Raw genomic sequence first — 57671 nt, 5'->3', positions numbered from 1 at the left:
TTCGCCGACGCTTGGGCTTCGTCTCTTCGACTGCCATGCCCTCTTGAGTTCCTTCACCAACCATGAATCACTGTATCCTCCCTGCCATCTCTTTTGGCTTACGATTTCTCGGCAATGCGATGAACGGCCGTAATATAGCGAATAGTTCCAGAGCGTGAGCGCATCACCACCGAATGGGTAGTGCAAATGCCTGGTGCATACGTCACCCCTTTAAGCAAATCCCCCGTGGTAATACCTGTGGCCACGTAGATGGCATCATCCCCTTTGACGAGATCATCCACAGTTAAGATGTGATGTGCATCGCGCACGCCCATACTGTGCAACCTGTCCAACTGGGTGTCATCTTCGGGAATCAGCCGCGCTTCCATGACACCCCCTAAAGACTTGACCGCGGCGGCCGCAATGACACCCTCAGGGGCTCCACCACTTCCCACCAGCATATCGACGCCCGAACCAGGTAAGCACGCGGCAACGGCCGGAGACACATCTCCATCCGTAATAAGCTTGACCCGCGCTCCCGCAGCACGAATCCGCCGGATCGTTTCTTCATGCCGCTCCCGGTCCAACAAGACAACGGTTAAATCGCTGACGTCGCGATGGGTTTTAGCCGCCAAAGCTTTTAAGTTGTCTTCAATAGGGGCATCGAGATGGATGACCCCCACCCCTGCGGCGCCTGCCACAATTTTTTCCATATACATGTCGGGTGCATGCAAAAGGTGGCCTTCCGGGGCGACTGCCATGACTGCTATGGCTCCTGCCGTTCCTTTGGCCACCAAATTTGTTCCTTCTAGCGGATCCACCTAGAAATTAGCCATAAAAATTTTAAGATGCGGCTGTATGCTATCACAAACGAGGGGAATTTAGCAAGAACCAAGTTAATCGCTGGGGAACGCTTCAGTCACCGCGGCGGCAATTTCCATCACGATCTCCCGAAATGTTGCTAATCGAAACGGCTTTGCTAAAAACCGGGCTCCATAGGGCAACCGCGATTCAATACTAAAGTCTCCTGACATCACGACAAGACGAGCGGTGGGATACATCCGCACCAGATAGTCTAGCAAATGAGTGGCAGGTAAATCGGGCAAGGTCCAATCCATTACAATGATATCCGGGGCCATAGCCAAATTTTCTGACAAGTATATCACATCTTGAGCTGTCGCGAAGGCGCGAGGACAGACATTCACCTCATCAAGGCACGAAACAAGCAAATCCAGCAATGCCTGATTATCATCAATGAGCCAAATATGCATTAGTAAACCCATCCCTTAGGTTCCTAGTTAATTACAACTATATTCCAAATGATTCGGTTTTCACAGTAATATTCCTATTTATTCCAAATAAAATCGGCGGTTGACTGATGCCGTTATTCCCACCACAAAACGTCGTAGGGTTACGCAATTTTGGTAACGGTTTTGTAACAAGTCCCGGGTACACTACTTTCAAACAAAGCCCGAAGAAAATCGTGTCTTGGGTCTTGATTACATACAAAAGGAGATGATTCCTGTGCGTCCTATTACGCGGACCGTTACCGCAGCCGTAGTCGGCTTCGCCGTCGGCGCAGGCGCTGTAAGCGGAGGCCTTTTTGCCTATAACCAACTCAACCCATCGCACCCGCTAGCCAAAGCGGCGAATCAGCCCCCATTTGCTACCGTGGCATCTTACACACCCCCGACATTGCCGCTCGGCCCTGACACCATATCCAATGTGGTGAAACGGGATGGAGATGCGGTCGTCAAAATCGTGGCCACAGTGCCTGAGTCGACGTCTATTTCGTCTTCACCCTATTTTAACCCATTTTTTGGATCTTTGTTTGGCAATAGTTTGCCATCCACAACTCAAGTGCAAACGGACATTGGATCCGGCTTTTTCATCAACAGTCAAGGCGATTTGGTTACGAATGATCATGTCATTCACAACGCCAACAAAATACAAGTGTACGTGCCAGGGTATACAAAACCCTTTACCGCAACACGCGTCGGCACCGACTATCAAGCGGACTTGGCGGTGTTGAAAATCTCGGCGCCTAAGCCTTTGCCATACTTAGTCCTTGGCAATTCGAACAAAACCCCGGTCGGAGCCTGGGCCATTGCCATCGGCAATCCCTATGATTTAAGCCATACGGTGACGGTAGGCGTCATCAGTGCCAAGGGCCGTCCGTTGACGATCGGCAATCGCAACTACCGTAATTTGTTGCAAACATCAGCCGCGATTAACCCGGGCAACAGCGGCGGGCCTTTATTAAACCTAGCAGGGCAAGTCGTGGGCATCAATACCGCGGTCTCCACGCAAGGTCAAGGCATTGGCTTTGCTATCCCCACCTCGACCGTAGAGCAGGTATTGCCCCAGTTGATGAAATATGGCCATGTGAGCCAACCATGGGTAGGCGTGTTTATTGCGACCGACTCTTCAGCCATGGCTAAACAATACAGCTTACCAACCAGCAAAGGGGTTGTCATTGCCTACGTAGAACCCGGCTCTCCCGCCGCGTCGGCCGGCCTCTCAGCAGGAGAAGTCATTACGCAGTTCAACGGGCAAACCGTGACGACCGCCACGCAGCTAAAGAACTTGGTAAGTAAAACCAAAGTGGGACAAAACGTCGCGATCACGGTCAATGACCAAGGAAAGACCATCACCAAAACCGTTACCATCGGCCAAGAACCCAATCGCGCGATCACCCCACCTTCTACGGGATTTAATTTTTAAGGACATCGCCCTTGGTCTTATTCGGCCAAGGGCTTCTCCATTTCTAAACGCGTTACCGTATATCCTTCTCGTTCATAAAGCTTGACCGCATCGTGGTTTTCCGCAGTAACATATAAACGCGCCACCTTAATGCCTTGTTTTAAGACAAACGCCTGGGCAGTATCCATCAACAGCTTGCCCAAGCCGCGGCGCCGGTACGCCTCTTGGAGGTAGACTTGATCCACCGAACCATATGTGCCTTGTAAATCCATACGTATGGCCACCCAAACAAATCCTGCAAAATCCAACCCATCTTCAAGCACAAAAATCCCATTTTCAAAGGGACGTTTAGCAGCCGCCCGCAACCTTTGCGCCTGTTCTGCTAAAAAAGCCGGGGTACAGACAAATCGGGGAAAATTGATTTTATATAAGTCACACTGTGCGTTTAAAACAGCCCGGTAGTCCTGCTGGGGACGGTAGGGACGAATCTGCAATGCCCTCGCCTCGCTTCGTTTTCGCCTTCATTTTATGAAATATTTCGCGCTCGGTGCACAAAATTCCTTCTCATAACAAAAGCCAGCTCCATTTTCTTTGGAGCTGGCCATGGTTCGAATTTAGTAGATGTTAATCCCGTGCGGTCCGTGTGCCAATAATCCAGTACAACACACCCGCCACGATGAAGCTGACGTAATAGGAGATATCGCCTAAATGGGGATAGCGGTTGGCAAAGGCCCCAACATACAACGCCTGATTGAAAAAGGGAATGGAAACCACGATAGCGATAAGCCATGCCCAAAATCCGGGGCGAATGACACGCCTGGGATCATAAAACATATCGGTGTGATAACGTCCGCGCCGCACCACAAAGAAATCCACAAGGACCACCGCTGTCCATGGCGCCAACCAATACGCCAAAAGAAATAAGAAGTTTTCAAAGTCCAAGTAGTAGGAATTACGCGCAATCCACGCCAAAATTCCACCCAGCAACCCCACGAGAATAGCCGCTACCCAACGTTTGAGTGGGATGTTAATCACCAAAGCCGATAAGGAACCTGAATAGATGTTGAGCACATCCGCGGTCACCGTTCCGATAATGACCGCAAACAATGCGACCGGTACCATCCAATGCGGTTGAATACCTGATAAGAGCGAAATTGGATCAGCGCCTGCCGCCGCTTTGGGGAAAATCGTCGCCAAAGCCACGCCAACCAATTCTAACCATACGCCGGCGATAAAGTTTGCCGAAGCCGCGTTAAAAAACACATGGGAAGGGGGAGTCGTTGATGGTAAATAGCGCGTATAGTCGGAGCCAAATACCGTCCACCCTAGCAAATACGACAACGCTAATCCGACGGCTTCGATAATCCCACCGCCGAGTCCGGTGTATTGCCCTAAAACTGACTTGGCATTAAACGGCAATGCATAGTTCGCATGGGCAAAAGCAAAAATCGAAACCCCTACGAAGACAAGGGTCAGCAGTATCGCCATAAACCGTTCTACGGCGTGAATCATGTTGTGACCGTAGACGGCAACAATGACCTGAATTAAGACCATCACCAACAAGGCGACAAAAAAATCCGTATGAAACAGCGCTTCAAAGGCAAAAGCACCAAGAACCGTATTGACGGCAAACCACATTACTCCCGCAATGGCGTTCAAAGCCCCCGGCAAAAAATTGCCAAAAAACCCAAATGGCGCCCGGGAATGAACCATTTGAGGCACGCCCAACCGCGGTCCAAAGGTGGACACTAATCCTAACAAGGTCACGCCCAAAATATTGCCAATAATAAGTCCCAACGCAGCTTGACCAAAACTAAGTCCAAATAGGCTCACCGCAGCCGTTCCCGTAGTCAATGTCGCCAGCTCGACATTGGCACCAAACCACAGCGTAAACACCGAAGACACATGCCCGTGCCGCTCGGTCTCCTCAACATGTTCAATCCCTTTCGGTTCAATCCGAACCACTTCTGTCCCGTACTGAGTTCCTTGCGCACTGCGTTCCGCCATTGTCCACCTCCGCCTATATCTTGCGTCATATGATTCCGAACGATAACAGACGAATTTTATATAAACGTTCGGAATAAGTCAATGCATAGCTTTGTGCACAATTCCCATTTCATGAAGCGATTTGTCCCTACGGCTGTTGACGATAGCCCTTGGAATTTGTTCTACTGCAACATGCATTCATCTTTCATGGAACAAAGAGGAGATGTCGTGAAAGCTTATACCCATGTTTTAGGAGGCGTCAGCGCCGCCTTAATTGTCATGCGTCTGCCAGTTCCCCACCCTGTCACGTGGATCTATAACCGAAGGCCTCTTATCCACGGGTGTTGACGTCATCGATATCGGAGAAGTAACCACTCCGATCTTTTATTTTGCCCGCGTCCACTTTAATATTGACGGGGGGGTCATGATTACCGCGTCGCACAACCCCGCCGAATATAATGGTTTTAAATTGGCCCACGGTCCCGCCACCCTCTATGGAGATGAAATACAAGAAGTGCGCCGCATTTTGGAGGCTGGCGACTTCATCCAAGGCACCGGAAAGCGCACAACAGCCAATCCGGTTCCTGCCTATCTATCCATGCTTAAAGAAAAAATCCAATTAGGCCCCAAGCCTTTACGGGTCGTCGTCGACTGCGGAAATGGAACGCCGAGCTTGTTTGCAAAAGATGTAATGCAAGCCTTTGGTGTCAATGCTGAGTGCCTGTATTGCGAAACCGATCCTACGTTCCCGCATCATCATCCGGATCCCGTTGTCGCCAAAAATTTGACGGACTTGATTGCCAAAGTTAAGGAAACCGAAGCCGATTTAGGCGTGGCATTTGATGGCGACGGCGACCGGATAGGCGTGGTGGACAATACGGGACAAATTATTTGGGGCGATCGCCTGATGATCTTGTATTGGCGTGAAATCTTAGCACGCCATCCCCGTGCCCGTGCCATTGTCGAAGTCAAATGTTCGCAGACGTTAGTCGATGAAATTACACGTTTAGGGGGGCAACCGGAATTTTTCAAGACCGGCCACTCCCTCATTAAAGCGCGCATGCGGGAAATCGGTGCTGTCTTTACCGGCGAGATGTCTGGCCATATGTTTTTCGCTGATGAATATTACGGGTTTGACGATGCCTTCTATGCCGCCGGACGCCTGTTCCGCATTTTATCTCACAGTCCCCAGTCGCTATCCGAGCTCTTAGCAGACGTTCCCTTGAAGCCCGCAACCCCAGAAGTGCGGATTGATTGTCCCGATGATAAAAAATCGGAAGTGGTCTCGACACTGCGCGCCCTCTATCAAAACCGAACAGACGTCAGCGTGATTGATATTGATGGATTGCGTGTCAATTTCCCTCATGGTTGGGGTTTAATTCGCGCATCCAATACCCAACCCGCCCTCGTCGCTCGCGCAGAAGCCGATACAGACCAGCATCTGGAAGAAATTACGAAAGACTTAGAATCACAACTTCGCGCTTTCCCGTATCTTCATGAGATTAATTGGGCTGGCGAATAATCCCATCGTCTCTTCCAGTCCGTTCCCTTTGCTCTAAGGGAACGGATTTTTTTGTGCCCTTTTAGAGGATTTCCGCTTCTTATGTCGAATTTTGTCGAATTGAAAAGGGGGATGACGATGCGTCGCTGGATTGCTCCGCTTATTCAGGGAATATTTTGGATCGCTGTGCCATTTTGGACCATTACCGCGTTAGCAGACGGATTAGCTCATAGCCTTTTTCAACAGCCGCGCCTGCTCTCAGGGGGAGATGACCTTGGCCTTTTAGCGTTGGGTTTGGGGTTCGCAAGCTTTTCATTGACTCGGCGCAAGGCTATTGCCTTGCTAGTCTTGTCCGCTTCTCTGGCAATTGACCTGGTCCCGTGGGCCTTCGCCATTCTGATGGTGGTGGCACTCCTCTATGCACGGTATCATCAGCGGCACCCTTCAGGCCCATTGACGACATTAGGGCGCGTCGTCCCCTGGCATGTCCCCATTCAACTTGATCTGTCTGACCGCTACATGCATTTACACGTCATAGGCCCGACGGGCTCCGGTAAGTCTTCAAGCATACTCATGCCCTTGATTGAACAAGATTTGCGCGCCAGACGGGCTATCACCTTAATCGAGCCCAAAGGAGACTTAAGTTACACAGCCTATCAAGCCGCTTTGCGTCATCACGCCACGGTGATTTACTTTGATCCGCATCGTGCCGACTGCGCACATTATAACCCTTTAAGCGGACCCGCCGACGTGGCCGCTGAAGGATTGTCTTGGGCTCTAAATCAGATAACGGAAGCAGGGCATCCTTTTTACGCGGTGACATCCCGGGTGCTTTTGATGTACAGTGTGATGGCAGTTAAAGAGACATTGGGCGAGCAAGCAGACCTCACCCATGTGTTAGACTTCTTGCGTATGGAAGCCTTTCGCGAAGATATCCTAAGGCAATCCCACGACCTGCGTGTCTTAGCGTATTTTCGCGAGCAGTTAAAGCAAATAGGAGCTCGCACGGCCCAAGAACAGCGCCAAGGCCTCTTAAATCGTCTGGAATTGCTGCTAGTCAATCCTGATATCCGCCGCGTCCTCACGGGTTCTGGCCACTTTGATTGGGACACCGTCCTACGTGATGAAATTTCAGTCATTTGCCCCTTGTCTCTGGCACGGCTAGGCGAATCCGCCAAAGTCATCGGGACTTTGCTATGGCATGGTCTTGCTATGGCCACGTACCGCCGTCTCAAAGCGGGAACAGTTCCGCCATATTTTCTGTACCTCGACGAATTTCACCAATATGTCACCCCCGACCTCAGCGACTACTTGGCTTTAGCTCGCGGCTATTCCGTCGGTTTAGTGCTTGCGCACCAAGATATGGGTCAGCTTTCTCCCCCATTACAAGAAGCGTTGTTGGCCAACGCCCGCCAACGTATGGTGTTAGGAGGCATTCACGCCCATGATGCCGCGATATTTTCGCAGTTGGCCGCGCCCTATCCGCTCCCGCCCACTCTGCGGTATTTGCCTAGAGGCCGAGCCTATGCCCAGCTTACAAAGCACGGACGATTAACACGTCCTTTGCTATTGCAATTGCCCCACATCCCTTTGTCGGAAGAGGTCTTGCCGCATGAATAATCCCCTCACATGGCCATTGGTGCTGGAGACTACCGGCTATCTGTCTTCAAACCAAGCACAGCACTATTTTGACCTAGCCCTCGTGGGCAACGACTGGCCTGCCGATTGCATTCTTTGGAACGATGCGCTATGGACGCGTGCACAGTTTCAACGCGGAGCTCACGCGAAGCACCGCGAACTCATTACGGAAAGCTTTATCCGTCTTTATCCGGTTATCACTCATTGGCAAACCGGGGGCACCCCGTTTGGCTTATTCCCTGATGCTATGATTCGCATGTCCCCCGATGACCTCCCGATTTTAATTGAAGTGGACACAGGTAAAGAAACCGCCAAACAATGGCAATCGAAACTCGCCATGTACAGACTTGAAGCTTTTGCCAATCCCCCGTTCGGCTTATGGGTCATTGCCGCGGGAGGACCACGACGCATCAACCATCTCACCACCTGGGTCAATGACGCGAACTTACCCCTCTCATGGCAAGTCAGCCCGGTTCTCCAATTGCCTGAACCCTTCTGCGTACGCGACAAGGCGCCCATTCCTCCGCGTCTTGCCGCATTGAGTGAACACCCTCGCTACCGTATGTGGCCGGAAGGAACAGAGTTGACGGCCCCCCAAGCGCAGATCCTGTTACGTCAAGGCGCTCAAATTCACGCCAAAGAAATCACCGCCTTGGGCCCATTGTATTATCTGACCTTCTTGTAAAGACCTCAGCGTGTCGAAAAATTATCTCCCTTCAGGGGCAGGATTTTGTCAAGCGTTTGGAGAATTTGAAGAAGCATACGCGGCATTTACGCCGCATTGTCCGTTAATGGCAGCAAGGAGGCGTTTTGGGGAATGCAAATCAAAGGAGACCGCCGCGGATTGCGACTTTTAGCGACAGGATTCACCACGGAAGCGGCACTTATCGAGGATTTAGCCCACACACTGGAAACACGCCAGGAATTTCTAGGGACCACGGGAATCTTTTTGGAAGTAGGAGCGATGGATTTAACCCCATCACTGTTTGAGCAAGTCGCCCAAACCTTTGCCCGCTTCCCAGCCCTGACATTAAAAGGCATTCAGCAGTCTGATACCGCCGTCGTGATTTCGCTAGAGGAAAAGAAGCCGGTTCCGGTGCCACGGATTGTGCGCCATACCATCCGCTCGGGACAACAAATCATGCATACAGGAGACGTGATTATCGTAGGCGATGTCAATCCCGGCGCTACCATTATTGCCTCCGGTGATGTGATGGTTTTTGGTTGGCTACGTGGCACTGTCTATGCCGGACAGCCTCAAGACCGCACCGCAGGGATCTTTGCGCTGAGAATGCAGCCAACCCAAATTAAAATTGGTGACATTATGGCCCTAGGCGATGGGCGCGGGGAGGAGCCAGAATTTGCTCATGTTGAAGAAGGCGCCATCGTCGTACAGCATTGGGCGGATGTGAAACTCCCGGACATCGTCACACAAGAACCGCGGACCCGGCGTGGCACTGAAAAAATTTCACGACTCATTAATAGCTAGCATGACGGCAAATCCAATCGTGTAAGGCATCACGCGTGGATAAAAAATAGAGCTCAGACCAAGGAATTTGAGAAATCGCGAACGGACGCACGTTTAAGGACTCCACAAGCACGTGGGGCCTCTCGTCCGTTATAACGCCTTGGTAGACAATGGTTACTGCCCCAGGGGACGCTTCTCGGTATACGCCCGTTAACGACAATTCTTGGGGAGCCGTAATCCCTAGCTCTTCATGAATTTCCCGGCGCACTGCCTGCCTTGGGGTCTCATCCTCTTCGATATATCCACCAGGCATTGTCCAGTGTCCAAAACCGGGCTGGAGTGCTCGCTTCACTAAGACGATATCACCGCTACGCGTACATAACAGAGCCGCAACCCCTAATCTCACCATGCCATAAGCGACCAACCCGCACTGGGGACACACAAAGCGTACATGTCCGGCCAAGGACATCTTGCGCAACCGTCCTTGACAATTGCCACAATACTTGGGCGTCATAGGACTATTTTCTCTTCATTCATTTGGCTTCCCCCTAGCAATTTGGTACGATAGACATATAACGAAGGGCAGGATCCGACACATGGCCAAATACCGACAATCCAAAATCAAAAGGCAACATCATGTTGTCCGCGAATTGGAGCCTGGTTTGCGCTTTTTGTCCTCTCTGCCGTCGGTCGACGGAGTCATTCCCGGAACCATTAGCCCCAAATCGGGTGGACAAATGGGCTACTCTTTTCAGTACTTTACCCCAAGCGGATTGAAACTAATCGGACGCTCAAGCGGCGCCGCGCAAGAAATTTTCGTGATTAGCGCCCGGCCCCACGACGTTTTGCAAGAACTGCAAGACCATGGTTTTTTGCCAAAACCCGGCTAAGATTTGGCGGGCAAGGCTAATGCCTTGCCTTTGTTATTGCGTCTTTGGCATAATATCGGAAAGACGGGAGGCACATGATGGCAGCGCATGAGGAACTTTTACAAACAGCATTACGAGAACGAGGACTGCGCGTCACCCCTGACCGTCTCCATGTTTTCCGCTTGTTGGAAGCCAGTCCTTTACCCCTATCGATTCCGGCGCTGGTGGAAGAAATTCACGACACGGGAATGAATCAAACGACGGTCTACCGTATTTTAGAACTCTTTACGGCGATGGGCGTCGTGCACCCTGTGCTGATTGGCCATGGTTCGGTCGGTTACGAATTAATTCCGCCTTTCCGCCACCACCATCATCACCTCGTATGCATTGGCTGCAACGAGGTCATTGATTTGTATAATTGCCAACTCGAGCATCGTCTCGACGAGATTGTGAAGCCCTATCAATATAAAATCCTCTATCACGATATCGAAATCCACGGCTTATGTCCCAAATGTCAAGCCAAAGAGGCCGAAGACCCGGGGCCTAGCGCACATTGAGAAAATGATGGGGGCGCAGAAGTGGGCGCAACAAGGCAGTTGCTAAGGCTAAGCCGAGTCCTAGCGCTGCGGCCGCAAACACGGCCGTCAATCCAAAATGCAATCCGGCATTGAAGTTGTTTTTGAGAAACGCGACCATACTCTCGTACACTAAATAGCCTGGTACGAAAGAAATAATCGCGGGAACTACAAAGATGGTGACCGGCTTTTTCTTCCATAGGGCGGCCAATTCTGCCAAGCTGCCTACGACAAAGGCCCCGGCAAAGTCACCCAACAACCCCGCTCCGGGCATCAGATGCACGGCCATGGACGCCGCCCACGCGATAGCTCCTATCACACCGGAAATCCACAGCAAAGAGGCGCGGACCTGATAAAGGAACCCAAAGGCGATCGTGGTCAACCCCGCAAATAGCGATTGCGCAATCATGGCCACCGCCCGCCCATATTCAAGTAGATATAAAGCGTCAAACTCGCCCCTGCCGCCACTGAACCACCTATGAGCAAGGCCTCCAAGAGGCGACTAACCGCCGACACCAAATCCCCGGCAATGCCGTCACGAACAGCTGTTGTAAACAAAAGACCAGGCGTTAAGACCATAATACCGCCCACTAAAATAGCCCCAGGCTGAAATTCGCCAAATCGTGCTAAAAACAATGCCGGCAAGGTTGCCACCACTGCGGCCATCATGTCCCCCAAGTTCGCTGGAATCTGCGTATGACTGATGCCCCGCCGTGTCATCTGCGTGAGTGCCCCACTGACCGCAGCCGGCAGAACATCCACTAAATGGCCCCCCATTAACTGACTGATCAACCCCGCCGCAATCGCCGCAAACACAATCGTAGCCCAGGGGGGATACACCGCCAATTGTCTGGCGGCCTCAAGCCGCTGCCGAAATTCGGCCAAGGGCACCGGATTTTTCGCAACATCCCGCGAAATTTGGTTAATCTCTGCTACAACGGCTAAATTCACCGAGCGATGCTGAATGCGTTTCACTAGGCTTTGGCCATCGGGTCCCGCAACAAAAAGAGCCGTGGGCATGGCCACGACATCCACCGGAGCAATATGATATGCATTGGCCAGCCGTGCCATGGTATCCTCGACACGCGCCACTTCCGCTCCACTTGTCAACATCGCTAAACCCGCTTCAACGATCACCTCGAGAGCGTCTAAAGGCACTGGATGCGGATTCCGTGACAGGTCGTTCGATTGAGTCATGTGACGACAACGCCTCCCGCGTCCGAAAAACCCAGACGTTTGACAAGACAAAGCCAATCACGGTGCCAAAGGGAATAGCAATCAAGTCGGCAATAATGTAATTGATGCCTTGCCCTAGGACCACGCGGTAAATGGCCGTCTGTACCACTAAGCCACCCGCCGACACCAAATTATAGCGTAAAAACCCATGCAGATGAACTGACGCCTTAAAAGTAAACCAAGCATTCAAAACGTAATTGGTGATAATCGACGCTTCCACGGCTAGGACGTACGTTACCGTCGCTTGGTGCGGCCACAGATGATGTAAGACCGCTAGAACTCCTAAATTAACCCCGACCCCGCTCGCCCCAATAATCCCGTAGCGGATAAAGCGCTCAATCATCACCCGATATTTCGCTATGCGCATCGGCACGTTACCGGAGACGCTCATCAGCAGGACGCCGGTCGCCTTCTAAACCGCTTTCCAAGCGCAATTTGCCGACCATCCATAGAGCCTCTGCAAAAATAGCCGGAGACATCTTGCTTTTGCCTTCCCGGCGCTCTTCAAAAATAATGGGCATTTCGGCCACCTTAAATCCTGACCGCACCGCCCGGTATGTCATCTCAATTTGAAATCCATAGCCTGTTGATTCAATTGACTCCAAATTGATGGCCTCAAGAACCCGCCGACTAAAGCACTTGAATCCACCCGTTAAATCCTTAATGTTTACCCCGAGAACGAGACCCGCGTACAGTGAGCCGCCCCGAGAAATCAAACGCCGATACCATGGCCACCGAGTCGCTCCGCCGCCCGGCACATACCGTGAACCCAGCACAACATCCGCTTTTTCCTGAATCATGGTCTGAATGAATGCGGGCAAATACTGTGGGTTATGGGAAAAGTCCGCATCCATCTCGAACAGATAATCATAACCCTTGTTCAAGCCATACCGAAAGCCTGCCAGATACGCGGTCGCTAGTCCTAGCTTGCCTTGACGATGAATCACTTCCACCCGATTAGGATAGACCGTTTTCAGATGATCCGCTAACAATCCGGTACCGTCTGGTGACCCATCATCGATGACGAGCACATCAAACATCTCGCCCTGTTCCATAATCGATTCCATGAGCGGTCCTAGATTGCCTAATTCGTTGTAAGTGGGAAGAATCACTAAGGCACGCATGCATTAGCCTCCTCGTCTTTATGCGATCCAATGCCACGTTGCAAAGATCAGAAAAAATGTCGCTTGCAACATGGGAAAAACCCAATAAAAAAACCGTTGCCAACTCTCGCTCCTCGCTAGTATGCCCATCATCACGAACCCCGGAAACAAAATCAACACGAGTCGCGACATAGACAGCAAGGGACTCTGGCCGTTAATATCCGGAGCCGAGATATCAATAAGTAATAGAATGCCCCAATACGCTAGCCAGTCCACCGGAAACTTTTTCAACCACGCCAATGCCCATAATACAATAAATCCGAGCGCGGCACACAGGTCTATCATACTGAGGATTGTGTCCGGCTGCAATGGACTACCATTCCAGATCGTCTTAAAAGCTAAAATAATGCCCACCCACGGCCAAGAAATTTTTCGACCCCAATATCCTTGCGCTGCAATAAACGCGAGCGGTGAGCCAAAATCTCGCCATTGATACACCATATAAGCGATAATGCCAGCAGGAACCAAGAGCACACTCCATAAGGCTTTACGAATCGTCCACCCATAGCTTTGATAATATGACCACAGCAGAGGAATCACCGTAAATGCCCCTTCGTTGCGTGTCAATCCCGCCAACAACCCAAAAATCCCCGCCGCATAAAATTTTTTCCGGTATGCCAGCCAAAAGACCGCGGTGCTGAAAAACATGTAGATGCCCTCAGTGTACCCTGCGGACATAAAAAAGGCGGTGGGAAACATCACCGCAATCCACACCGAGCGTTTGGCAACGTCAGCCCCAAACACATCGCGGACCAATGCATAAAAAACAAAGGTAAATCCCACTAACCCCATGTTAGAGACAATGAGGGCAGTATCATAAACCGAGAGAAAAGTGATCCAATGCACCAGAGCTATCAAAAACGGGTACATCGGGAAAAATGCCAGGGCTTGAAACCAATAGCCATGCATGGCTATTCCTGTATACCACAAAGCGTCCCAGCGAATGCCCATTAAGACCACGGGATTCGCTGAAACGTTATATTGCGGACTATAATATTTCCATGGCAATCGGGCCAATCCGACCCATCCCGCCAAAATTAACGCAATCCGACTAAATATGAGCAGTTCGATCAGTTCGCGCGCCGTTTTGGCATCGGGCCCCCATGAGGTGACCCATGCACGAACCCGGCTAAAGTTCATGAGGACAACGAATAGGCTTGAGCCTCAAACTGACGCTCCAACACCGTACCAACCCATTGATTTTGAATCGGCAGGTCTAACGCCTTGGCCATTTGTTCCGCCGTTTGCCCGGCCAACCCAAAGCGCATTTTTTGGACACCCCAAGCCCGCGCTTCAATCCATAAATAATTCAACAGCTCGCGCGTATAACGCCCTTGACTCTTGAAATATTTGATATCAATAGCGTCGTTGTTGCGCACACGGTACACCGCAATGGAGTCCACAGCCAAGCGCGCGTCTTGAGGCGCCACCGCAATGCCACCTTCCTCAAACTGATTCTCCAGATCCTCTATAGTCAGAGACTCGGGCACGTACATATCTTTCCCCACCCAAAGAGCACCCGGAAACTGTTGCATAAAGTCCTTGACGCGGTCTTTATCCACCGCCCAGGCCGGGCCCGCATCATGCGGCGGCACGTCAGGAGCTTGAAATCCTTGAAACTCGCCAACGATCCATTGTCCGCTATTTTTAAAGCCAAAATCTTCTTGGAGCACAGTACTCCATAACGTGTCATCTTCTTTAATTAAAGCACGCACAATATGCGCTCCAGCTTTTTGCGCTTCCTTCAGTTGGAAGGCTGCAAATTCCTTATATAGATCCCGGTCTTGCTGGGGGGGTGCCATTCGCACGCTGCCAAGATATCCCTCGTGCCTTTTTGGAAATGTAATGACCGCCGTCCCGACAATAACGTCGTCTTCTAGAGCGAGATATAACCCACCTTGTGCCTGTGTCAAATAGGTGTTGACCTGTTCCGACAAATCATCATGAACCCCTTGCAAAAACTGCTCAACCTTCGCCTGGTCATTTACCGAGGCACGGACATACCTTAACAAACGTGGCCCTCCCTTTCACACCATGTCCTCATTGTAGCGTCTTGGGACATGGACTTCAACCACTTAGGGATTTCCTGGCAAACGATGGTTCAGTTTAATAATATACCATGCCAGATTACGCGCTTGCGAGGGGCTTAATATGCCGGGGTTGGTAGCTGGCATCCGACTCTGAATAAATTGTGCAAGCGCTGACGTATTGGCATATTTCGTGACGGTCACCCCATCGTTAAGAACCGGCGCTCCTCCAGCCCCATCTCCCCCAGGTCCATGGCAAGTTTGGCACAATGACGCAAAAAGCTCTTGGCCTTCCTGAGCCTCTTGCTGCGCCATCACGACATGCGTCGTGACTTGAGTCTCGTCATAGAGCCCAACGCCGGAGGCGGCGATAAGCAAACCCGCTCCCAAAAACGTTATCCAACGCTTAGTCATCCTCAGCATCCTCCTTGAACGCCATGCATGGCACTTTTGGCTGCTAAGTGTTCAGGCCAACCGCTTGATAACCAGCGCAGATAAAGGTTCAGCGCCTGCAAGCGAGGGCTAGAAGCGGGAAGGGGGGCCGTGTGAGTCATCCGCAGGCACTGATTAATTTGGGCATCCAACGTACGAATGTGTCCCGCTCTCACCAACGGAAACGAGGCTGCCGCGCCAAGCAGACTCGGGATCAAATGCCCTTGGCGGTAAGTCATAAGGGTCCCCCCGCCGGCATGGCAACTCACGCAAGAAACACCCTGCACCGGATCCATAAATGCTGTCTCCCCGTAGCGAATATCTTGTCCTAAAGGGCCGGTGGGAAGAGACAATTGGGGCGGGTCACGCAAGGCCTCAGCGGTCATACGACTCACCGGAAACGCCAGCATTAATCCGTTTTCATCGGGTTGATACAGGGTCTGCCCGACGATAATAGGATAGTCGGCGGCAAAAGCCCCTCCCATATACCGTGACGCCTGTTCCTGGCCCGTTTTAGCATTTAAGGCATAAAACATCCCCGCCCTATCGCCGACATATAACGTGTGGCGTAGCAACGCCGCGGAAGCAGAGACCGGGCCATACGCTTGAAACGCCCACAATTTTTGACCGGATTGGGCGTTTAGCGCATATTCACAGTGGGAAATCGGCGATCCGACAAAAACCCTGCCATGATACAATACCGGAGCTGAGACCTCAATATCTTTCGGCAATTTCCCCGTACCCAACGGCGTTTGCCATGCCAATGCCCCGGAATGTCGAAAGGCAAACATCGTAGAGACCGGATGTTGCCACGAACCAGTTGTTCCCTCGACATAAATCAACGAGGGCGACACGGCAATCGAGCTATCATCCGATCCCCCAAACACCTTTGGTACCGGCCGTTTCCAGATCACCTTGTGTGTTTGCACATTAATCGCATACAACGCATAAGGATGGGCCCCCGAGACATAAAGGGTATGCCCGAATACTGCAGGCGACGACATGCTGACATACGACCCCAAAGTCAAACGCCACCCAAGCGCCCCCGTTTTCGCATCAAGAGCCGATAACACCCCACTACCGCCCACCGTATAAATGACGCCATGGTCGTAGACGAAGCTAGGCATGTCCTCACCGCGTGTTGGGTCTTTCCACCTTACACGTCCCGTCCGAGCATCTAGGGCATATATGGCGTTAGGGCCCGTTCCACGGCGGATATTGCGGCTTTGCAGCCGATTCACTCGGCGTTGCTGCGACGCGCTAAATGCTTGATTGCCCGTGCCGACAAACACTAAACCGTCTGCGACCACTGGCGTCGTCATCGACATGTTGTCTAAGCGCCTGGCCCATAGCTTCTGTCCCGTTTGGGCGTTAAGGGCGTAGAGCGCATTTTGGCCCGGCATTCCGTCACCCGACACATAGATAACACCTTGAGAAAAAGAGGCCTGTTGTAAGGGGGTGCTGGCTGAGTATGTCCATGCGACGTTCCAATGTTTGAGCGCAGCCGTTTCAATCACCGCATTGTTCGACGCATTCATCGCATACTTGGTAAAGCGGCTAGGCCCTCCATCTAAAACGCTCTTCCCTCGCGCGACACGGGAGTGCTGTGCGAAAAGCAAGGCCGCACTAATCGTCAGGACTGGAATCCCCCAGAGAAGCCGCGCCCGTGATACCATATTCGTCTCGTTCCTCCCTCGTCAGACAGTGTGTGCAGGTGTAATATGCGCGCATAAGGCGCTCACCAACCGCCGACCCAGGGAACTGTCATCTAAACTTCTTTAGGTTTTCTTCCGGTTAGACGCGCGAACAAGGTCCGTTTGGCAGAGGTTTTCTTGGACTCTTGACGGGAGCGTCCTTGTGTTTCTCGCACTAATTCAGAAGCCATACTGTAAATGGCCCGCGATAGGGCCGAATCGGGAAACTGTAGTAGCAAGGGATGCCCTTCGTTCGCCGCCCGCACCGGGAAAGCTCCGTCACTGGGCAATTGATATGCGATGGGAGACTGCAGCACTTGCGCGATATCCGCCGTCTCCACCCCCGTCCGCGACCCGCTGCGGTTCAGAACAATCCGCACCTTGTCTTTGGGATAATGAAAGCCGTCATAAAAGACTTGTAGCGCCTGGCCCACTGTCCGCAAGGTCACAACATCGGGCGTACACGCCGTTAAAATCGTGTCCGCAAAGTCAAACGCCGCCACATTAACGTCCGTATAACCAGGCGCCGTGTCGACCACCACATAGGCATGGGTTTCTCTCAGGAGTTGCAAAATTTGTACGATATGCTCCGCGCGCACGTCGTCGGCTTCTTCTGGATTTTCAGGAGCCGCCAGCATGTAGACGTTGTTCGCCACGCGTTTCAAAGCGCGTTTGAGCATCTCCGCGTCAACGGGCGCCCCACTTTTCACCAAATCGTAAAGGGTAACAAGCGGCGCATCGCCCACCATCGGCGCCACGTCACCAAACTGAATATCCAAATCCATAATCGCCACGGGTTGATGACTGGCCTTCGCCAGTCCAATAGCCAAGTTCACCGCGATGGTCGTCTTCCCGACCCCGCCCTTTGAGGAAAACACCACCAAGACCCGTCCATCTTCTCGAGTTTCCCCTTGAATGGGAACAGCAACGCGAGATAGGATGGGTCCCAAATCCTCTGCCCACCGATCCAGACTGATGAAATCCTTGGCACGAATAGTCAGTGCGCGCCGTGCAGCCTGGGCATCAGCTGGAGCCGCTAACACCACAACCGGATAGGGGACCTCCGCGACCTTCTCAAATAACCCAATATTTTGGGCAAGAAGCGCGTCATCAATTAAAAGAACACCAGGCACTTCGGCTGCGCATTCTTCCAAGGCCTGCCGCAGGTCAGACGAACTGCCATTGAGAATAGCCTCCGGTATATTTTTCACGGCAACCGTCAATGCGTTGCGCAATTCGTCCCGACTCGCCACATAGACCGTGAACATCGACATCCCCCTGGCTCGACAATAATCTTAGACTTTCTCTTGGAACCTACACAAAACGCCTCGCTACGTTCTTTTCCAAGGAAATTATTTACAGTCTTGGCGTTTATCCGTACACTTGAAGATAATCATATTACATCGCGTGCCATTACAGTAGAGAAATTGCAGACAAGGAGTCTGAACATTTATGCGCATTGCGCCGTGGCTAGGATCACGCTGGCAGGACCGTCAAGGTCAGGCTCTCGTTGAGTTTGCACTCGTTATTCCCTTGCTTTTACTCTTTTTGCTCGCCATCATCCAAATGGGTTTGCTCTTTAATGGCTTTATTACCATTCAACAAGCTGCGCGCATTGGCGTTCGCGACGCGTCGCTCGGGGAAAGCACCCAAAGCGTTGGTTGTGCGATTCATAACCAAATCGCTACGGACGGCTTATTCCCCTCTTCCGCCGTCGTCTATTGGAGCATTTCATCGTCCCCAACGACCTCCACGCCAAGTGCAGCCCCCAGTGGCTCACCGCCTTCGTCTACTAGCGCGTCCGCCACATCGTCCTCCAGCTCGTCACCAAGCCCGTCAGCCACCTCGTCGCCAAGCCCGGCTCCTAGTGCATCCGGTTCACTAAGTACTGTAAGCGTGAAGGTGTCGACCGACTATCCCCTCATTGTCCCCATCCCCGGGTTTAGCAACAAAATTCCCATGGGCCAAAGCTACACGATGGTTCAGGAAGATCCGAGTCAAGGGGACCAATCTACGACTAGTCAATATACCTGTCCTTAAGAATTACTCAATCGCTAGCCTATCATTTTCTTGGATATCAAACTTCCCCACGGGCAACTCGAGAACAAAGTGGGCCCGCCATACAATGGGTCCAATCGTCCACGGCTTAAGCGTCACATGGCGCAAGACCGTCATGTTTTTGGACAAATAAAGAACGGTGAGCGGATAACGCATAAAAAACATATGCACGGAATTAGTTTGTGGAAACAGCATCCCGTCGCCACATTTTAGCAGTTGAGTGCCCATCAGTCCTTTAAACTTTTGCCAAAAGGACTGCGCGACCACAATATTGTCCCCTACGACTTCGCCACTGCGCAAATTGCGCACACATACCCGCTTCAATGTGTTACCCATGGAAGACACGAATGAGGGACAACATCGCGGGTCCTAAGATGACGAGGAAAATCGCGGGAAAAATAAAAAGCACCATCGGGAAAATGATTTTGACGGGAATTAACGCCGCTTTTTCCCGCGCTTGCGCCGCCCGCGCTTCTTTAATATCCCGAGCTTGTACTTTCAGTGCTCCAGAAATACCCGAACCCGTGCGGTCTGATTGCGCCACTAAGCCGGCAAACCGCTTTAATTCACGGGACTTGGTGCGTTCGGCTAAGGCCGTCAATGCCTCCGAACGCGTCATGCCCAGCTGCATATCCGACATCACGCGCGTAAATTCGTCCTTAGCCGGTCCTGGGTCTAAATTGGTCACTAGCTTCCTTAAAGCCCCATCGAAAGCTAGCCCTGCCTCCACACTCACGCTAAGCAGGTCAAACACTTCTGGCAAAGAGCGCTCTAACATTTTGAGACGATTTTGCGCCTGCGTATTCACGCGCACACCCATAAAAATATACCCGATAGCGCCCATGCCCAATGGAATCGCAACACGCTGCCACTCCGGTAAGCTTTTCTCCACCATTGCCAACATCACACCTAATGCCAACAAGAGCACGGAGATGGCTAAGCGGTATAACACAAAGGCTTCTGGCCCTAACTTGCTGCCCGCCTGTTTTAGACGGCGCGCTAATTCCGCTCGCACCTTCGTAGGTGTCAAGACATGTGACAAACGCACGACAACTTTTTGCACAAAGGGTGTGATTACGCGCTGCATAAAGGGCAGCTCCAATTCATCCGCCAGTTCATCCCGACGCAAGTGATACGGTGACAATCGCTCACCCAACGCCCGCTGGCGATTGTACACTTTTAAATCTTTCACCCATAAAGCCATGAAGATCACCGCCAACGCCAGTAGCGCAGCAATTGTCAGATCCATCCAGCGCAACATCACGACGCCTCCTACATTTCCGGCGAGCGCACCAACCGATTAATAAGAAATCCCCCGATGGTTACGGACACAGCAGCCATGCCCAACATCATCCATCCAATAGTGGAATGAAACAGCGGGTCAATGTAACCGGGATTGATAAACCAAATGGCAAATCCCAAAAAGAAGGGCAACGCGGTCAAAATCCAGCCACTAAAGCGCCCTTGGGCCGTTAACGCGCGCACTTCTTGAGCCAGTCGCTGACGCGCGACGATCGTTGCCACAATATTATCGAGTATATCTGCCAAAGATCCCCCGATTTCTCTTTGGATATTAATAACCATGACCGCCAACGCCAAATCTTTAGAGGGAATCCGGTTCGTTAACTCTTCCAAGGTCTGTTCCAAACTGAATCCAAACGATTCCCGGCGCAATACGCGCGTAATTTCGGCACCAAGGGGATCAGGAGTCTCTTTGGCCACCAATGCCATGGCCTGCAAGAGGGACGTCCCCGCACGCAATGCCCCGGCAATGCCGCGTAGAAAGTCAGGCAAGCTCAATTCCGCTAAACGTAGATACCGTGCCTTCATATAACGAAAATAGATGAGAACCCCGCCGCCCCCAACAATGCCTAAAACCAATCCGCCGACAATGCCGCGAATGACAAAGCCGATAAGCCCGGGAATGACAAAGCCCAAAGCAATGAACAAGATGTATTCGCTCATGCGGAGCTTGAGTGCAGCAGCGTTCTGTCCTTGACTCCATGTTTTGCGCAAAGTGTCTAGCACACCCATTGATACCCTAGGTGCCTTACGCCCTTTGGGAACCACTGCGCCCATTGCAACAAGACGCCTTTGTGTCAATTGATAGGTGCGAGTCGCCCGAATCCCCACCACCACTAATAACAGCGCTAACGCCCATGTCAGGGCTAAAACAATGCTTAAATCTCGCATCTTGTCCTCACAATCCCAAACCGAAAATGCTTGGAGACAACTCGACTCCTTGGGCTCGAATCCGATCGAAGTTTTTGGGACGTATTCCGTTGCCGTGAAACACGCCGATGACCTTCCCTTCCTCATCCACCCCGGATTGATCAAATTGAAAGAGGTCTTGCGTGGTAATAATGCCGCTCTCCATGCCCACCACTTCCGTAATGCGAATAATCCGGCGCGATCCATCTAACAAGCGCGCTTGCTGGACGATAATGTCAATAGCGGACGCTATCTGCGAGCGAATAGCTGGCAACGGCAAGTCCGCCCCCGCCATTAACACCATCGTTTCAATACGCGACAAACAGTCCCTAGGACTATTTGCGTGCACGGTCGTTAAACTGCCCTCGTGCCCGGTGTTCATGGCTTGGAGCATATCGAGCGCCTCCCCCCCTCGCACCTCTCCGACAATGATGCGGTCGGGGCGCATACGCAAAGCGTTGCGAACCAAATCGCGAATGGCCACCCCACCCTTGCCTTCAATGTTGGGAGGCCTAGCCTCTAAAGTGACTTTATGGTCTTGCTGCAACTGAAGTTCCGCTGCGTCTTCAATGGTGACAATGCGTTCAGTGCCCGGAATAAAAGCAGAAAATGCGTTGAGCGTCGTTGTTTTCCCAGACCCCGTACCCCCTGAGACCACAATGTTGAGCTTCCCGCGCACCGCTGCCTCAATAAAGGTGGCCATTTCAGCAGATAATGTGCCCATCTGCACCAACTGTGAGAGAATAAACGGATCTTTGGAGAATTTGCGAATGGTGATCGAATCGCCTGCCACGGCTAAGGGACGCAAAATCGCATTCAAACGTGAGCCGTCTGGCAGTCTGGCATCTACCATCGGACTCGACTCGTCGACCCGCCGGCCTGAAAACGATAGCATTTTTTCTAAGGTGGCACGCAGGTGCGCTTCATCGCGAAACACGATGTTGGTCTTGACCAAACTCCCCTGACGCTCAATATAGATATTGTTGGCCCCATTAATCATGATTTCGGAAATCTCCGGATCATCGAGCAACACTTGAATGGGACCATACCCTAAAATTTCATCCACCAAAATACGGACTAATGCATCTTTTTCTAACGGCGCAATTTCCTTATCAGCTTCAACGATATTCCAAATCAAATTCCTGAGTTCATCACGCGACAAATTTTCCGGCGATGTCACTTGCGTCAATAACGCGTCTTGAATACGGCTTTTCAGTGCCATGAAATTGGCGCCCAAGTAGTCAAAGTCATTGGACTTGGACGTCTGCGACGTCTTAATGGACTTAAAGGCCTGAGAAGCCCCAGGAGACATGCCGTTAATCCGCGTGCGTAAAGACATCCGAACCCCTCTCTTCTACACCTGTTCTTTGCGTGCCGTTTTGCGACTTTGTCCTTCAAACTCCTCAATTAAGGCCTTCGCCACATTTTCGATGGCTTGGGCTAACACATTGCCGGGATCTACCACGACCAAGGGTTTTCCGGAATTTGCAGAACGTACCGGGGTAACCCCGCCACTCGGCATCCAATATGTGACGGGTAGGCCCAGGAATTCTTGAATCTGCTCCTTCGAGACCCCGGAATCCGCCCGATTTAATGCCAGCCGAATCTTCCCGTCAGCAGGATAAAGAGTCCCCAAAACTTTAAGTGAGCGCTGTACTGTTCGTAGCGTAATCATTTCCGGCGTGGCTAGGAGCAAAATAACATCGGCCATATCCATCGCACTAAGATTTTGCTCTGTTAATCCCGAAGACAAGTCGCACACCGTGTAGACATGTGACGCTTTTAAGTGCGTCACGATATCTCTGACGTGGTGAGACTCCACGGCATCAGCGTACTGTGGATTAATAGGCGCCAACAGCAGGTCAAGCGGCAGCCGATCCACCCCAATCAGCGAACGCGCCAATTTATCAGGCTCAATCGTCTTCGGTGACCCTTCGACCAATTCTTGGATTGTCACATCCGGATGATCGTGAACCATCGGTCCCACATCACCAAACTGCAAATCCAAGTCCACCAATGCTGTTGATTTGCCCGAGAGTTTGGCAAGGTTCCACGCTAAATTTACCGCCAAAGTGGTTTTACCCACACCACCTTTGGCCGAATACACGCCAATAATCCGGTGCACGATTTCTTGATTGGTGTCTTGCGGATGCAGGCGTTGCAATAAAGCGGGTAGCAACGTCGGCAAAGCGTCTGTGGTCATAACGTCAGCCGCATGCATGGCCAATGCTCGACGGGCCGACTCTGCGCTCGCCTTCTCAATAACCAATATCACCGGACAATCCGCCCGGGACAGGCGGTCGGTCAGGCCCCAGCTGTCAATCAGCAGCGTCTCATCCACAATAATCGCATCAAGACGCTCCTGGGAACAATAATCAATCGCTTCCCGCACGCTATCCGTCGTCCCGACCACTTGGGCTTGGGATACCGTCGCAACGGTACGTTCGATGGCGTCCATAACCGGAGAAATGGCCGCAATAAGAACCTTTGTCATGACACCCGCCCCTCTGACTTAAGGAATTGCGCTTTCTAAATTGGTCATGCCATATGGGGCAGGAGCTTTAGCCTTAGTATGCGGCGATTCCAGAGCGGCCGTAAACCCTCCATCATATTGTTCAGCATACAACAAGGACTCAATTTTGGCCGGTGACATCGCTACAATAAGATTGGGGCTAGAACCTACCGTTGGAGCCGCTGGTGCAGCCATCGACCCATTGACGGCAAGAACCTTCACATCGTTCATAAAGTCTGCCAGGACCTTTTGGCCATTTTTAGTCACCGTAATAAATAGCGCCACATTGTCACCTGGTACAATCAATCCGTCAATGGCCGCAGTGGACGACAAGGGCACATCAACCGCCATATCCTGCGGACTAATCCGAGCCGCAATGACATTAGCCGTTTTTGGAAAGAATACCTCGCTGGAAACGATGGGCATGCCGACAGACACATTTTGCGTTGTCCAAGCCCCACTTAATCCGTTAAGCGATGAATAGGCGCCGACAGGGACAGAAGCCGCAGGAAACGTCTTCACCGTGACCAAAGCCGGCGCAACAGGCGTATACGCCGAAATCGGCTGAGCGGCGACTAAGACCTGCACCGTGGGACTTTTCACTTTCGCATTCGCCTGCTGAATGGCAAGCTGCACGTACCTGGCTGACACATACGCTGCCACGCCTATGACCACCACGCCAGCCAATAGCCACCGGTTGACCCGGAAAAACGTGCCCATGCGTTTGGCAATGGCCATGTGCTACAACCCCTTCTAGTCGAGTAAGAAAGACAGCAGCAGGCACAGCTAAAGCTATGCCTGCAATTTGACTCCACGTCTAGCCTGCTGTGTTGTTCACTGCATTTGCAACATTATTCAACGTGTTGTGTACTGCTCCGCCTAAGAACGTCAAGGCCACGATCACGACAATGGCAATCAACGCTAAAATTAAGGCATACTCCACTAATGCTTGGCCCTCTTTGTCTTTTAAACGGGCCATAAACGCCACGAGAAATTGCTGAATGGTCGCCAAAGTAATCCTCCTACTTTCCGAAGTAGATGCCGAACCCAGTAGCAAGATACATTATTTTCCTGCTCACATGGTTATTCGACACAAGAAATCCTATTCCTTCTTTTTTTTCATCAACTCTCCGGTATATTTTTACTTTTTCTGAAGGAGATGGAACAAAACATCACGAATAGGAATTAAGATTGGAGGAACACATGAAACGCGACAGGTACAATTTCAGATTTTCCTCGTATTTCGATCAAACTCCCGCGTGGGCAAGACTTTTTCTGTTGCACGAAGCAGGGATATTTCTAAGCGTCTTTCTTCCCTATCCCCATCTGAATCCTCTCCTCCTAAAAATCACCGAGGCCTATTCAGATCACGCTGCCTTGTGGTTTCAGTACGATTCCCTATTCTATTTGCACATTGCCCACTATGGCTATGGATCACATCCCTCAGCTTTCTACCCGTTGTTACCCATCCTCATTTGGCTAGCGCATAGTCGATGGATCGCATTACTCATCATGCAAGGCGTTTTTGCCGCTGATTTATACTATCTCAACCGATTTTTAAACACTTTCAACTTGTCTTCTAGCCAAATCACTTTAGCCTTGGCACTGTTTGCATTTAATCCAGCGGCAGTTTTTTACAGTACCCTATACACTGAGCCTTTGATGCTCCTGCTGAGTCTATTGAGTACCCTCCAAGCACAAGAACATAAATACATCACAGCCGCGGTGACGGCAGGTCTTGCTGCCTTAAGCCACCCTACGGGCGCTTTATTAGGCATCATGCCACTCGTGTTATTAATACAAAGCTTCAAGTATCACAACCGGCAACAACTATGGGGAGCGGTCATATGGGGCAGTGGAATTGTCATAGCCCTTGCGTTATTTGTTGGATACTCACTCATCTTTTGGCATACGCCCTTTGGCCCGTGGCTAGGAGAAAGCGGTTGGCACTCGCGCTGGGTCTGGCCTTGGGTGCAATATCAGCAAGCCATCGTTATCCATTCGGCAGATCATGTCTACGAAATTATCTTGAGCGCCCTAAGCCTCCCATACCTATTGGGAGCTATACTCTTAGCATCAAAATGGTCCAAGAGTTCCCTGCCGGCACTCATTTATGCGTGGGCGGGAACTCTTGTCTCTCTAAGTTTCTATGCATTAAATACACCATTTCACAGCACGCTGCGTTTACTAAGCTCATATTTTCCCCTCTACGCGGGAATATCGTTGGCAAATAACAAAGTTCTTACCCGCATCGTTATAATTTTATGGGGCGCGGCCAGTTTGTATGGGGCGATACGGTTTACCCATCAGTGGTGGTGGCAGTGAATGCAGAATGCGCTCTACATCCCCCATACATGTATCTTTCCCTACGGTACGTTGTTATTTGATACTAACTGCGCTACGTAATTGGCGTCTAAATATGAAGATCCTATGCTAAAATTACTCGTGTCATTTAAGGCTAATTGGCTTATGACCTTAAATTCAAACCCCGCATTAGTACCCTGCGTGTTCGGTACATTGAGAATTTTAGCCGTAATAAAACCCACAATAGGAATAACAGCATTCTCTCCCTTATTGCTAGTGGGCGTTGGATTTGCCACAGGGAAATACACCGTGGCTCCATCAACAATTCCGTACTTAGAGAGGTCATTCCAATAAGAAGAACCCGTCGAACCAGCGACAATATAATTTTGAAACGCTAATTGTTGATATGAATTAAACATCTCAATCCATCCCATTCCTCCTGCCCCATAGATCTGATGAAAATTAATGGGAGTTCCGGTCGTAACCCACGAAGGAACTCCCCCATTGGCTGAACCCCGAAATGCATCATAAATTTTGCTTACCATTAAATATGAATCCCATCCGTCACTTCCATAGGGATTAGCAAGCGGTAAATTGGCACTCGCAGGCATTGCTAAAGGTACCATGCCTGCCGTATTGGCTTCGGCTTGGGGATCCACCACTGCTGTTGCCAAAGGCTTAACGTTAGCCATTGAGATTCCCAGTGCTGAAGCAAAATTTAACACTGTTGAGCCGCTAGCCTGGACCGTCACATAAATAGGTAGTTGTGACGCCGTAATGGTCGATGGCAATACGGTTATTGGGGTTTTACTAGTACCCAAGTAATAGTGGACCACCGGATTACTATCCAATCCATTGTTTGGTATAGCCGTCTTAATATTGGATTGATAAATCATGTCTGCTACCGCTGTGGGATTTGACGGATACTGGATACTATCTGAGTTGGCCGATGCGTTATATCCGCTTTGCAACTCACGGGCCAAAGTTTGCGCCGCCGCTAGAGCCGCCGCGCTCGTAGCTGTTTGGGCTTGATTACGCAAAGCCGAGACCTTGGCAACATCGATGGAGATGGCGGCCGCGCCAATGATTAGTCCCATAAAGAGGACGGTTATCGGTAGCACTTGTCCAGATTCATTGCGCCATCCCTGTCTCATCAAGCCCATGACCATTTCTCACTCCTTTGTCCAATTACTTCCACTATACGCATATCACCATACTCCTGTAAATATTTTCAAATCCCTTCTCGGCCGATCTGCCAAAAAAGTTTTCTTTGTCGTCATAGGTCGGGCGTTGTAGAATAACCGATAAGAGCACTTCTCAGAAAGGATAACGCCCGTGCGCATAATCCGAACCTTGTTTCTCGCTTTAGCCTCTGTATTAATTGTGTCTTCTTTCGCATGGGCTTCCTCTCGAACCGAATTGGTCGTCACCCCGACACCGGTGCAAGCACCCTCAGAAACAACATTTATTGTCGTCTCGCACTCGCTCGTCCCCACTGTCATCGACCTCAAAATTACGGGACAAAAAACCGTGCACGTCGCTTTAAAGAAGGCGGCTGCACACGAATACGCCGGCTCGTACCTACTACGAACAACCGGTGAGATGACCGCGACGGCCCTGACCCGTTCTGGGCAAGTACTCATTACTCGCCAATAATTGAAACACTCGATGGGGTCAAAGAAGCCCGTGTCAACATTGTCTGGAGTCCCCCGTGGACCCCTGATATGCTGACAGATGAAGGCCGCCGTTTGCTTGGCTTCTAATTTGTCTGCGAGGTGGATATATGCTGGATCAAGCTCGTGTTTTAGAAGCTCTGGAAGAGGTCCAAGATCCAGAGTTGCGCCAGAGCATTGTCACGTTGAATATGGTCCGCACCATTGATATTAAGCCGAACGGTGTCGTGTCTTTAGACATTGCACTGACCGTCGACGGGTGCCCGCTGCATGAAAAAATTACTGCAGATGTCAAGCATTCTCTAGGACGTCTGCCGGAGGTGAAAGATATCTCTGTGACCCTATCCGTGATGAACGAACAAGAACGCCGCGTGGCCTTTCAAAAAGCATTTGAAGCCGCTCAACAAGCGCGTCAAGGAGAACCGGCACGTTCGGAAGGGGGGACGCGTATCAACGTCACCCCGCCCCCACCCAAATCTTCGGGCAAAGCTCCTCTCATTGGACCGTTGCCCGGCCAAGGTGCGGCATCGGGCATGATGTCCGATGCGGATAGCACCATCATTATTGGCGTGGCAAGTGGCAAAGGCGGCGTCGGAAAATCGACCGTGACCGCCAACTTGGCCGTGGCCCTGGCCCGCATGGGATCGCGGGTTGGCGTGATTGACATGGACATTTATGGCTTTAGCCAAGGCCGCATGTTTGGAGCAAAAGAAAAAGCCAAGGTGAACGAACAAGAAAAAATCATTCCGTGGTCCATGCACGGCGTGCATGTTGTTTCGATGGGAATGTTTGTGGAAGAGGGACAGGCCATCGTATGGCGTGGACCCATGTTAGGTAAAATGATGCAACAATTTTTCTCGGACGTCGCATGGCCTACTTTGGACTACTTGCTCATTGATCTTCCTCCAGGCACGGGGGATGTCGCGTTAGATATGGCGCAAAAAGTGCGCAAGGCCAAGCTTGTACTCGTTACAACGCCTCAACAAGTCGCAACCCAGGTTGCCCACCGGGCCGGCGACGTCGCACAAAAGGCGCATCAAGAAATTATCGGTGTGATTGAAAATATGTCATATGTTGTCTGCCCCCACGGAGAGCGCATGAATGTCTTTGGCGAAGGCGGCGGTCAGTCGCTAGCTGACCTGTTTCATGTCCCATTGCTGGGACAAATTCCCTTAGAGTCGACGGTGCGTGAGGGTGGAGACAAAGGGCGTCCCTTAGCGGCTAGTGAACCCACTTCGCCTGCAGGCGCGGTCTTTTTAAGCATCGCTGAACGGATTAAGCAAACGCTAAGTAATGAAGCCGCAGGTTAACCCTGCGGCTTCTTTTTTCACTTGACAACGGCGCCTTTTAAGGTGTGGACGTGCCCTCACGCCCATAGTTATCCTCCAAACGCACCACGTCATCAAGTTCTGGGGTGGACACTTCCATCACGTCCACATCTGTTACGGCTGTCAAGCGGTGTTTGGTCAACGGCACAATTTCTACGGCGTCGCCTGGATAAAGACGGCGCACTTCTTCGCCAATCAAAACATCGGCTTCTCCGGCGACCACGTACATACTCTCATGCTTCACCCGGTGATATTGTAAGCTTAAAGACTGGCCTTGATTGACATGAATAAGTTTGCCCACGTAGCGGTCCGTCACCGCCCACCATAACTCAAAACCCCAGGGTTTTTCAACGCGTTTCATCGATTTCCACCTTCCACGGTCCGGATACAGACCGTGTTAATAAGTCAGGGTTCAAGGGCCCGAACTGGTTTAGCGGATACACTATACAACATGGGTTTCTCAAACACATCCACCACGGAAAAGCCTGCTTGGCGCAAATGCCGCACCATTTTGGCTAGTGGTATATAATGAGGATCCGGCCAAAACTCCGTGATGACCAATAGTCCATCAGGCGTGAGAACCCGGCGTGCTTCTTCTAATGCTGTGACGCGCTGACTGGGTGCAACTTCCCCTAACATGGCGACCATGATAACTCGGTCCATGCTCTGGTCCGCCCATGGCATTTCAGTAGCACTCGCCGTCGCAAGACCCGTTCGTGATAAGACGCCTTCTGTGCTTAGACGATGCTCGGTGCGGCGCACGGCTTCACTTTGAATGTCGACCCCGTAAGCCTGCCCACCTTCTCCTACGCGGTGCGCAATTTCTGAGAGCACAACGCCTACGCCAATGCCCACTTCTAGAACCCGCAAACCACTCAAATCCCCCGCCAAGCGCAACGCATCACGAGGTCCAAAATAGGCAACCCGGACAGGATTGGTGAGGAAAAACTGTTCGAGTTTCATCGTCATGGGCCCCGGTCGCAATTTGCCATTAATGCGCACGGCAGCAAATCCAAGACCTAATGCCCCTAATATGCCTAGTCCCCACTTTCGCTTCACACGCATGCCTCCCCTGGCCAGTCCGCCATCGCTTCTCCCCACCGCTATTGTACAATTTTCCGCCAAAGGATGGGGATATTTCCCGCAGTGAATTGGTCTTTGTGTCCCTATTATACCCGCTGAATGCAAGGCCAGGAGTACGTTTCGCAGCCAGGAGAGAGCGCATTGAGGACATAAAACAACCGCTCTTACCCTAAAAAAGAGCAAAAGCGGTTGTACAAGACTTATTTTTCGTTGCTGTATAAGGGATTACGAGTCCGGCGCCAATTGACAGAAGTCCGGATCACATCCCAGTTAACACGCGACTGATATTTTTCGATGACGCCAAACATGGACTCGATCAAGGTGTCCGAAAGCAAATGCGGCACAAGACCCAGGTCCAACAAGTTGGTGTTGATGGCACGGTAATAATGGGTCAATTCCTCCGTACGGGGATCTTCAGACAACTCGACATGCGCTTCACCCGGATACGTCTTGGCTACGAGTTCGGCCAATTCCTTAATGGAAAACTCCTCGGTAAATTGGTTGAACACGCGGAACTCACCGGCTTGAGCAGGGTTCTCCGATGCAATTTCAATACACCGCACGGTATCGCGAATGTCCAAAATCCCTCGGCGCTGTTCTCCTAGACCATAGACCGTCAAGGGATGGCCTAGAACTGCTTCGATACAAAACCGGTTCAAGACGGTGCCAAAAATTCCGTCATAGTCAAACCGGGTTGCCAAGTCGGGGTGTAACACGGTTTCATCGGTTTGGACCCCGTACACAATGCCCTGGTTTAAGTCGGTAGCGCGAAGGCCAAAATTCTTGCACGCAAACAAAATGTTGTGGCTGTCATGCACCTTGGACAAATGATAGAACGATCCGGGTTGCTTAGGATAAGGCAGAATATCCTTACGCCCATTGTGTTCTATTTCCAAATATCCTTCTTCAATATCAATATTGGGTGTGCCATACTCCCCCATACTTCCCAATTTCACTAAGTGAATATTCGGGTTGAGTTCCGCAATGGCGTAAATCACATTAAGGGTCCCGACCACGTTATTGGTCTGGGTATAGACGGCATGCTCTTGGTCGATCATGGAATAAGGGGCCGAGCGCTGCTCTGCATAATGCACAATCGTGTCAGGCTTAAATTCCCCAACCATGCGGTGCACGAACCGGGCATCCGTCAAATCCCCAACATACAAATCCATGTGGAGGCCTGTGACATCTTTCCATGTTTTAATGCGCTGTTGTAATGAGGCAATCGGTACTAAACTCTCTGCGCCCAATTCGAAATCATATTGACGCCTGACAAAATTATCGGCCACTGCGACATCGTGGCCTTTTTTCGACAGATACATGGCGGTTGGCCAACCAAGATATCCATCTCCACCTAATACAAGTATTCTCACGAAGCAACCTCCCACATCGATGTACAAAACACACGAATTTCTGCCGTGAACATTATAATATGACAAGCTCTATTAGCCAAATGAAGATTTCCTGAATTTTATCCTTTTCCTCTAGACAAATCATACAATCGGTCTTTTTCCGGGAGCCACCGGACAGTTCCCGAAGGGGGGAGCATGCGATCGGGGTCTTTTGAGTGTAGAGGAAAAAGAATATCGGGTTGAATAACATCGAGGAGCGCCCGTATATCGTCTGGACTGGCATGTCCCCCCGTCCCAATCGCCCAAAAACTGGTGTGAACGGCCGCTAGCCAATCTTGTAGCAGAGTCCAATGCGGGTCAAACGTTCCTAAAGGTTCTCCATTGGCATGAATAAACGTGGCCGACGGTCCCATAGGTAAATCAAGCATCATAGGCCAATCTTGAGCCGTCAATTGGATTATGTAGCGTTCAGGATGTTTTTGTATGGGGTCCAAGTGGTCCGCGTCCCATGATTGGGCCGCCAGCCCCATGGCTTGAAAAAACTGGGTCATGCGTTCAGGCCATAAAAAAGTCCGCCCCATCTCCCGTGCCACTTGGATAAAAGCCGCCACCCGCTCAATATTGCGCGGGTAAACCGTCGCCAACACAAGTCCTGGCGTCTGGGCCAAAATTTTAGCAAAGGCCTGATCCACGTCTTCTTCGGTACGGGTCGCGTCCTGAAATCCAAAAGACAGTGTCGTGCCCTCCATAATGAGGGCACGAGCCCCGCGCACTTTATGCGCAAATTTCCACGTCTGTTCCGGATGGCGTCCATGAAGACGCAGGTCTCCACTAAAGGCTACCACGCCGTCCTCGGTCTCTACCGCATACCCCGATGCGCCGATGATATCGTGATCGACGGCATACCGGGTAACTTGAAAAGGTCCAAATGCTATGGGCTGTTCGGCTGCCATAGGCCGCAAAACGGGCCACTCCCCACCAGAATCTTCCCCGCTAATTTCTAGGGCGTGCATCAATTGCACGGTTTCCGGCGACGCCCAGATCGGAATAGCTGGGTCAATCGCCCCTGCTAGTCCAATGTGATCCAGATGCGCATGCGTAATAAATACCGCGGTATGGCCATCAGAGCCCCCTGGTAAGTTGTTGATGCTCCTTAATAACTCGGGTCGATAGAGATGAGGAATGTGCGGGGCCATCTGCGTTTTCAGGCGATCCGACAATTCATGCCCAGGCCTGGGCCTCACTGCTCCTCGAAATAGCCCCAAGCCCGGGCTGAAATCCAATCCAAAGTCTAAGAGAATCCGCCAGCCTTCTTGTTCGATAAGAATTTTACTCGAACCGATCACGCCGACGCCTCCATAAAACCGAATGGTTGCCACCGCTTCAATCCCCCTCGTAGTACTGACTTAGCCATTGCCTGGCTTTTGGTAAAATTTCTTCTAGGGTCGCTGCTTGAAACGTCGCAGGGCCAGGAAAAATGCGCCGCGGACTAATGTGTCCGGTCGTCCATCCCTCTTGAACGCCCGGAGCAATGTCATTGATATAATGATCGCCAATACTCAAAACCCGGGAAGGATCATACCTAGGTCCCATCACCTCGCGGACCGTTGCAACCAGCCCCGCAGGTTTGTTAGCTTCAGACCTTATCACGTCAAATGCGTGATCCAAATGCATCTGCTCCAATAGAGGCACCGCCGCTTCATAAGGGCTGTTGCTCGCCATAACTAAAGTTGCCCGGCCCCGCGCGTCTTGTAAAAATTCCGCCAGACCTTGCGGCACTTCTAGGGGGCATTCGCCACTTAACATATAACGCCGCGTGTCCATGAAAGCCTGTTGCCACTGTTCAGGCGTCAGGCGTTGCCCAAATGGTTCCATCAAACGCACCACCGCTTCCCAATTATCGGCGGCGGGTACCATATCGCTACCCGCTATGTGCGCTTGCACCCGGCGCAGGTAGTCGTTCGCCGTCTTGGGATCCAACCAGTCGGCCACCCGACGGGCATAATACAAATAGGGCTCGTCCCCTCGGTATAATGTACCGTCGAAATCAAAAATCATTAAAGGCTTGGCCACCATCATTCACTCCTTTGTTGAACGCGCGTCCGTGTCACACGAGCCATGAGACGCAGTATAATAGTATATCAATGGGAGACGAGGACGAACTAGTGCACCAACATTCATCACATCACGCCACGCACGCTGTCCGGCAATTAACATGGGCGCTCATTCTGACTCTAATCATCTTTATTGTTGAGTTTATTGGAGGACTCGAAAGCCATAGTGTTTCGGTGTTGTCCAATGCACTTCACTTACTAAGTGATAGCGGGGCAATGGCTCTCGCCTATTATGCCGCGAAGGTCCAGGCCCATCCACCTACCGCTCGGCTCAGCTATGGTTATCGCCGCAGTGGCATTTTGGCTGCACTCATTAACGGGCTAGCACTGGTCATCTTATCCACTCTCCTTATCGCCGCCGGCATTTACCGCCTCATTCGCCCCCAGACTGTACAGGCTCCGGTGATGGTCTGGCTGGGGCTTTTGGCATTGGTGTTCAATGCCGCCATCACTCTTTTGCTCATACGCCATGAGGAACACGACCTCAATGTGCGGTCAATGTTTTGGCATGCCGTAAGTGACGCTGCCGGGTCCTTCAGCGTTATGGTGTCCGGTCTGTTGATCCTGTGGACCCATTGGTCGGGTTTTGATCCCCTCTCCGGCATTATCATCGGGCTCGTTCTCTTTCGCGCCAGCGTCGCCATTACCCGTAAAAGCATTGCCATTCTCATGGAAGCCACCCCCCTTGGCATTGATCCGGCTGCGATTGAAGCCTCTTTGCGATTAATTCCCGGGGTCGATGATGTGCACCATATCCATGTCTGGGCATTGGAGTCGGGATATAATGTGCTTTCCGCCCACGTCCTCACAGGCAATATGTCTCTGCGCGAAGGGCAGCAATTACTCGCCACCCTCAAAACACGACTCACGACAGACTTTGCCATTCACCACGTCACCATCCAATTGGAAACCGACCATCATCCCCATCCGGATGACGACTGCATTCACCCTTCGTCCTAACTCAAAGAGCGTGCACGTTTTGCGCCATTCTCGCATACCATACACGAAAAGGGAAAAGAGGGTGAGGAACCGTGTCCACACCCAACCAAGAGGACTATTTGGAGGCGATATGGCGCCTGACACAAGAAAAGGGCTATGCCCGAGTGTCAGATATTGCAGAGCGCTTGCATATCTCCCAAGCCTCTGTGAGCAAAATGATTCGGAAGCTCAAAGAGGATGGGTGGCTTGACGTCGAACGCTACCGAGGTCTTGCCTTGACCGAGAAGGGGATGGCAGAGGGACGCCAATTGCTCGCCCGCCACCAAATCCTGGAACGATTTCTCCTCCATCTTGATATCCGAGAAAACGATGTAGTGGAACACGATGTGGAAGGGATCGAACATTATTTCAGCACCGAAACGCTCGAGCGCCTCACGGCACTTGTCGCGTTTATCGACAACAACCCCGAATGGTGGAACAAATTTCTCCAAAAAACCCCTCCTGCCCCCAAAGCCTGAGACTTTTGCTAATATAATACGCAACGACCCTTGCAGGAGGCAGACTGAATGATTTCCCAACCCCGCCGGAGAAAACCGGCTCCCGCTCCTTGGGCGGCCCTGGCGATTGTTTTTGCCCTGGTTGCGTCCGCCTGGCTCAACCGTGCGCTATCCTCACCCCACGCCCAGGTGGCCGTAGCTCGCCAACAGCGTTCTCATCGCAACATCCCTATTGTCTACAGTGTCGAACCGGTCAACACCCCGACCCCAACCTTGCCCTTCGCCATTGGCGAAACCTCAGGTGTGCTTTGGGACCTCAATACCCATCAATTGTTGTGGCAGCTCAATGCCCATACACCCGGGCCCATGGCTTCCACCACAAAACTCATGACGATTTACCTGGCATTAAAGGAATTGCCGCTCAATAAGACGCTAACAGTCACCCCCAATGCTGCCGCCACAAGCGGGTCTGATATTTATATGGCACCGGGCGAACATTACCGCGTCAAGCAACTCTTATATGGTCTCATGCTAGCGTCAGCCAATGACGCCGCGGTGGAGCTAGCGGAAGCGATGGGTGGAAGCACCGCGCATTTTGTGAAAGAAATGAATCAAGAAGCGGTAAAGCTCGGCATGCACGGCACGCATTATGCCGACCCCGACGGCCTTTCCCCCCAATCGGTAGGGACCGCTTGGGACCTCTCCATCATCGCTGAACAGGACTTGCGCAATCCTTTGTTCCGAAAAATCGTGGATACTAAAGAAGTCTCGCTCCCCCACAATCCCATTGTGCGCAATCTCAATGGTCTTCTTTTTATGGATCCAGAAGTGACCGGGGTGAAAACAGGCTGGACAACCGCCGCAGGCTTTAACCTCATTTTTACTGCCACCAAGATGATCGACGGCCACCGCGTGACCTTACTAGGGGTCATCTTGCACGCACAAGATGGATTCCCGCCCGAGGACGCCGATGCGATGAAAATTATTCAGTGGGGATTTCACCAAGTGCAGCTACAAATGACTCCACCACGGCATCCGGTATGATTGATCGGCCTGAATCGGCACCCACGCTGAGGGAGCCCACCCTTGCGCCACCACCCGGCCATATCCCACCGTTTGTCCTTTCGACCAATGGTCGCCCAGGTTCTTCCACCGAAATTGAAGATGCGCTTGTTCTCCCGTATCATAAGCCCCTAACGCCTGGGTCAGTGAAAAACTCTCGATCCTCTTCCCAAAGCTCGTAGTTACCAGCGCGGTTGCCACTGGGACCTTAGCAGGAAAAAGCGGAGTCCACGGCACATGAAATGCTGTATTCATCAACTGAGCCGTGTCCGCAAACATCGGATTGAACGAGGGTTCCCCTAACACAACGCCATAGATCGTCAACGGTTGGCCATGCAGCCGTTTAGTTGCTGCAAACACTAAACAGCTACCCGCCCAAGGTGTCCAGCCCGTTTTCACCCCAATAGTTCCCGGATACTGCCAGAGCATTTGATTTAAATTAGTCAGCTCACCAAACGGTGTACGCTGGGTCTTTGTTTTGACCAACTGCCGAAACGTTGCGTTTTTCATCGCCACCGTGGTGAGCTTGATTAAATCACGCGCCGTGGAATACCCCTCATGGCTCACCCCATCTGGATCCGTATAATGCGTCCGGTTCATCTGTAACAGCTTAGCTTCGCGGTTCATGGCCGCGACAAACTGCGTAGGATGGTTGTCCGTTTGTGCGCGTGCTAATGTCCATGCCGCGTCATCTGCCGATGGTAACATCAACGCCCACAGCAAATCATGCACCGTGACGACCATGCCCGTACGCAAGGGCACCTCGCTATCGTCTTTCAATAATCCCAAACGGTCATTAACCGTTTCCTGACGGTTAATGGTCACTCGCTTGTTGAGCGGCATGGCCGGATTCGTTAACGTAAGATATGCCGTCATAATCTTGGTCGTCGACGCAATGGGACGCTCAATGTTTTGCCCCTTAGCAAACAGCACAGGACCTTGCGCGGCCTTCATCTCACAACTTCCTGCTTGCGTCGACCATTTCTCGGGGTCTTTAGGAAGCCTGACATCCTCCCGAGCCCGTGGCGCGATGGATATCGGATGGACCTTCACCAGTTGGGGCAGCGTAAAGGCAAGAGCACCAACACCTAGAATCCCTGCGCTCCATGCCCAAAATCGAAAACGCGGCCGATACCTGCGCGGCCGCTGTTTGAGCCGAACCCTTGGCATTAGCCCCTTGCCCCTCCAGACAACGACTCAAGCCAGGCGCTTAAGTCCGCCATTTCCTCCGCACTGACTTCATGCGCCATCGGATACGCATGAAATTGCACGTGCGCCTTCGCTGCTTCTAATCGCTTATGTCCCACTTCACCCAGCGCATAGGGTAAGACGCCGTCATGCTCTCCATGTCCCCAAAAGACCTGCGCGGGGCCTTCGTGCAAGATCAAATGGTCGGGGACATAACCGCTCAAAACCACTACCCCTGCCAACAGCCCTTTTAACCGGCCAGAAAATCCCGCGGCCATGGCCATCACAGAGCCTTGCGAAAATCCTCCCAGCACAATGCGCGACCGGTCAACCCCAGGAAAACGCTCAGGAACCTGGCGCACCCATTGCTCGACAGCCTCCAAACTGGCAGCAAAATCTGCGGGTTCCGGCTCGCGCACGTTGGCCAAAGAATACCACTGATACCCAGGACCATAGGCATAAGGCGCTCTTAAACTGGCGAGTCCCCAAGATTTGGGCAATAAGGGCGCTAAGCCCATTAAGTCTTCTTCATCTGATCCCATTCCATGCAATAACACGAGAAGAGGATACGGTTCCTCATGGGGTACAACGTATTTGGCAATTAAGTCCTGCACAGATGAGACACGTCCTTTCTTTCAACCGCCATTTAGTGGCCAATAATAATCTGAATCAAGCTCTTTGTCGTCGGCCCGGGTGGAAAAATCACGAACAACAATAAGAACACCGCCAACCCGGTAATTGCAGCGATAAACCAGAACGTTGCTGTCCATGGCGCAATTTTACGATGTTTATTAAACCGCTCGCTTAACGCATACCGCAAAGTGATAACGCCCATTACGGCAGCAGCGGTGGCTAGGAGTATATGAATCAGAAGGAAAATCTGGTAGCTAGCGTTATACTTGGCAGGCCCGCCATAAAAGGTATCGCCGACTAAAAACGTACTCAATAGATAGCTGACAAAAAAAACGGCCCCTAATGTCGCGCCCGAAAGCATAAACTTGCGGTGCACTTCCACCTGCTTATGACGAATAAAATACCAGCCAATGGCCACTAACGTGGCACTCGCAATCATGACAATTTCGTTGAATAATCCCCACAGGCCTGATAGTCCCATCCGACGGCCTCCTCACCTATTCGAGCGACTTTGCCCGCCCTTTGCTGTCCTCTATTATGACACGGTATCCGTTCTCTGCGAAAGGCTTGTCCTGCAAACTCCCAAGTCCCCAATATTCCCTAATGGAACGGTATCAAGGATAGGAGGACTTGATACCGTCAGGTCCACGAACCCCTTTGTGACAATGTTCGGCCCTTGGGTCGGCGCGGCTGCACCGACAGGCTATACCTCGGCTAACGTCTCTTGCGTCATGCGTGCATGGCTATATGGGGTCCGTTCGGTATGGCGAACTCACCTCACGCTCTCCCCTCATCCCCGGTTCAGCTTAAAGCACACGCCCATACCAAGCGCACACTGAGCAAACCGCATGGCCAAGGCATGCGGCTTGCTCGGACTTTCTGGTATTCAATTAGTGGCAAACAAGAGCGCCCCTGGTCGCGCACGGTAGTATATTCGACTTCTTACATAGATTTTTGGAATAACGAAGGCGACACCGCTTGCAGTCCCATATCCCGGGCTTCCAATAACATTTCGGCGGCCCCGATAAAGAGGTATCCACCCGGCTTCAACGAATCCACTAACGTGGATAAAACCTGTTGCTTCGCCTCTTGGGAAAAATAAATTAACACGTGCCGACACAACACCAAATCAAATTGCTGAGGATAGGCATGGGCCTCTAGGAGGTCTTGCACGGCAAAATGAATGTCTTGCCGCGCACTTTCCTCTAGCGTCCACCGCCCGTTAGGATAAATTTTCACAAATGGTCGATACGGCTCTAATTGAGCGGTCCACGTTTCTTTGGGAAATGTTAGCGTCTGAGCCTCCTCGAGCACCGGACGGTCGGTATCGGTGGCCCAGATCTCACAACGGCGACCAGCCTTGCGTTGCATCAACCAGACAGTTGCGGGTTCTGCTCCCCAAGAACAGCCTGCAGACCATACGCGCGCTTGATGGCCCCACGCGGCTTGAGCCACGACTGCATCCAAACGGTCCCAGTACGACCTATCGCGAAAAAACTCACTGACATGCACCGTCACAAAATTCTTCATTCTCCGAGCCAAATCGGGTTGTGAGGCTAATGCAGCGGCTAATTGCGGCAACGAACTATATCCCTCACGCAGTAAAAAGCCTTGCAGGCGGCGTTCCACTTGTGGACGCTTGTAACTGTGCAAGTCCCATACTAAATCGGGGTGAGTCGCCACGGTCTTGAGAAATTCATGCCATTCCTGATCTAAAAATGCCGTGGTCATTATGCATCACCTCATTTATCCACCGTCCGATGTCATCTAGCGTCCCCATCATAGTGGCTGCGCCTCGGTTCAACACCGCTTGCGGCATTCCCCAAACCACCGCGGTTTGTGGATCTTGTACCAAAACTGTTCCGCCCACTTGGCGACACGAGACGGCTGATTGCGCCCCGTCTTCTCCCATACCGGTCAAAATGGCCATACATAATCCCGCCCCAAAGGTATGAACCCCATCAGCCCCACTGTCATCTCCGGCATCGTGATATCCATCAATACGCAGTCCGGCTTCAGCGCTTGGTACTGCGCCACAGCCTCTTTGCCGTCACTGGCCTCCTCAACCGCAAACCCCTGTTCGGCTAATAGCTTTTTGAGACGCATCCGCATAAACGCGGCGTCATCAACTACCAATATCGTCATCTTATTCGTCTCCCTTCTTGACCGGGGCGATGAGGATTTCGCCAGTCAGCGTCTCACCCGTCACACGAAAGAGCGCTTCCGTCACTAAAACCTTTTGATGCACAGCGAACATCGGAAAGACACTGCTCCCTTGGCCTTGACTCACTTCGGGCACTGTCGGTTCAAACACTTGACCAAATACATTAGCAAACACATTGAGAAAAGCTGTTCCCACGACATTACCGATTTCGGCTAACGCTGACAATGAGACCTCGTCTAAAGGCAGACCAACCTCTTCCCCCATCATCGTTGAAACCAAGCGACGGCTGTTCTCGGGGGTAAACAACAAAATGATGCGAGCAGAAATTAATCCCGTCGCCTTCAAATTGACAGCATAGAGTTCTGAGGCAGGACGCGCGTCATATTTGTCGAGCAACTCTTTCCATTCAACCTCGTTCACCGCCTTGTCTTCCATCGTAAACGATAATCCCGTCATCCGACTGAGCGCGCGACTTGCTTCTTCCAGACCCGGTCCGCAAATTTTACCCCAAATGCTCATGACTTGTTCGACATTGGCTTCCATAGTGATTGTCCGTCCCCCTTCTCTGTTAAGACCAGAGCCTTTTCTGATAGACACCGGAGATCACACGTGTCTGCTGATCAGGTTGGCGCAGATCAATTTTCTGTCCCTGTTGATCGCCATTGAGCATCAAAATCAATGGGCGATTGGGCCACTCCGCCGGGACGTGATACACCACTGCCACTTCCCGTCCTAACGAGACGACCTGACCCGTCGCATAGGGTGCGACAACGCGGCCGAGTTTGCGTACAGCCTCTAGAGAAAAATCCGTGCCACCGCCGCCCATGACCCACTCCAGGGCCTCGTGCGCGGGCAACGCCTGCCCATCCGTCTGAAACACCAGCATCAGAAATGCGGAAGCCAATCCCAATAACGCTCCGCCGCGGTAAATTTCTTCCCCTTTTAATGGCGGTGTGCCGGAGCCGTCATAGCGGCACTGGTAGTGAAGAAGCGTTGTAACAACGGGTGCCGGCACCCGTAGCTGCCGTAGCGTCTGAACCAAGTCCGCCAGTTCTGCAGGCGCAAGATCCCGGACCTGCCCATTGTCTAAGCCCGGATGATGATACCCATACAAGAGTGCAGCCAGTCCATAAGCTTCCGACCACTCCGGCGCCAGTTGATCGGCTAAGCGCATGACCAGCCCAACTAAATTGGCGTAAAAGCTTAAGTACACACTACCGGCTTGATACACCGATAACATTTCAAAAGCGCGAGCATGCGCAAGAAGTTGTTCATCGCGCATCGTGCGGACCAACGCTTGTCCCTCATGCAGCCGTGCACTATCCAAGCCTCCTGGCTTCTTAGCCCATGCGGCCATCTTGTCAATCAATGCGGACGACACAATCGGTGTGGTATCAATCTCCTCAAATCCCGGCCACTCAATGGGCAACGCGGGAATTCCCCAGCGCTCCACGGCCTTAATCATATCGGCATTGAGCGCTACCCCTTGTCGCAATAGCACGCGACCGTCGGCATTGCGCAACGTATCCGCGATCACATCCCCAGGCTCTAACTGATTAATGGGCAATAAGCGCATATCCGTATCTCCTTTACTGAGTCACATTCCAGCGGACCCCCGTCGCCTATAACTGATATCGGGAGACCATTGCGTCGAGCCGGGCTGCCACCTGGGCTAACTCCCGCGACTTGGCCGACAACCCGGAAGCCGACTCCGCGACGCCTTGACTGGTACTGGCCACTTCTTCGGTTGCAGCCGCCGTCTCCTCGGAAATCGCCGCGAGGCCTTGAATAGTATCCGTCACATCAGCCGACGCTACGGCCATTTCGTGCGCGGTAGCAGCATTGCCTTGAGCGATGCGCGAAATCTTTTTAATCCCTTCATCCACCCCAGCACTTTGCACCGTAAAGCCATTGACGGTCTCGGCTAACGTGCCAATCTCATTAGCCACTTCTGATACGGCTTGTTCCATCATCTCTAAGGCGCTCCGCGTCTGTTCACCCAAGGATTGCCCGTGTTGGACTTCTTGTTGCCCCTTTTCCATGGACTGGACCGAGTGCTGGACGGTTTCTTGAATCGTTCGAATGAGCTCACTCACATTCTCGGCCTCTTTCGCCGATTGCTCTGCCAATTTGCGTACCTCATCGGCGACCACCGCAAAGCCCCGACCATGTTCTCCAGCACGCGCCGCTTCAATATTGGCATTGAGCGCCAGCATATTGGTTTGGGAAGCAATTTCAGAAATCGTACTCGCAATGGCTCCGATCCGTTCCGAATGTTGCCCGAGGAGGCCAATCGATTCAGCCGTGGCCTTGGTCACATCGGCAATACGCCCCATGGCCGACAAGGTGGCTTCGACCTGTTGTCGTCCTTCAACCGCGCTGCGCCGTGACGCTTGAGCCAAGGACTCCATACGCTTCGCGGCCGACTCTACAGACCCTTGGGCCGATTTCATTTGGTCTAATGCCTGCTCCCCATTTTGTACTTGGAGTTCTTGATCTTGGGTGCCCGAGGCGACCTGCTCCACAGCCGCTTTCAGTTGCTGCATGGACGCCGCGATTTGCTGCAAGCCTTGAGATGATTCGCCAGTTGCTTGAGCTGTTTGGGCAATCGCGAGAGAAATTTGCTGCGTCGCATCGGTCGTCTGGGTTGCCAAGTTGCTGAGTTCGGCCACACTCCCGTGAACTTGATGCCCCATTTCCTGCATGGCTTGAATCATCTCGCGAAGGCCTTTATGCATGGCGACAAGCGCCTTGCCCAACACATCCTTCTCACCTTTGGCCACAGGCGCTTGGGTCAAATCTCCTCGTCCCACTGCATCGGCCGTTGCTCCTGCTTCAGTGAGGTATTCAGTCATTGCTCGAAATGACTGCGCCAATGCGCCTAATTCATCACGACTTTTATAAGTGGCTGTTTCCTCTACATTCCCAACGGATAAATTCCGGGCAATATGTTCCAAATGCCGTGTCGGTTTGACCATATAACGCTGGACCGCTCCCAAGGCCAGCAACAAAAGAATCAACATCGCTCCCAAAGCTGTCCAAGCAAAAGCAATATCACTTTCTTGTTCATGAATAATACGGGTTAAGGTTGTCGCCGATTGTGCCTGACTAATAGCATTTAACTGCTGAAGTAAAGGCATAATCGCGTTGGAGGGCTGAGCATTGCCCACGGTTTGCATGGTAATGGCTTGTGACACCCTATGCGCTAAGACATCCTGGTGCACAATGGTCGCATCGTGGCGGTAAGCTTGAATTTGTGTGTGCAATTCTCCCAAAATCTTTGCGGCCTGCTTTTGGCTGGTGTTGGCATTGGCCCGATTGAAATCCGTGGAAAATTGATGCGAAAACCCTAACGCTTGGGCATAGGTTACTTGGGCCAAATTCCCCTGGTGGGGCAAATCCGCCACGAGCACATACATGTTCATTTGGTCATCGAATCCATAAAATGCCGTTTCCATGTTATGGACGGCATTGTTGAAGATACTGTCCCGTTGAAAAACCGTCTGAATTTCATGCAGGGTCTTTTCTGAGCGTGAAATGGACAGATAACTTTGGGTAACAGTGACCGCCATGAGCACTCCAGCTAAAATGCTAGCTTTCCCGGTTAACTTCATAACGCCCGAGTCCTTTCTTGTTAAGCGCTTGCCGATTCCCTTCGACAATTTCTTACACCAAGCGATTTTCGACAAGAAGCCATAAAACCCTTTTTTCAGTCAGGAGAAATTTAGGCTACGCGCCAATTTTTGTCGTTTTCAGGTGCCAGTCGCTCCATACAGAACAAAGCGCCCAAGAATGGCCCGGAAGTGACGTTCATTTAAGAACGCCGCGCTGCCTTTAGGGATTATGACCATGTGCCGCGTACTGTCTGTACCCCGTGCGGCTCTTAACTCTAGCACCACTGCTCAAGCCAGGCGCAAAGCGTCTTCGCTGATAATGCCGACTGCACAGGCAGATCGTATAAGATCGAGCACGAATCAGAGCCTTAGAGCGCCAATACGATAAAGCGACACCGTCGATGAGTGTTGCCATGGTAGCAAGAGGAATCGTTAACACATCGCGACCGGTCAAGTGAGCGTCGTCTGCACAATAAGAAAAGCCCTGTGTTATAGCGCAGGGCAAATAATCAGACAATCCTCAGCCCAGTATGCCTTACTGCTACACGGATGCATCCCAGTAGCAGCAACATCGCCACACCGCAAGGCGACTAGCCTACCATATCCATGGAAACATATGGTACGTATGCTGGCGATAGTGCGAATAAGACGAACCCATGTGACTCACAAGAGCCTGTTCCTCGATGAGAATCCGCCGACGATAGATCGCGAAGAGGCCCACCGCGATAATGATGGTCCCCACCCACGTATCTAACCCTAAACCTAAGCCCACGGCAATCAACCATCCGCCGGTGTAAGCTGGGTGGCGAATCTTTCGATACCATCCGGAGTGAATGACGGTTTGCCCGGGCGCAATTTGCACCGTGGAGGAAAAGTAGCGCCCCAATTGCGTAATCGCAAGGTACCGCATTGTGATGCCAAGGGCCATCACTGCATTTCCCACAAAGGGCACCCACGTCGGCATCAGCCCAATCCCGTTCATGGCTAAGAAAAATGCGATGAGAATTAACACATACATTCCACCGAAAATGAACCATACAGATCCTTGGTCCGCCTTTGTGGTAGCGGGAAATTGTTTTCGTAGGGACCGAGCCCGCAAATTCACAATAATTTCCATGATAATCCAGACCAACCACAAGGTCCAAAAAAGGATGGAGTGAAGATTCATAAATCCCTCCGTTCGCCCAGGGTATGTTTCCTCGTCACTATCGGTGGCCCTTCGCCTCATGCGACGTCCTCTCTACCATTTTGGTCTCAGTAAGATGTCCAACGCAATCAGTTGGCCCAATAATGTTATCGCCCATATGGCATCGACCTTCCACGACAGGCCTGCACTAGGAAGACAAATCGAATCGAGGTGCTCGAATGGGTCTTTCTTCTGTGGTAAAGAGGACATGGCGAAGACCGACCGGAAAGCGGAGGAGAAACGCATCGAGTCTAAAGATTTAGGGGCCAACAACATAGTCCCTCAGAATGTTGCAGCCGCTCGAAAGTGACCTCTCAATACCTATCGCGTAAGCTGAATGTATCGGTTGTACCTCAAGAACACATCAATACAGCCCGGGAATCCCGGGCTGTGAGATTTATTTGGCTTTAAAGGTATGACAAGCCGTACTCGCCATATTCTGGGCCGGCGTATCACCCATTGACGCTGCTAAGTGTCCGTGGTTTTCCGATCCGAATGCCATGCGCGCCCCATCATCAGCCGCTGTATCAGCCGTGATCAGGATGCTGTCGGCCGAACACGTGTCATTTTTTGCCCAAAAATAGCAGTTGTTGACCGTACAACGTACATCAACGGATGCCATCGACTCGCCCCCTTCTTGGAGAACCAGTTCACTGTGATGTCTGGTCTCAATGCTTAAGGTCCCCCGGGGCATAACACGGTATGCAAGCATTAAAGGTTTGGGTTGGACGTTTGCTGCAAATCTAAAAACCGTTCTTGAAGGTCGGGGTAGGCACTTAACAAATCGGCACTTTGTTCGGCTAATTGTTGCCCCTGCTCAGAATCCGCCGTGCAAGCCATTTGCACCGCTTGTTCCAGAACATGGATAAGCCCCATCATGCGTTCATGATTTTCGGCTCGCTCCATGGTCCATGCATGGCTTCGCAACAAAAGTACGGGGCGATGGTCGTTCAACCCGGTGAAATATTCACCCGCTACATCTTGAAATCGATCCGCCACTTCATCCGCAATTTGGTCGCATTTCAAGGCGATTAATGCCACATCACCTGACGAACCGGATTCCACATATTGCCGTATGTCATCTAGGGCCTCTGGTGTCACGGCATCGAGATCCCACCACTTGGCGCTTTGTCTTCGCAACTGCCGTTCCCCCTTACTGGCGTTCTTTCATGCCCAGTCAACCCATGTCCATATTTATATAGATGAGAAGACGTCACATCGCCGAGCAATTGTTGCTCAGTTTGTACACGATCATTGATACTATAGCAAACTTCTAGGGAATTGTCGGGATAATGAAAATCATCATCATTTGGCCATACTAATTAGAGTCGGTGATTCCCCGCCCGAGCTGATATGATAGAGGAAGAATCCGTGCTTCAGGGCCAAACGTAACGGAAAGGATGGAGGAAACGTGTCCATAGGATATTGGCTGCTCTTAATTGTCATTATTGTTCCTGCCTCTTGGCTCGTCGCCGGTCTTATTCTTTGGGTGTTGTTTGGCGGCCGTTCTGACCCTCCCCAGTTATTTTAAGCCAGGCCCTTCTTCACGTGCGACCTACTCTTCTCGTACCTCCATTGATCCATAGGTCATGCCGTTTGTGTATAAATCTATCTCCTTTGGTAAGAACGCCGAAGTGAATTTCTCCACACCTCAGAATATATCCCTCATCATCCCGTCCGTTTGTGTGGGCTCACCGCGGGTCGCACACACGATTTCCCGAGAATTCGCTCGCGGCTTTTCGTCAAGCCATTTTGGAGCAAGCTGATGGTATCGAATGCGATTTACATCTGAGCCGCGATCACGAAGTCGTCATCATTCATGATGGCACACTCACTCGCACGACGAATGCCCAGGGGCGTGTCAATGAGCGGCGATGGGAAGAATTACAAGACGTGGAACTCAAAGGCCCAGGCCATGAGCACCTTTGCCGCCTTGAAGACCTATTGGGTCTTAAATCCCCCATCGCCCTTAATCTCGAACTAAAAGACCGGTCACTGACCTTGGTCGATGCGGTGTTGGACAAAATTCACCGATTCGGAGCGTCGCACCGGGTATTACTTTCGTCGTTTCACCACGCTTCACTCCGGTATGCCTTTGAAAAGGATCCTGAAGTCGCACGCGCTGCCCTCTATTGCGGCCAACTGCTTGATCCCGTGGCCGTTGCTCGCACGATTCCTTGCAATATATTGCATATGGACTGGGAATCCACCCATAGCGAAGACCTCGGTACGCTCAAAACGTGCCACATCCAAACAGGCGTATACGGTCTTTGCGACTCTCAAGATTATGAACACGCCAAGCGTGATGGCGTAAACGCCGTGTTTTTGGATAACCCTTTATGGGCCCTCCCGGAAGCATTCCCTTAAAGAGGTTGTTTCTTGGGCCGCAACCGCGTAATAAATACGGCGCCAAATAGTGCGAGCCCTTCCGCACTCCAAATCCATAGCCCCGGTACCGGAACGCCGAGCAGTGACAACGACACCATAAAGAGAACAATGCTGCCTCCTGCGGCCAGAAAATTTCGGGCCAATGGCGTGTCTAGTCCGCCCCATTTCCACTGCAAAAGACTACCGGCCAAGGTGAGCAGAAAGCCAACCCCTACGGAAAGAGTCACCATCGCAAATAACAACGGATTAAACTGAAAGTGTAGCGGTAAAAGCCGGTGGCTTTCTAACCCGTAGATAATCATCACGGAGATCAAAATCGCCACCATTTGTGGAGGCTTATACAGACCGCGCACTTTATGCGGCAAACTTGTCGGCCACATATTGGCGGCTGTCCCCAACAAGATTAAGGCAGTAAAGATACCTTGGTAGGGCAATTCAATGGCCTGAAGAGGCCCCATCAGCAATGTGGCCAGCCATGCCGTGGGTAAGATAATGAGGTAGACGCGAGCAATCATAAACGTCATGCCGCGCCAATGGGTAGCAGTGTGTGGCAACAAAGACGCGGTCGTGACCACTCCGGCTCCGCTAAAGGCCAATAGACCCACAAGCACCGCCACGTTCCAATGGTCCAAGCGACCTGAAACCACCATAGACAAAAAGTAGCCGTCGACCAACGGCAAAATCAACAACCGCAAAAGGTCACGCGGGGTTTTGTTCGATGGTAAAGCCATATCCATCCCTCATTCAAATCTACTCCCTTCGGTGTTTGTGATGTCAATTCTGGCTTATTGTACGCGCTCTGATTCGAAACGGCAAGACATTTCGCTCAACATCGTGCACCCGCCGAATAATCACATTCCCGACAAAACAAGAGCGCTCATAAACCTGCGCTCTTATGGTCAAACCATAAATCTCACCTCGCCCCACCGCTAAGACGATGAGTTAGGCTTGTAGTCTTGCCCCACCGTAATGATCATATCAAGATGGGGAACATCGTGATAAGGACTATTGTCGATCGTTGTCGATCCAGCAGGCCCCATATGACTGGCTAATTGATTGGCAAATCCTTCGTCGCCTGTGAAGTTCACAATCGTGTTGTGCACATGATTGTGACGATTGGCCCAAATGACTTCATTGACCGTATATCCTTGCTGTGTCAGCCATGATGCCATCTGCTGCGCTTGCGTGAGGGTGTCTGTTCCACTGCGCACGACAAAGTGAATACTCGCTTTCTCGGCTTTCGTCCAGGGCTGGCCCATAAGCAGCTGTTGACCTAACAACCGCTCCCATTTCGTATTATCGATCCAATAATCGAGCATGACATGCATATATGGATCCATGCGTGTAGTGGGCGTCCCAGGAATCGTTGCGAATTGCACGTCCGACAACGACACATGCCGTGCCACCAATGCCAATGCCAACAACTGATTGTCATGCAAATTCGTATACACGATATCCTTGCGCAGCTCCAACGCAATTTGGGGCAATTTCGGCAAGTTCGCGGGTTGCAAAAGCTTGTGCATAATGGCTTTAATCACTTCTTGTTGTTGAAATGAGCGTGCAATGCTCCCCATCGGCTCATGGCGAAAACGCGCAAATTCTAGGACTTGCTGCCCATCCAAATGTTGCAAGCCCTTATTTAAATTGATATCCAAGTAATTGCCGGTCCCACCGTAGTGCATGGGTTTTGGCACGTACAAGGTTAATCCGCCAATTTGGTTGATAATGTCTGCAAAGTTCCACATGGTCGTTTCCATGTAAAAATCTACAGGAATATGCATCATCTTTTCGACTTCTTGTACCGCCAGCTTAGGGCCTCCAAAATAGTTAGCCTCATTAAGCTTGGTATAACCAACATGGGGAATGTCGACCAACGAGTCGCGTGGAATGGATAACACGCTAACCTTTCCCGTCTTTGTGTCCACACTCACTAACAACATGGCATCAGTGCGGTCACGCACCTTAGGATTGGTCACGTCCTTGCCGTTAATAATGCTAAGGGCATTACCTAAAAGCAAAATGGTCACACGCTGTTGACCCAAGGCATAGCTTTTATTGAGTGAACTTACCCGCGGCGTGGTTAACGCATGGGCTGGATCTAATTTCCACCATGCGCCAGCAGCCAAAGCTCCTAAGAGCCCTAAAGTTCCTAACGGAAGCCACCAACGCCATTTGCTGCGCTTTTTTTTGCTTTTCGTTTGCTGCCTTTTCGGCAACGGTTCGTTGAAATTATGCACGACAACCTCCCGCGTGTGCCTAAGTCTCCGCCAAACGTGGACGCCTGCCGATAGCCAGACATTAAACTGCAAATCATTGTATCATAGGTGCCATACCGTTCGCCGTCATCTATTCATATAACGCTAAAATTGACGTAAGGTGACACGGTTTGGCCCTGTAAACGCGAAATATCCCTCTCTTATGCCTATGCACGGTTGGTCCCCATCATACGTGCGACACTGGCACCACTTGCACCCAACACGCCCGCTCTCGCGGTCCATCAAATTCGCAGAAGTAAATTCCCTGCCACTGGCCAAGCATGACGTGTCCTTCTTGAATGATAAGAGAAACCTGCGAACCCACGAGGCTTACGAGAATATGACTATCCGAATTGCCTTCCCCATGACGAAAATCTGGAAAGTTGTGTGGAACGCGCTGACCCAAGAATGCCAGAAAATCTTTTCCCACATCCGGATCCCTAATATTGGATATTTTGTGGCATTAAGCGTCGTGTTTTATGCGGCATCAAAAGTATTTCATGGCCAACCCCCTTTAGTCCCTTACCGCTGGGGCCTCTTTTTAACGATGGCTTTTTATGGTCTTCTGCTTCTTTTGTCCCACCATGCTGGCCACATGATCCTGACGTTAGGCATCATTTACGGCATCGCCCAAGGATCGTACTGGTTTGGGTTTAACCTCATGACCTTCGATACCATTGATAAAGATTCCCGCATGCATTTTTTCGGCATGAGCGGTGCAATTAATAGCATTGCTGGAGTGGCCGCTCCCTTGTTTTCGGGGTTCATCATCAGCACCTTCTCAGGTCTAGGCGGTTATCTCATTGTGTTTGCCGCCGCATTGGCGCTTTACGCAGCAGCCCTTATCGTCAGCTCAGGCGTCCCTATGGGTCCGCCCATGCATCTGCAACCCGTAACGGATAGCTGGCGTGTGGTCGCAGAACGTCCCGATTGGGCCTTAATTATTAAGACGGTTGTAATACGTGGAACCCGCGAAGGCATCACCAGCATCTCTGGACTCTTTCTCATATTTTTTGCCACCCACAATGCAGCCTTGGTAGGAATTTATACCGCTGCAACTGCTTTGGCACGCATGGCGGCTTCCTTGCTCGTGACCCGCCATGTGCGAGATAGTCGACAAATGCAAGCCATGTCCTTGGGAGTCGCGGGCATTATCGGCGCGGGTTTACTGCTGTTAGCGGGATCCTCGTGGCCTTGGATTTTTGCTTATGGTGTGCTCTTTGCACTGACTTTGCCCTTTTACATGATCCCCTCCGAAACCATTCCAATGGGCGTCATGGATAACGATCCCCAAATTACCCAAAGACGTGTGAGTTACACCCTAAGCCGAGAAGTCGCTCTGAATGTGGGCAGACTGCTCACCGTGGCCATTTTGTCCATCGGTGTACACTGGATTGCAGCACCGGTGATGGTGATCATCCTGATCTTAGCGACCTCGGTCATTCAAATCTGGAATGTGTGGGCCATGGGCCGCATTATCACTCCAGAAATCGGATAAACGGCCATAACCAAAGTCCCCAAGGGCCGATAAGCCCTGGGGACTTTGGTTATTAAGAAAACTCTGGCACACAAAATCCCTAACTCCTATCATAGCTTCTCCCCATGGCGGCGACAAGCATGGGATTTATCTGATCAGGGCTTGAGATCACTCCAAAGCGCACGCATCAGGCGGCGATACAACGCATATCTTCTCTATGCGCAGAGACTCAGGATATGAGGCCGCTTCCCTCGACCTCGCCTATTTCTTTTAGCTAAAATCCCGTAAATATTTCCCTATACTTACCGAATACAGTATATCTTAGAAAGAGAAGATGCCCCCGGCACAGGGGAAAGGAGCTTTTAGAATGTCCTTATCCGTTTTATTTGTTAGACACGGTGAAAGTGAAGCAAATCTCAATGATATGCTGGTATCCGAGCATGCCGATCCCCCCTTAACGGACCGAGGACGCCAAGAAGCTCGCATGGTTGCCCACCAATGGATGATTCAACCCCCCACAGCCATATACGCAAGCCCGCTAAAGCGAAGCATCGACACCGCAAAAATTTGGGCCGAAGAAACCCACGCATCGCCTGTGCAAATTGATCCCCGCCTGCATGAAATTCGATTAGGCGAATTCGACGGACGCCGTATCCAGGATTTGTTAGAAAACGACCGCATCCGCTATCAACTGTGGAAAAGCGACCCCGAATCCCCGCCTCGTCATGGAGAAAAGCTTAGCGCCGTTGGGACACGAATGATGTCTTTTCTTAGTGACATGAGCACTCGGTATGAATCGGGCTTTGTCGTGGCGATCACGCACGCCGATTGCTTGAAAGCTGTAACCCTCCACATATTGCAAGCGCCATGGCAGTCCGCTCGGTTTTTGCACTTTTCCAATGTTGCGGGCGTGCATGTCACCAAAACAGGATCCCGCTTCGAATTGCTGGGCCTGCCCTGTTCACCCCCCGCGCACGATGGCTCTCTCTAATGCGTGTCTCGCGGCTCGGCGTGAGCTCCATCCCTCAACTCATCACCAACACTGACGTCATCAAGATCGTAGCGTCATTCACGCTTTCAATATCCCGATACGGCCATGATTCACCCCGCATCGGGATAATGCAATGCCGCCTGCTGCCCGTCACTAGCAACGACAACATAGGCCATATTAATGAACAACCCGGTTTCTACTACCCCCGGCAATGCCTTGAGGTATCCATGTACACTGGCGGGATCGGAAATTTCTCCAAAATCACAATCCAGAATATAATTGTGGTTGTCGGTTACAAACGGTTGATCCTCGTGCATACGCAATGTACTGCGACAACCCGCAGCCTCAACCCGTTTTTTGGTCAATTGCCAGGCAAATGGCACGACCTCTACAGGCAATGGAAACTTTCCGAGATAGCGGACCAGCTTCGTGTCGTCCACAATGACAATAAAGCGGGACGCTGCCGATGCCACAAGCTTTTCCCGCAATAAAGCCCCGCCACCACCTTTCGTTAAAGCAAAATCTCGAGACACCTCATCAGCCCCATCAATGGCCACATCCAGTTGCGCCACGCGAGAAAAATCGACAATGGGAATCTGGGCCGCTTGGGCGAGCGCTTCAGTTCTTTCAGAAGTTCCTACCGCTTGAATTTTCAAGCCCTCGCGAACCCTCTCTCCCAGCCGTTGAATCGCCCAATACGCCGTCGAACCCGTACCGAGACCGACCATCATACCATCTTCGACAAACTCCACGGCCCGTTCGGCGGCCATTTTTTTAGCCATAGCTATTCTATCCAGCACAACCCCTCCCCATTGTCCGTTATATCGGAATATATTGAAGATATTATCATAACCCTATTCGTGTAACACCCTTTGAAGCCCAAAACACATCAAATTCAGGCAAAACGTTTATTCCAAGGCCTAAGCGGTGGGCCATAAAGGACGGGCGCACCGCTTAGCGCTATTCTCCAAAATCATTCAAACACACCTTGATTGCACCGGATCGCTTATTCCATAGTGCTTGAAAAGCCTCACGGTATTCACGCACGGGATAGATATGCGTCACAAAGTCCTCTACCGGATGCTCCGTTTTATCCAATAGCGCTAACGCTTCGCTAAACAGATCACGCTCTTGGCTCCCATAGCCAAAAGTGCCAAAGACACTCACATCGCGAGACCATAACGGCGTTAAATCAAGATGAACCTCCCCTGTTCCCCCAATTAATAGCATTTGCCCGCCAGGTGCTGTGATTCCTAGCGCGTCTTGCACCGAGGAACGACTGCCAGCCGCATCAATCACCAAGTCAAATCCCGAAGGCCGCCACACCGGCGCGTTCCACATGCGTGGCGCCGGAGAACCGGCAATAGCTGTGATCGCCTCATCCTCCAAACTCTGTACCACCTTAGCCCCTAGACGCTGAGCCCACTGCACTTGTTGCGGATAACGAGCCACACTGAAGACCTCTAACGCATACGGTCCTTCCGCTAGCGCTAATAGCGTGAGAAGACCCACGGTTCCCGCTCCAATCACCAACACAGAACGCACTCGCGTCCAATCCACGTGAGACAACCCGTGTAACACAATCGTAAGCGGTTCCGTCAATACCGCCCGCGATGGCGGCATCAGCGGCGGAATCGCAAGAATTTGAGATTTGGGCACCCACATCACTTCACCAAATCCTCCGGGATAATCTTGGTGAAAGCCCATCAACAGGCCCAAATCATGGCGTCCACGGTAGTGACACCAATTCGGCTGGTGATTAGCGCATGCAGGACATGGCTCGGGGGATCCTAGAGCCAAGCAGGAGAGAGAGGGGTTGACAGTCACCAACGTATCTTTCACCCAGTCCCCATCATCCACAGCCACTCGCGCCACTACTTCATGACCTAACACGGCCGGAAAATGCGTCAGAGGCGCCAAGTACGGAGAACTGCTTCCTAACAGAAGCGAAACATCTGAGCCACATATCCCAGATAAGACGGGGTTAACCTTTATCCATTGACTGTTGCGTGCAACAGCAGGCTCGGTCACAGGTTCCCAGTGTAAAGACGAAACCGCACCCATTTTGGCCGTGCGGGGAAGAAATTTCTGCCGCGCCACGCGCGGTAGTGATAAATGATAGCGTAACCCTTGATAGCTCATAGGTTCACCCGACCTCGGCTCATCGTCTGACCCTCTCCCATCACAATCTTGCAAACGTCAAAAATATCATTCATCCGTGTTACGGCGTAAGTCTTCAACAAAATGAAATGCCGGCCGCTTCTCCGAAAGAGCCGCCATAATGTGAACCCATGCCTCCTCGGCCCCTTCTCCCGCCGTCTGGAAAATCTGATCGAGAAATTGGCGCTGCCCACCGCTTAATTCTTGTTCAAGAGCTTGTCCCGCATCGGTCAACGTCAATAGCCGACTGCGCTTGTCATGAATCGCGGGCGTATAGCGAATCAGCCCGAGCTCAACGAGTTGCTTTAAGGGGCGATGCAACGCTTGCTTGCTCACTTCCAATACGGTGAGCAGTTGCTGGATCGTGAGGCCAGGAAAGTGGCCCACAAAAAACAAGATCCGGTGATGCACCCGCTGGAGATGATAATTCGAAAGAATCTGATCAGGTTTATCCGTAAAAGTCCGGTAGGCCAAATAAAAGAGCACTAAGATTTGATTTAATTCGGCCTTGCGATGCTCATCCAACGGGTTATCCTCCAATCTGCCATTCAATGGCTGCGTTGCTTGCGATCTGGGAATCACATCCTGACCCGTTCATGATAGCACAGCGCCACTCGCGTCTAGAAAAATCCTGCCGAGAATTTAGGTCAATTATATTGACTTAATAAATGACGATCTCTAAGATAAAGGTCAATGACATTGACTTTTTAGAAGGAGCGACTTACCATGACAACACCTTACACCGTTGGCCGTTATCTCCTTGACCGCTTAGCCGAACTCGGCATTGATCGCCTCTTTGGAGTGCCCGGCGATTACAATCTGAACTTTCTTAGCCAAGTCATGGAAGACCCCGTGATTGAGTGGGTGGGGAACCGCAATGAACTCAATGCCGCCTATGCCGCCGATGGTTACGCCCGCATCAAAGGTATCGGAGCCCTTATCACCACATTTGGTGTGGGGGAACTCAGCGCCATCAATGGCGTCGCCGGATCGTATGCAGAACGAGTGCCGGTAGTGGCCATTACCGGAACACCTGCTACATCGGTGATGGCCGAAGGCCTTTTAGTTCATCATTCGTTAGGCGATGGTGAGTTTCAACATTTCCTGCACGCGTATCAAGAGGTCACCGCGGCGCAAACCGTGTTACAACCGGACACCGCGATGGATGAAATTGATCGCGTCTTGCGAATTTGTTGGTATGAGAAACGCCCGGTATACATTGCCCTCCCGTCGGACGTCAGTGGCAAACCCGCAACACCGCCTCAAGCGCCGTTACTTCATTCCTCTGGGCCGTTGGCACCTCGTGATAATGCTGGCCCCCTGGTGCTCGAACAGATTCTTCACCGTCTCGCATCAGCAAAGCGTCCCTTCGTCCTAGCCGATTTTGAAGTTGACCGGTATCATGCACAAAATCTTGTTCGGACGTTCATCGAACGCACTGGGCTGCCTATTGCCACATTAAGCATGGGCAAGGGCATTATTGATGAAACGCATCCTCAATTTGTTGGGGTGTATCATGGAGCACTGAGCAGCAATGAACTTCAAGAACAGATCACCGGTTCGGACTGTTTGTTACTCATTGGCGTGCAACTAATCGACACCATCACCGGAAGCTTTACCGATAACATCGACTTAAGCACCGTGATTGACATTCACCCTCACCACACCCTCATTGAGGGGATGCGCTACGAAGGAATCGATATGTTGTGGCTGCTAGATGCCCTGACCCGGCACGCGTCCCAACACCCTATGGCGCATAAACCCAATCCAACCACGGTCCCCCCTATATTGCCCGCCGACATGGAAGGCCCCATTACTCAAGAGCACTTTTGGTCCCGATTTCAACAGTTTTTAGCCCCCCATGATGTGCTCATTGCAGACCAAGGCACGGCTTACTTTGGTGCGACTTCTCTCGTCCTGCCCCCTGGTACCCGCTTCATTGGTCAACCTCTTTGGGGATCGATCGGGTTTACCTTACCCGCTCTACTTGGGACGCAACTTGCTGATCCTAAGCGTCGCAATATCCTACTCATTGGAGACGGGTCCTTTCAACTGACGTTACAAGAGCTTTCCACGATTATCCGTTGGCGTCTGCACCCGATCATCATCCTGATCAACAACGATGGCTACACGGTTGAACGCGCCATACACGGCCCCGAAGAAGCCTATAACGACATTCCCATGTGGAGTTATCACGACATCCCTCGTGTCTTTGGCGACAGTACAGCTCTCACACGCCAAGTTGCCACGGTGCGCGACCTCGATGAGGCCTTGGCTGCTGTGGACCTAGCGCGTGACCGTCTCGTCTTTTTAGAAGTCATGATGAACCGCATGGACGCGCCCGATATCTTGCGCCGTTTAGGTCGTGCTATGGCCGCGCAAAACCGCTATTAACCCCCGTCCCAAAAAGCCCCCGCAGCGTCGGCGCGGGGGCTTTATTTCCGGATGTTAACACTGAGCCGCCTCCATTGCGTCTTTAATAATGTCTTCATAACAGACCTTTAACCGCATCATCGCACAACAATAACCTGCCCTCTTTACACTGTGGCTAGACGGTGTAAAACCGTGACAACCCACTTTATCTTTGGCAGGAGGTTTTTATGAGCGGTTCCAAAAGTATGTTTGCCCCGTTGGATCAGGCCAAGTTCAGTTGGTTTCATGGCAAGTCCATTTTTACGACTGGTATGGGGGTTTTTACCGATGGTTACGATCTATCCTCCATTGGTATCGTCCTGACCTTAGCTCTCGCTTCCTTTGGTGTCAAAAGTCTCACAGGTCTTGAGTCCTCCATGCTCGCTGGGTCGGCCCTTGTCGGAGCCGCCATTGGCGCTATCGTATTCGGGTTTTTGGCCAATAAAGGCCGCAAGGCGTTTTATGGGTTAGATGTTTTGATTATGGCCATAGCCGCCTTAGCCCAAGCGTTCGTCACCAATATTCCCGAACTCATTATTGTGCGGCTGATTTTAGGCATCGGCGTAGGAGCAGACTACGTGTTATCCCCTCTCATCATGGGCGAGCACGCTAATGCGGCCGATCGGGGGAAGAGCATTGCGTTAGGGTTCGGCATTACCTGGGGCCTTGGCGCCACATTTGCGGCCGTTCTCTATCTGGCCCTCCAAGCCTTGCATGTTCCGCCCAACCTCATCTGGCGCATTGTCTTGGCCGCCGGCTCGGTTCCCGCAGCCTCTGTGATTTATTTGCGCCGGAAAAT

General features: G+C 51.6%; 64 protein-coding genes and 1 pseudogene (2 of these 65 running past the window's edge). 19 read left to right on the top strand and 46 right to left on the bottom strand.

Features of this window, described 5'->3' with window-relative positions; all coding sequences use genetic code 11:
• The 3 genes from rho to ORD20_RS03165 all read right to left on the bottom strand — a co-directional run.
• Positions 1 to 64 carry the 5' portion of a transcription termination factor Rho gene (rho, locus tag ORD20_RS03175; protein ID WP_103376201.1) on the bottom strand. The gene continues 2099 nt to the left of window position 1, outside the view, so the window shows 64 of its 2163 coding nt (coding positions 1-64); it begins with the start codon at positions 62 to 64; the stop codon falls past the left edge of the window.
• Positions 65 to 98: 34 nt separating this feature from the next.
• Positions 99 to 800: a class II fructose-bisphosphatase gene (gene glpX, locus ORD20_RS03170; protein ID WP_430626506.1), complete on the bottom strand. Its 702-nt coding sequence runs from the start codon at positions 798 to 800 to the stop codon at positions 99 to 101.
• 75 nt (positions 801 to 875) lie between these two features.
• Positions 876 to 1250, bottom strand: a complete 375-nt coding sequence (locus ORD20_RS03165; protein WP_158246339.1) for a response regulator — start codon at positions 1248 to 1250, stop codon at positions 876 to 878.
• Positions 1251 to 1503: 253 nt separating this feature from the next.
• On the opposite strand from ORD20_RS03165, the gene ORD20_RS03160 reads away from it, so the two are divergent.
• Complete coding sequence (locus tag ORD20_RS03160) at positions 1504 to 2703, top strand: S1C family serine protease (protein WP_103376204.1); 1200 nt, start codon at positions 1504 to 1506, stop codon at positions 2701 to 2703.
• A gap of 17 nt (positions 2704 to 2720) precedes the next feature.
• On the opposite strand, the gene ORD20_RS03155 is transcribed toward ORD20_RS03160, so the two are convergent.
• Together ORD20_RS03155 and ORD20_RS03150 are read right to left on the bottom strand one after the other, a co-directional pair.
• The gene (locus tag ORD20_RS03155; protein WP_103376205.1) at positions 2721 to 3176 is read right to left on the bottom strand and encodes a GNAT family N-acetyltransferase; all 456 of its coding nucleotides are present in this window, start codon (positions 3174 to 3176) and stop codon (positions 2721 to 2723) included.
• Between the two features lie 130 nt (positions 3177 to 3306).
• Positions 3307 to 4689 (bottom strand): purine-cytosine permease family protein, encoded by a 1383-nt coding sequence (locus ORD20_RS03150; protein ID WP_103376206.1) that lies wholly within the window; start codon positions 4687 to 4689, stop codon positions 3307 to 3309.
• Between the two features lie 280 nt (positions 4690 to 4969).
• On the opposite strand from ORD20_RS03150, the gene ORD20_RS03145 reads away from it, so the two are divergent.
• From ORD20_RS03145 to ORD20_RS03130, 4 genes are all read left to right on the top strand, one after another.
• Positions 4970 to 6190 carry a phosphomannomutase/phosphoglucomutase gene (locus ORD20_RS03145; protein WP_430626673.1) on the top strand — a complete coding sequence of 407 codons (1221 nt, stop codon included), beginning with the start codon at positions 4970 to 4972 and terminating at the stop codon, positions 6188 to 6190.
• 117 nt (positions 6191 to 6307) lie between these two features.
• Positions 6308 to 7789 carry a type IV secretory system conjugative DNA transfer family protein gene (locus ORD20_RS03140; protein WP_158246341.1) on the top strand — a complete coding sequence of 494 codons (1482 nt, stop codon included), beginning with the start codon at positions 6308 to 6310 and terminating at the stop codon, positions 7787 to 7789.
• Complete coding sequence (locus ORD20_RS03135) at positions 7782 to 8492, top strand: hypothetical protein (RefSeq protein WP_103376209.1); 711 nt, start codon at positions 7782 to 7784, stop codon at positions 8490 to 8492. The genes ORD20_RS03140 and ORD20_RS03135 overlap by 8 nt, the downstream gene beginning before the upstream one ends.
• A 132-nt stretch (positions 8493 to 8624) precedes the next feature.
• Positions 8625 to 9296 carry a septum site-determining protein MinC gene (locus ORD20_RS03130; RefSeq protein ID WP_103376210.1) on the top strand — a complete coding sequence of 224 codons (672 nt, stop codon included), beginning with the start codon at positions 8625 to 8627 and terminating at the stop codon, positions 9294 to 9296.
• Here the strand turns inward: ORD20_RS03130 and ORD20_RS03125 are convergent.
• Positions 9286 to 9789: an NUDIX hydrolase gene (locus tag ORD20_RS03125; RefSeq protein WP_103376211.1), complete on the bottom strand. Its 504-nt coding sequence runs from the start codon at positions 9787 to 9789 to the stop codon at positions 9286 to 9288. The two genes, ORD20_RS03130 and ORD20_RS03125, sit on opposite strands and share 11 nt — an antisense overlap.
• An 82-nt stretch (positions 9790 to 9871) precedes the next feature.
• Between ORD20_RS03125 and ORD20_RS03120 the strand changes: the two genes are divergently transcribed.
• Positions 9872 to 10165 carry a DUF2103 domain-containing protein gene (locus ORD20_RS03120; protein ID WP_103376212.1) on the top strand — a complete coding sequence of 98 codons (294 nt, stop codon included), beginning with the start codon at positions 9872 to 9874 and terminating at the stop codon, positions 10163 to 10165.
• A gap of 74 nt (positions 10166 to 10239) precedes the next feature.
• Positions 10240 to 10701, top strand: coding sequence for a Fur family transcriptional regulator (locus ORD20_RS03115; protein ID WP_103376213.1), 462 nt, complete (start codon positions 10240 to 10242; stop codon positions 10699 to 10701).
• Here ORD20_RS03115 and ORD20_RS03110 read toward each other — a convergent pair.
• The 9 genes from ORD20_RS03110 to ORD20_RS03070 all read right to left on the bottom strand — a co-directional run bounded on the left by ORD20_RS03110 (position 10688) and on the right by ORD20_RS03070 (position 18539).
• Positions 10688 to 11128, bottom strand: coding sequence for a threonine/serine exporter family protein (locus ORD20_RS03110; RefSeq protein WP_173677112.1), 441 nt, complete (start codon positions 11126 to 11128; stop codon positions 10688 to 10690). The genes ORD20_RS03115 and ORD20_RS03110 overlap by 14 nt on opposite strands.
• Complete coding sequence (locus ORD20_RS03105) at positions 11125 to 11916, bottom strand: threonine/serine exporter family protein (protein ID WP_103376214.1); 792 nt, start codon at positions 11914 to 11916, stop codon at positions 11125 to 11127. The genes ORD20_RS03110 and ORD20_RS03105 overlap by 4 nt, the downstream gene beginning before the upstream one ends.
• On the bottom strand, positions 11846 to 12322 hold the full coding sequence (locus tag ORD20_RS03100; protein ID WP_242968610.1) for a GtrA family protein: 477 nt from the start codon (positions 12320 to 12322) through the stop codon (positions 11846 to 11848). Before ORD20_RS03100 ends, ORD20_RS03105 begins: the two co-directional genes overlap by 71 nt.
• Before the next feature lie 7 nt (positions 12323 to 12329).
• Entirely contained in the window at positions 12330 to 13079 is a 750-nt protein-coding gene (locus tag ORD20_RS03095) for a polyprenol monophosphomannose synthase (protein ID WP_103376216.1), read from the bottom strand.
• Positions 13080 to 13097: 18 nt separating this feature from the next.
• Complete coding sequence (locus ORD20_RS03090) at positions 13098 to 14258, bottom strand: hypothetical protein (protein ID WP_103376217.1); 1161 nt, start codon at positions 14256 to 14258, stop codon at positions 13098 to 13100.
• Complete coding sequence (locus ORD20_RS03085) at positions 14255 to 15130, bottom strand: N-acetyltransferase (RefSeq protein ID WP_103376218.1); 876 nt, start codon at positions 15128 to 15130, stop codon at positions 14255 to 14257. The genes ORD20_RS03090 and ORD20_RS03085 overlap by 4 nt, the downstream gene beginning before the upstream one ends.
• Before the next feature lie 63 nt (positions 15131 to 15193).
• Positions 15194 to 15559 carry a c-type cytochrome gene (locus tag ORD20_RS03080; RefSeq protein ID WP_103376219.1) on the bottom strand — a complete coding sequence of 122 codons (366 nt, stop codon included), beginning with the start codon at positions 15557 to 15559 and terminating at the stop codon, positions 15194 to 15196.
• A 2-nt stretch (positions 15560 to 15561) separates the two neighbouring features.
• Complete coding sequence (locus tag ORD20_RS03075; protein WP_103376220.1) at positions 15562 to 17253, bottom strand: PQQ-binding-like beta-propeller repeat protein; 1692 nt, start codon at positions 17251 to 17253, stop codon at positions 15562 to 15564.
• A gap of 92 nt (positions 17254 to 17345) precedes the next feature.
• A complete protein-coding gene (locus ORD20_RS03070) occupies positions 17346 to 18539 on the bottom strand; it encodes an AAA family ATPase (protein ID WP_103376221.1) in 1194 nt (397 codons plus the stop codon).
• A 184-nt stretch (positions 18540 to 18723) separates the two neighbouring features.
• On the opposite strand from ORD20_RS03070, the gene ORD20_RS03065 reads away from it, so the two are divergent.
• Complete coding sequence (locus ORD20_RS03065) at positions 18724 to 19311, top strand: TadE/TadG family type IV pilus assembly protein (RefSeq protein WP_103376222.1); 588 nt, start codon at positions 18724 to 18726, stop codon at positions 19309 to 19311.
• Between the two features lie 3 nt (positions 19312 to 19314).
• On the opposite strand, the gene ORD20_RS03060 is transcribed toward ORD20_RS03065, so the two are convergent.
• The 7 genes from ORD20_RS03060 to ORD20_RS03030 form a co-directional block, all read right to left on the bottom strand.
• Entirely contained in the window at positions 19315 to 19638 is a 324-nt protein-coding gene (locus ORD20_RS03060) for a DUF192 domain-containing protein (protein WP_158246343.1), read from the bottom strand.
• Positions 19639 to 19657: 19 nt separating this feature from the next.
• On the bottom strand, positions 19658 to 20590 hold the full coding sequence (locus tag ORD20_RS03055; RefSeq protein WP_103376224.1) for a type II secretion system F family protein: 933 nt from the start codon (positions 20588 to 20590) through the stop codon (positions 19658 to 19660).
• An 11-nt stretch (positions 20591 to 20601) separates the two neighbouring features.
• Positions 20602 to 21522, bottom strand: a complete 921-nt coding sequence (locus tag ORD20_RS03050) for a type II secretion system F family protein (RefSeq protein WP_103376225.1) — start codon at positions 21520 to 21522, stop codon at positions 20602 to 20604.
• Positions 21523 to 21529: 7 nt separating this feature from the next.
• Positions 21530 to 22879 (bottom strand): CpaF family protein, encoded by a 1350-nt coding sequence (locus ORD20_RS03045; RefSeq protein WP_103376226.1) that lies wholly within the window; start codon positions 22877 to 22879, stop codon positions 21530 to 21532.
• Between the two features lie 15 nt (positions 22880 to 22894).
• Positions 22895 to 24034, bottom strand: a complete 1140-nt coding sequence (locus ORD20_RS03040) for an AAA family ATPase (RefSeq protein WP_103376227.1) — start codon at positions 24032 to 24034, stop codon at positions 22895 to 22897.
• Between the two features lie 18 nt (positions 24035 to 24052).
• Positions 24053 to 24790, bottom strand: a complete 738-nt coding sequence (cpaB, locus tag ORD20_RS03035; protein ID WP_103376228.1) for a Flp pilus assembly protein CpaB — start codon at positions 24788 to 24790, stop codon at positions 24053 to 24055.
• A gap of 79 nt (positions 24791 to 24869) precedes the next feature.
• Positions 24870 to 25064, bottom strand: a complete 195-nt coding sequence (locus ORD20_RS03030) for a Flp family type IVb pilin (protein WP_242968597.1) — start codon at positions 25062 to 25064, stop codon at positions 24870 to 24872.
• Positions 25065 to 25255: 191 nt separating this feature from the next.
• Here ORD20_RS03030 and ORD20_RS03025 point away from each other — a divergent pair, with 191 nt between their 5' ends.
• Positions 25256 to 26377 carry a hypothetical protein gene (locus tag ORD20_RS03025; RefSeq protein WP_103376229.1) on the top strand — a complete coding sequence of 374 codons (1122 nt, stop codon included), beginning with the start codon at positions 25256 to 25258 and terminating at the stop codon, positions 26375 to 26377.
• A gap of 41 nt (positions 26378 to 26418) precedes the next feature.
• On the opposite strand, the gene ORD20_RS03020 is transcribed toward ORD20_RS03025, so the two are convergent.
• On the bottom strand, positions 26419 to 27519 hold the full coding sequence (locus ORD20_RS03020; RefSeq protein ID WP_158246344.1) for a pilus assembly protein TadG-related protein: 1101 nt from the start codon (positions 27517 to 27519) through the stop codon (positions 26419 to 26421).
• Between the two features lie 172 nt (positions 27520 to 27691).
• On the opposite strand from ORD20_RS03020, the gene ORD20_RS03015 reads away from it, so the two are divergent.
• On the top strand, positions 27692 to 28012 hold the full coding sequence (locus ORD20_RS03015; RefSeq protein ID WP_430626505.1) for a hypothetical protein: 321 nt from the start codon (positions 27692 to 27694) through the stop codon (positions 28010 to 28012).
• Positions 28013 to 28139: 127 nt separating this feature from the next.
• A complete protein-coding gene (locus ORD20_RS03010) occupies positions 28140 to 29339 on the top strand; it encodes an Mrp/NBP35 family ATP-binding protein (protein ID WP_103376234.1) in 1200 nt (399 codons plus the stop codon).
• Positions 29340 to 29376: 37 nt separating this feature from the next.
• Here ORD20_RS03010 and ORD20_RS03005 read toward each other — a convergent pair whose 3' ends face one another.
• The 5 genes from ORD20_RS03005 to ORD20_RS02985 all read right to left on the bottom strand — a co-directional run bounded on the left by ORD20_RS03005 (position 29377) and on the right by ORD20_RS02985 (position 33871).
• Positions 29377 to 29718, bottom strand: a complete 342-nt coding sequence (locus ORD20_RS03005; protein ID WP_103376235.1) for a cupin domain-containing protein — start codon at positions 29716 to 29718, stop codon at positions 29377 to 29379.
• Positions 29719 to 29762: 44 nt separating this feature from the next.
• Entirely contained in the window at positions 29763 to 30416 is a 654-nt protein-coding gene (locus ORD20_RS03000) for a class I SAM-dependent methyltransferase (protein ID WP_158246345.1), read from the bottom strand.
• A 224-nt stretch (positions 30417 to 30640) separates the two neighbouring features.
• Entirely contained in the window at positions 30641 to 31813 is a 1173-nt protein-coding gene (locus ORD20_RS02995) for an NAD-dependent epimerase/dehydratase family protein (RefSeq protein WP_103376237.1), read from the bottom strand.
• 98 nt (positions 31814 to 31911) lie between these two features.
• A complete protein-coding gene (locus tag ORD20_RS02990) occupies positions 31912 to 33171 on the bottom strand; it encodes an MBL fold metallo-hydrolase (protein ID WP_103376238.1) in 1260 nt (419 codons plus the stop codon).
• 4 nt (positions 33172 to 33175) lie between these two features.
• Positions 33176 to 33871, bottom strand: coding sequence for an HAD family hydrolase (locus ORD20_RS02985; RefSeq protein ID WP_103376344.1), 696 nt, complete (start codon positions 33869 to 33871; stop codon positions 33176 to 33178).
• Positions 33872 to 33957: 86 nt separating this feature from the next.
• Here ORD20_RS02985 and ORD20_RS02980 point away from each other — a divergent pair, with 86 nt between their 5' ends.
• From ORD20_RS02980 to ORD20_RS02970, 3 genes are all read left to right on the top strand, one after another.
• Positions 33958 to 34866 carry a cation diffusion facilitator family transporter gene (locus ORD20_RS02980; RefSeq protein WP_158246346.1) on the top strand — a complete coding sequence of 303 codons (909 nt, stop codon included), beginning with the start codon at positions 33958 to 33960 and terminating at the stop codon, positions 34864 to 34866.
• Between the two features lie 71 nt (positions 34867 to 34937).
• Positions 34938 to 35363: a transcriptional regulator MntR gene (mntR, locus tag ORD20_RS02975; protein WP_103376240.1), complete on the top strand. Its 426-nt coding sequence runs from the start codon at positions 34938 to 34940 to the stop codon at positions 35361 to 35363.
• Between the two features lie 48 nt (positions 35364 to 35411).
• The gene (locus ORD20_RS02970) at positions 35412 to 36386 is read left to right on the top strand and encodes a D-alanyl-D-alanine carboxypeptidase family protein (RefSeq protein ID WP_103376241.1); all 975 of its coding nucleotides are present in this window, start codon (positions 35412 to 35414) and stop codon (positions 36384 to 36386) included.
• Here the strand turns inward: ORD20_RS02970 and ORD20_RS02965 are convergent.
• The 12 genes and pseudogenes from ORD20_RS02965 to ORD20_RS02910 form a co-directional block, all read right to left on the bottom strand.
• Entirely contained in the window at positions 36354 to 37574 is a 1221-nt protein-coding gene (locus ORD20_RS02965) for a D-alanyl-D-alanine carboxypeptidase family protein (RefSeq protein ID WP_103376242.1), read from the bottom strand. The two genes, ORD20_RS02970 and ORD20_RS02965, sit on opposite strands and share 33 nt — an antisense overlap.
• The gene (locus tag ORD20_RS02960; protein ID WP_103376243.1) at positions 37574 to 38206 is read right to left on the bottom strand and encodes an alpha/beta hydrolase; all 633 of its coding nucleotides are present in this window, start codon (positions 38204 to 38206) and stop codon (positions 37574 to 37576) included. The genes ORD20_RS02965 and ORD20_RS02960 overlap by 1 nt, the downstream gene beginning before the upstream one ends.
• 32 nt (positions 38207 to 38238) lie before the next feature.
• Positions 38239 to 38706, bottom strand: coding sequence for a DUF420 domain-containing protein (locus ORD20_RS02955; RefSeq protein WP_103376244.1), 468 nt, complete (start codon positions 38704 to 38706; stop codon positions 38239 to 38241).
• Positions 38707 to 39167: 461 nt separating this feature from the next.
• Positions 39168 to 39956 (bottom strand): CheR family methyltransferase, encoded by a 789-nt coding sequence (locus tag ORD20_RS02950; RefSeq protein ID WP_103376245.1) that lies wholly within the window; start codon positions 39954 to 39956, stop codon positions 39168 to 39170.
• Entirely contained in the window at positions 39922 to 40155 is a 234-nt protein-coding gene (locus tag ORD20_RS02945; RefSeq protein ID WP_430626504.1) for a chemotaxis protein CheB, read from the bottom strand. Before ORD20_RS02945 ends, ORD20_RS02950 begins: the two co-directional genes overlap by 35 nt.
• A gap of 44 nt (positions 40156 to 40199) precedes the next feature.
• Positions 40200 to 40370 (bottom strand): annotated as a pseudogene (locus tag ORD20_RS02940) (response regulator); the annotation flags it as partial.
• A 1-nt stretch (position 40371) separates the two neighbouring features.
• Entirely contained in the window at positions 40372 to 40932 is a 561-nt protein-coding gene (locus ORD20_RS02935; protein WP_103376248.1) for a chemotaxis protein CheC, read from the bottom strand.
• 25 nt (positions 40933 to 40957) lie between these two features.
• Positions 40958 to 41965: a phosphohydrolase gene (locus ORD20_RS02930; RefSeq protein WP_103376249.1), complete on the bottom strand. Its 1008-nt coding sequence runs from the start codon at positions 41963 to 41965 to the stop codon at positions 40958 to 40960.
• A 46-nt stretch (positions 41966 to 42011) separates the two neighbouring features.
• On the bottom strand, positions 42012 to 44003 hold the full coding sequence (locus ORD20_RS02925; protein WP_103376250.1) for a methyl-accepting chemotaxis protein: 1992 nt from the start codon (positions 44001 to 44003) through the stop codon (positions 42012 to 42014).
• A 595-nt stretch (positions 44004 to 44598) separates the two neighbouring features.
• Positions 44599 to 45171 (bottom strand): methyltransferase family protein, encoded by a 573-nt coding sequence (locus ORD20_RS02920; RefSeq protein ID WP_158246347.1) that lies wholly within the window; start codon positions 45169 to 45171, stop codon positions 44599 to 44601.
• Between the two features lie 415 nt (positions 45172 to 45586).
• Complete coding sequence (locus tag ORD20_RS02915) at positions 45587 to 45811, bottom strand: DUF1540 domain-containing protein (protein WP_158246348.1); 225 nt, start codon at positions 45809 to 45811, stop codon at positions 45587 to 45589.
• A gap of 89 nt (positions 45812 to 45900) precedes the next feature.
• The gene (locus tag ORD20_RS02910; protein WP_103376254.1) at positions 45901 to 46329 is read right to left on the bottom strand and encodes a hypothetical protein; all 429 of its coding nucleotides are present in this window, start codon (positions 46327 to 46329) and stop codon (positions 45901 to 45903) included.
• A gap of 543 nt (positions 46330 to 46872) precedes the next feature.
• On the opposite strand from ORD20_RS02910, the gene ORD20_RS02905 reads away from it, so the two are divergent.
• Positions 46873 to 47556, top strand: coding sequence for a glycerophosphodiester phosphodiesterase (locus ORD20_RS02905; RefSeq protein ID WP_430626503.1), 684 nt, complete (start codon positions 46873 to 46875; stop codon positions 47554 to 47556).
• Here the strand turns inward: ORD20_RS02905 and ORD20_RS02900 are convergent.
• The 3 genes from ORD20_RS02900 to ORD20_RS02890 form a co-directional block, all read right to left on the bottom strand.
• On the bottom strand, positions 47553 to 48308 hold the full coding sequence (locus ORD20_RS02900) for a hypothetical protein (RefSeq protein WP_103376256.1): 756 nt from the start codon (positions 48306 to 48308) through the stop codon (positions 47553 to 47555). The two genes, ORD20_RS02905 and ORD20_RS02900, sit on opposite strands and share 4 nt — an antisense overlap.
• A gap of 198 nt (positions 48309 to 48506) precedes the next feature.
• A complete protein-coding gene (locus tag ORD20_RS02895; RefSeq protein ID WP_103376257.1) occupies positions 48507 to 49814 on the bottom strand; it encodes an LCP family protein in 1308 nt (435 codons plus the stop codon).
• Between the two features lie 205 nt (positions 49815 to 50019).
• Complete coding sequence (locus ORD20_RS02890) at positions 50020 to 50262, bottom strand: YjbQ family protein (RefSeq protein WP_430626502.1); 243 nt, start codon at positions 50260 to 50262, stop codon at positions 50020 to 50022.
• Here ORD20_RS02890 and ORD20_RS02885 point away from each other — a divergent pair.
• Both ORD20_RS02885 and ORD20_RS02880 read left to right on the top strand, forming a co-directional pair.
• Positions 50173 to 51330 (top strand): MFS transporter, encoded by a 1158-nt coding sequence (locus ORD20_RS02885; RefSeq protein WP_430626501.1) that lies wholly within the window; start codon positions 50173 to 50175, stop codon positions 51328 to 51330. The two genes, ORD20_RS02890 and ORD20_RS02885, sit on opposite strands and share 90 nt — an antisense overlap.
• A gap of 346 nt (positions 51331 to 51676) precedes the next feature.
• Positions 51677 to 52300 (top strand): histidine phosphatase family protein, encoded by a 624-nt coding sequence (locus ORD20_RS02880; RefSeq protein WP_158246349.1) that lies wholly within the window; start codon positions 51677 to 51679, stop codon positions 52298 to 52300.
• A gap of 110 nt (positions 52301 to 52410) precedes the next feature.
• On the opposite strand, the gene rpiA is transcribed toward ORD20_RS02880, so the two are convergent.
• From rpiA to ORD20_RS02865, 3 genes are all read right to left on the bottom strand, one after another.
• The gene (gene rpiA / locus ORD20_RS02875) at positions 52411 to 53100 is read right to left on the bottom strand and encodes a ribose-5-phosphate isomerase RpiA (protein ID WP_242968598.1); all 690 of its coding nucleotides are present in this window, start codon (positions 53098 to 53100) and stop codon (positions 52411 to 52413) included.
• 160 nt (positions 53101 to 53260) lie between these two features.
• Positions 53261 to 54442, bottom strand: coding sequence for a zinc-dependent alcohol dehydrogenase (locus ORD20_RS02870; protein ID WP_103376264.1), 1182 nt, complete (start codon positions 54440 to 54442; stop codon positions 53261 to 53263).
• Positions 54443 to 54508: 66 nt separating this feature from the next.
• Entirely contained in the window at positions 54509 to 54985 is a 477-nt protein-coding gene (locus tag ORD20_RS02865; RefSeq protein WP_103376265.1) for a MarR family winged helix-turn-helix transcriptional regulator, read from the bottom strand.
• A 201-nt stretch (positions 54986 to 55186) separates the two neighbouring features.
• Between ORD20_RS02865 and ORD20_RS02860 the strand changes: the two genes are divergently transcribed.
• Positions 55187 to 56854: an alpha-keto acid decarboxylase family protein gene (locus ORD20_RS02860; RefSeq protein ID WP_103376266.1), complete on the top strand. Its 1668-nt coding sequence runs from the start codon at positions 55187 to 55189 to the stop codon at positions 56852 to 56854.
• A 206-nt stretch (positions 56855 to 57060) separates the two neighbouring features.
• Positions 57061 to 57671, top strand: the beginning of a protein-coding gene (locus ORD20_RS02855) for an MFS transporter (RefSeq protein WP_103376267.1). It continues 784 nt past the right edge of the window; only the first 611 of its 1395 coding nucleotides appear in the window; its start codon is at positions 57061 to 57063; its stop codon lies beyond the right edge, outside the window.

The sequence above is a fragment of the Sulfobacillus thermotolerans genome, assembly GCF_039623705.1.
Lineage (GTDB): Bacteria > Bacillota > Sulfobacillia > Sulfobacillales > Sulfobacillaceae > Sulfobacillus > Sulfobacillus thermotolerans.
Note: the sequence above shows the minus strand (reverse complement) of the source record. Positions and strands in the feature narration are given on the sequence as shown.

Coding starts and splice junctions, on each gene's coding strand:
- ORD20_RS03115 (WP_103376213.1), top strand. CDS start 10,240: ATGATGGCAGCGCATGAGGAACTTTTACAAACAGCATTACGAGAACGA.
- ORD20_RS03135 (WP_103376209.1), top strand. CDS start 7,782: ATGAATAATCCCCTCACATGGCCATTGGTGCTGGAGACTACCGGCTAT.
- ORD20_RS03125 (WP_103376211.1), bottom strand. CDS start 9,789: ATGACGCCCAAGTATTGTGGCAATTGTCAAGGACGGTTGCGCAAGATG.
- ORD20_RS02885 (WP_430626501.1), top strand. CDS start 50,173: ATGACTATCCGAATTGCCTTCCCCATGACGAAAATCTGGAAAGTTGTG.
- ORD20_RS03055 (WP_103376224.1), bottom strand. CDS start 20,590: ATGTTGCGCTGGATGGATCTGACAATTGCTGCGCTACTGGCGTTGGCG.
- ORD20_RS02925 (WP_103376250.1), bottom strand. CDS start 44,003: ATGAAGTTAACCGGGAAAGCTAGCATTTTAGCTGGAGTGCTCATGGCG.
- ORD20_RS02900 (WP_103376256.1), bottom strand. CDS start 48,308: ATGGCTTTACCATCGAACAAAACCCCGCGTGACCTTTTGCGGTTGTTG.
- ORD20_RS03150 (WP_103376206.1), bottom strand. CDS start 4,689: ATGGCGGAACGCAGTGCGCAAGGAACTCAGTACGGGACAGAAGTGGTT.
- ORD20_RS03075 (WP_103376220.1), bottom strand. CDS start 17,253: ATGGTATCACGGGCGCGGCTTCTCTGGGGGATTCCAGTCCTGACGATT.
- ORD20_RS03130 (WP_103376210.1), top strand. CDS start 8,625: ATGCAAATCAAAGGAGACCGCCGCGGATTGCGACTTTTAGCGACAGGA.
- ORD20_RS02950 (WP_103376245.1), bottom strand. CDS start 39,956: ATGACCACGGCATTTTTAGATCAGGAATGGCATGAATTTCTCAAGACC.
- ORD20_RS03080 (WP_103376219.1), bottom strand. CDS start 15,559: ATGACTAAGCGTTGGATAACGTTTTTGGGAGCGGGTTTGCTTATCGCC.
- ORD20_RS02880 (WP_158246349.1), top strand. CDS start 51,677: ATGTCCTTATCCGTTTTATTTGTTAGACACGGTGAAAGTGAAGCAAAT.
- ORD20_RS03005 (WP_103376235.1), bottom strand. CDS start 29,718: ATGAAACGCGTTGAAAAACCCTGGGGTTTTGAGTTATGGTGGGCGGTG.
- ORD20_RS02935 (WP_103376248.1), bottom strand. CDS start 40,932: ATGGAAGCCAATGTCGAACAAGTCATGAGCATTTGGGGTAAAATTTGC.
- ORD20_RS03045 (WP_103376226.1), bottom strand. CDS start 22,879: ATGTCTTTACGCACGCGGATTAACGGCATGTCTCCTGGGGCTTCTCAG.
- ORD20_RS03010 (WP_103376234.1), top strand. CDS start 28,140: ATGCTGGATCAAGCTCGTGTTTTAGAAGCTCTGGAAGAGGTCCAAGAT.
- ORD20_RS02860 (WP_103376266.1), top strand. CDS start 55,187: ATGACAACACCTTACACCGTTGGCCGTTATCTCCTTGACCGCTTAGCC.
- ORD20_RS03040 (WP_103376227.1), bottom strand. CDS start 24,034: ATGACAAAGGTTCTTATTGCGGCCATTTCTCCGGTTATGGACGCCATC.
- ORD20_RS03090 (WP_103376217.1), bottom strand. CDS start 14,258: ATGAACTTTAGCCGGGTTCGTGCATGGGTCACCTCATGGGGGCCCGAT.
- ORD20_RS02945 (WP_430626504.1), bottom strand. CDS start 40,155: ATGGCCATTTTGACCGGTATGGGAGAAGACGGGGCGCAATCAGCCGTC.
- ORD20_RS03025 (WP_103376229.1), top strand. CDS start 25,256: ATGAAACGCGACAGGTACAATTTCAGATTTTCCTCGTATTTCGATCAA.
- ORD20_RS03070 (WP_103376221.1), bottom strand. CDS start 18,539: ATGTTCACGGTCTATGTGGCGAGTCGGGACGAATTGCGCAACGCATTG.
- ORD20_RS02920 (WP_158246347.1), bottom strand. CDS start 45,171: ATGAATCTTCACTCCATCCTTTTTTGGACCTTGTGGTTGGTCTGGATT.
- ORD20_RS03100 (WP_242968610.1), bottom strand. CDS start 12,322: ATGCGCATAGCGAAATATCGGGTGATGATTGAGCGCTTTATCCGCTAC.
- ORD20_RS03095 (WP_103376216.1), bottom strand. CDS start 13,079: ATGCGTGCCTTAGTGATTCTTCCCACTTACAACGAATTAGGCAATCTA.
- ORD20_RS02955 (WP_103376244.1), bottom strand. CDS start 38,706: ATGGGACTATCAGGCCTGTGGGGATTATTCAACGAAATTGTCATGATT.
- ORD20_RS02915 (WP_158246348.1), bottom strand. CDS start 45,811: ATGGCATCCGTTGATGTACGTTGTACGGTCAACAACTGCTATTTTTGG.
- ORD20_RS03050 (WP_103376225.1), bottom strand. CDS start 21,522: ATGCGAGATTTAAGCATTGTTTTAGCCCTGACATGGGCGTTAGCGCTG.
- ORD20_RS03020 (WP_158246344.1), bottom strand. CDS start 27,519: ATGGGCTTGATGAGACAGGGATGGCGCAATGAATCTGGACAAGTGCTA.
- ORD20_RS02965 (WP_103376242.1), bottom strand. CDS start 37,574: ATGCCAAGGGTTCGGCTCAAACAGCGGCCGCGCAGGTATCGGCCGCGT.
- ORD20_RS03165 (WP_158246339.1), bottom strand. CDS start 1,250: ATGCATATTTGGCTCATTGATGATAATCAGGCATTGCTGGATTTGCTT.
- ORD20_RS03110 (WP_173677112.1), bottom strand. CDS start 11,128: ATGATTGCGCAATCGCTATTTGCGGGGTTGACCACGATCGCCTTTGGG.
- ORD20_RS02870 (WP_103376264.1), bottom strand. CDS start 54,442: ATGAGCTATCAAGGGTTACGCTATCATTTATCACTACCGCGCGTGGCG.
- ORD20_RS03065 (WP_103376222.1), top strand. CDS start 18,724: ATGCGCATTGCGCCGTGGCTAGGATCACGCTGGCAGGACCGTCAAGGT.
- cpaB (WP_103376228.1), bottom strand. CDS start 24,790: ATGGCCATTGCCAAACGCATGGGCACGTTTTTCCGGGTCAACCGGTGG.
- ORD20_RS02970 (WP_103376241.1), top strand. CDS start 35,412: ATGATTTCCCAACCCCGCCGGAGAAAACCGGCTCCCGCTCCTTGGGCG.
- ORD20_RS03140 (WP_158246341.1), top strand. CDS start 6,308: ATGCGTCGCTGGATTGCTCCGCTTATTCAGGGAATATTTTGGATCGCT.
- ORD20_RS02930 (WP_103376249.1), bottom strand. CDS start 41,965: ATGCGCTTATTGCCCATTAATCAGTTAGAGCCTGGGGATGTGATCGCG.
- ORD20_RS03105 (WP_103376214.1), bottom strand. CDS start 11,916: ATGACTCAATCGAACGACCTGTCACGGAATCCGCATCCAGTGCCTTTA.
- ORD20_RS02985 (WP_103376344.1), bottom strand. CDS start 33,871: ATGATGGTGGCCAAGCCTTTAATGATTTTTGATTTCGACGGTACATTA.
- ORD20_RS03120 (WP_103376212.1), top strand. CDS start 9,872: ATGGCCAAATACCGACAATCCAAAATCAAAAGGCAACATCATGTTGTC.